The 57,671-nt window shown below is 55.8% G+C and carries 54 protein-coding genes and 1 pseudogene (2 of these 55 cut by a window edge); 38 read left to right on the top strand and 17 right to left on the bottom strand.

Annotated features, from left to right (window positions below; genetic code table 11):
- Positions 1-126 carry the 5' end (the start) of an NAD-dependent epimerase/dehydratase family protein gene (locus H7849_RS18080; protein WP_186741294.1) on the bottom strand. Its footprint begins 912 nt before the window's first position, so 126 of the gene's 1,038 nt are visible here — the first part of the coding sequence; the start codon lies at positions 124-126; its stop codon lies beyond the left edge, outside the window.
- A 79-nt stretch (positions 127-205) separates the two neighbouring features.
- Here H7849_RS18080 and H7849_RS18075 point away from each other — a divergent pair, with 79 nt between their 5' ends.
- A complete protein-coding gene (locus tag H7849_RS18075; protein WP_186741293.1) occupies positions 206-964 on the top strand; it encodes a MerR family transcriptional regulator in 759 nt (252 codons plus the stop codon).
- Positions 965-1,120: 156 nt separating this feature from the next.
- Complete coding sequence (locus tag H7849_RS18070) at positions 1,121-2,188, top strand: DUF5671 domain-containing protein (RefSeq protein ID WP_186741291.1); 1,068 nt, start codon at positions 1,121-1,123, stop codon at positions 2,186-2,188.
- Between the two features lie 58 nt (positions 2,189-2,246).
- On the opposite strand, the gene H7849_RS18065 is transcribed toward H7849_RS18070, so the two are convergent.
- Entirely contained in the window at positions 2,247-2,348 is a 102-nt protein-coding gene (locus H7849_RS18065; RefSeq protein WP_251106341.1) for a helix-turn-helix domain-containing protein, read from the bottom strand.
- Between H7849_RS18065 and H7849_RS27730 the strand changes: the two genes are divergently transcribed.
- On the top strand, positions 2,301-2,654 hold the full coding sequence (locus H7849_RS27730; protein ID WP_490337735.1) for an outer membrane beta-barrel protein: 354 nt from the start codon (positions 2,301-2,303) through the stop codon (positions 2,652-2,654). The two genes, H7849_RS18065 and H7849_RS27730, sit on opposite strands and share 48 nt — an antisense overlap.
- A gap of 468 nt (positions 2,655-3,122) precedes the next feature.
- On the opposite strand, the gene H7849_RS18055 is transcribed toward H7849_RS27730, so the two are convergent.
- The 3 genes from H7849_RS18055 to H7849_RS18045 all read right to left on the bottom strand — a co-directional run bounded on the left by H7849_RS18055 (position 3,123) and on the right by H7849_RS18045 (position 5,269).
- Positions 3,123-3,911: a DDE-type integrase/transposase/recombinase gene (locus tag H7849_RS18055; RefSeq protein WP_186741289.1), complete on the bottom strand. Its 789-nt coding sequence runs from the start codon at positions 3,909-3,911 to the stop codon at positions 3,123-3,125.
- Between the two features lie 99 nt (positions 3,912-4,010).
- Positions 4,011-4,268, bottom strand: a complete 258-nt coding sequence (locus H7849_RS18050; RefSeq protein WP_186741287.1) for a hypothetical protein — start codon at positions 4,266-4,268, stop codon at positions 4,011-4,013.
- A 209-nt stretch (positions 4,269-4,477) separates the two neighbouring features.
- Positions 4,478-5,269 carry an Ntn hydrolase family protein gene (locus H7849_RS18045; protein ID WP_186741286.1) on the bottom strand — a complete coding sequence of 264 codons (792 nt, stop codon included), beginning with the start codon at positions 5,267-5,269 and terminating at the stop codon, positions 4,478-4,480.
- 212 nt (positions 5,270-5,481) lie between these two features.
- On the opposite strand from H7849_RS18045, the gene rpmB reads away from it, so the two are divergent.
- The 8 genes from rpmB (at position 5,482) to H7849_RS18005 (ending at position 16,533) form a co-directional block, all read left to right on the top strand.
- Positions 5,482-5,670, top strand: a complete 189-nt coding sequence (gene rpmB / locus H7849_RS18040) for a 50S ribosomal protein L28 (RefSeq protein ID WP_186741284.1) — start codon at positions 5,482-5,484, stop codon at positions 5,668-5,670.
- A 68-nt stretch (positions 5,671-5,738) separates the two neighbouring features.
- Positions 5,739-6,326, top strand: coding sequence for a cation diffusion facilitator family transporter (locus H7849_RS18035; protein WP_186741282.1), 588 nt, complete (start codon positions 5,739-5,741; stop codon positions 6,324-6,326).
- 633 nt (positions 6,327-6,959) lie between these two features.
- Positions 6,960-8,735, top strand: coding sequence for a PLL family lectin (locus H7849_RS18030; RefSeq protein ID WP_186741281.1), 1,776 nt, complete (start codon positions 6,960-6,962; stop codon positions 8,733-8,735).
- Positions 8,736-8,907: 172 nt separating this feature from the next.
- Positions 8,908-9,594, top strand: coding sequence for a hypothetical protein (locus tag H7849_RS18025; protein ID WP_186741279.1), 687 nt, complete (start codon positions 8,908-8,910; stop codon positions 9,592-9,594).
- A 530-nt stretch (positions 9,595-10,124) separates the two neighbouring features.
- Positions 10,125-10,541, top strand: coding sequence for a hypothetical protein (locus H7849_RS18020; RefSeq protein ID WP_186741277.1), 417 nt, complete (start codon positions 10,125-10,127; stop codon positions 10,539-10,541).
- A gap of 5 nt (positions 10,542-10,546) precedes the next feature.
- Positions 10,547-12,331, top strand: a complete 1,785-nt coding sequence (locus H7849_RS18015) for an SLOG domain-containing protein (protein ID WP_186741275.1) — start codon at positions 10,547-10,549, stop codon at positions 12,329-12,331.
- A 618-nt stretch (positions 12,332-12,949) separates the two neighbouring features.
- Positions 12,950-13,627 carry a hypothetical protein gene (locus H7849_RS18010; protein WP_186741273.1) on the top strand — a complete coding sequence of 226 codons (678 nt, stop codon included), beginning with the start codon at positions 12,950-12,952 and terminating at the stop codon, positions 13,625-13,627.
- Positions 13,627-16,533, top strand: a complete 2,907-nt coding sequence (locus H7849_RS18005) for a tyrosine-protein kinase family protein (protein WP_432756502.1) — start codon at positions 13,627-13,629, stop codon at positions 16,531-16,533. The genes H7849_RS18010 and H7849_RS18005 overlap by 1 nt, the downstream gene beginning before the upstream one ends.
- Positions 16,534-17,425: 892 nt before the next feature.
- Here H7849_RS18005 and H7849_RS18000 read toward each other — a convergent pair.
- The gene (locus H7849_RS18000; RefSeq protein ID WP_186741269.1) at positions 17,426-17,566 is read right to left on the bottom strand and encodes a hypothetical protein; all 141 of its coding nucleotides are present in this window, start codon (positions 17,564-17,566) and stop codon (positions 17,426-17,428) included.
- Between the two features lie 207 nt (positions 17,567-17,773).
- Here H7849_RS18000 and H7849_RS17995 point away from each other — a divergent pair, with 207 nt between their 5' ends.
- Positions 17,774-17,995 (top strand): hypothetical protein, encoded by a 222-nt coding sequence (locus tag H7849_RS17995; protein ID WP_186741267.1) that lies wholly within the window; start codon positions 17,774-17,776, stop codon positions 17,993-17,995.
- A gap of 9 nt (positions 17,996-18,004) precedes the next feature.
- On the opposite strand, the gene H7849_RS17990 is transcribed toward H7849_RS17995, so the two are convergent.
- Positions 18,005-18,358 carry a glycoside hydrolase family protein gene (locus H7849_RS17990; protein ID WP_186741265.1) on the bottom strand — a complete coding sequence of 118 codons (354 nt, stop codon included), beginning with the start codon at positions 18,356-18,358 and terminating at the stop codon, positions 18,005-18,007.
- 133 nt (positions 18,359-18,491) lie between these two features.
- On the opposite strand from H7849_RS17990, the gene H7849_RS17985 reads away from it, so the two are divergent.
- Positions 18,492-18,674: a hypothetical protein gene (locus H7849_RS17985; RefSeq protein ID WP_186741263.1), complete on the top strand. Its 183-nt coding sequence runs from the start codon at positions 18,492-18,494 to the stop codon at positions 18,672-18,674.
- A gap of 301 nt (positions 18,675-18,975) precedes the next feature.
- Here H7849_RS17985 and H7849_RS17980 read toward each other — a convergent pair whose 3' ends face one another.
- Positions 18,976-22,383: a vitamin B12-dependent ribonucleotide reductase gene (locus H7849_RS17980; protein WP_186741261.1), complete on the bottom strand. Its 3,408-nt coding sequence runs from the start codon at positions 22,381-22,383 to the stop codon at positions 18,976-18,978.
- Between the two features lie 542 nt (positions 22,384-22,925).
- On the opposite strand from H7849_RS17980, the gene H7849_RS17975 reads away from it, so the two are divergent.
- Positions 22,926-23,438 (top strand): GNAT family N-acetyltransferase, encoded by a 513-nt coding sequence (locus H7849_RS17975; protein WP_186741259.1) that lies wholly within the window; start codon positions 22,926-22,928, stop codon positions 23,436-23,438.
- A gap of 72 nt (positions 23,439-23,510) precedes the next feature.
- Here the strand turns inward: H7849_RS17975 and H7849_RS17970 are convergent, their stop codons facing one another.
- Positions 23,511-24,338, bottom strand: a complete 828-nt coding sequence (locus tag H7849_RS17970; protein WP_186741257.1) for a fumarylacetoacetate hydrolase family protein — start codon at positions 24,336-24,338, stop codon at positions 23,511-23,513.
- A gap of 214 nt (positions 24,339-24,552) precedes the next feature.
- On the opposite strand from H7849_RS17970, the gene H7849_RS17965 reads away from it, so the two are divergent.
- From H7849_RS17965 to H7849_RS17955, 3 genes are all read left to right on the top strand, one after another.
- Positions 24,553-25,458: an alpha/beta fold hydrolase gene (locus H7849_RS17965; RefSeq protein ID WP_186741255.1), complete on the top strand. Its 906-nt coding sequence runs from the start codon at positions 24,553-24,555 to the stop codon at positions 25,456-25,458.
- A gap of 32 nt (positions 25,459-25,490) precedes the next feature.
- Positions 25,491-26,606, top strand: a complete 1,116-nt coding sequence (locus H7849_RS17960) for an alpha/beta fold hydrolase (RefSeq protein WP_186741253.1) — start codon at positions 25,491-25,493, stop codon at positions 26,604-26,606.
- Positions 26,607-26,687: 81 nt separating this feature from the next.
- Positions 26,688-27,923 (top strand): DUF711 family protein, encoded by a 1,236-nt coding sequence (locus tag H7849_RS17955; protein ID WP_186741251.1) that lies wholly within the window; start codon positions 26,688-26,690, stop codon positions 27,921-27,923.
- Positions 27,924-27,934: 11 nt separating this feature from the next.
- On the opposite strand, the gene H7849_RS17950 is transcribed toward H7849_RS17955, so the two are convergent.
- From H7849_RS17950 to H7849_RS17915, 8 genes are all read right to left on the bottom strand, one after another.
- Positions 27,935-28,393: a YraN family protein gene (locus tag H7849_RS17950; protein ID WP_251106339.1), complete on the bottom strand. Its 459-nt coding sequence runs from the start codon at positions 28,391-28,393 to the stop codon at positions 27,935-27,937.
- Positions 28,394-28,457: 64 nt separating this feature from the next.
- Positions 28,458-29,489, bottom strand: coding sequence for a PI-PLC domain-containing protein (locus H7849_RS17945; protein ID WP_251106338.1), 1,032 nt, complete (start codon positions 29,487-29,489; stop codon positions 28,458-28,460).
- Positions 29,486-30,979 carry a CehA/McbA family metallohydrolase gene (locus tag H7849_RS17940; protein ID WP_186741249.1) on the bottom strand — a complete coding sequence of 498 codons (1,494 nt, stop codon included), beginning with the start codon at positions 30,977-30,979 and terminating at the stop codon, positions 29,486-29,488. The genes H7849_RS17945 and H7849_RS17940 overlap by 4 nt, the downstream gene beginning before the upstream one ends.
- 122 nt (positions 30,980-31,101) lie before the next feature.
- Complete coding sequence (locus tag H7849_RS17935; protein WP_186741247.1) at positions 31,102-34,494, bottom strand: TonB-dependent receptor; 3,393 nt, start codon at positions 34,492-34,494, stop codon at positions 31,102-31,104.
- Positions 34,495-34,737: 243 nt separating this feature from the next.
- Positions 34,738-37,104, bottom strand: a complete 2,367-nt coding sequence (locus H7849_RS17930) for a YncE family protein (RefSeq protein ID WP_186741245.1) — start codon at positions 37,102-37,104, stop codon at positions 34,738-34,740.
- Positions 37,105-37,465: 361 nt separating this feature from the next.
- Entirely contained in the window at positions 37,466-38,596 is a 1,131-nt protein-coding gene (locus tag H7849_RS17925; RefSeq protein WP_186741243.1) for a hypothetical protein, read from the bottom strand.
- Positions 38,597-38,893: 297 nt separating this feature from the next.
- Entirely contained in the window at positions 38,894-40,939 is a 2,046-nt protein-coding gene (locus H7849_RS17920) for a S53 family peptidase (RefSeq protein ID WP_186741242.1), read from the bottom strand.
- A gap of 346 nt (positions 40,940-41,285) precedes the next feature.
- Positions 41,286-43,385, bottom strand: coding sequence for a S9 family peptidase (locus H7849_RS17915; RefSeq protein ID WP_186741240.1), 2,100 nt, complete (start codon positions 43,383-43,385; stop codon positions 41,286-41,288).
- A 967-nt stretch (positions 43,386-44,352) separates the two neighbouring features.
- Between H7849_RS17915 and rpsL the strand changes: the two genes are divergently transcribed.
- The 21 genes and pseudogenes from rpsL to rplF all read left to right on the top strand — a co-directional run.
- Positions 44,353-44,748 carry a 30S ribosomal protein S12 gene (gene rpsL, locus H7849_RS17910; RefSeq protein WP_186741238.1) on the top strand — a complete coding sequence of 132 codons (396 nt, stop codon included), beginning with the start codon at positions 44,353-44,355 and terminating at the stop codon, positions 44,746-44,748.
- A 75-nt stretch (positions 44,749-44,823) separates the two neighbouring features.
- Positions 44,824-45,294 carry a 30S ribosomal protein S7 gene (gene rpsG / locus H7849_RS17905; protein ID WP_186741236.1) on the top strand — a complete coding sequence of 157 codons (471 nt, stop codon included), beginning with the start codon at positions 44,824-44,826 and terminating at the stop codon, positions 45,292-45,294.
- Positions 45,295-45,441: 147 nt separating this feature from the next.
- Positions 45,442-47,523 carry an elongation factor G gene (fusA, locus tag H7849_RS17900; protein WP_186741234.1) on the top strand — a complete coding sequence of 694 codons (2,082 nt, stop codon included), beginning with the start codon at positions 45,442-45,444 and terminating at the stop codon, positions 47,521-47,523.
- A gap of 77 nt (positions 47,524-47,600) precedes the next feature.
- A pseudogene (tuf, locus tag H7849_RS17895) lies at positions 47,601-48,781 on the top strand (elongation factor Tu).
- A gap of 94 nt (positions 48,782-48,875) precedes the next feature.
- A complete protein-coding gene (gene rpsJ / locus H7849_RS17890; RefSeq protein WP_050059838.1) occupies positions 48,876-49,193 on the top strand; it encodes a 30S ribosomal protein S10 in 318 nt (105 codons plus the stop codon).
- 109 nt (positions 49,194-49,302) lie between these two features.
- Positions 49,303-50,052: a 50S ribosomal protein L3 gene (gene rplC / locus H7849_RS17885; protein WP_186741232.1), complete on the top strand. Its 750-nt coding sequence runs from the start codon at positions 49,303-49,305 to the stop codon at positions 50,050-50,052.
- 95 nt (positions 50,053-50,147) lie between these two features.
- The gene (rplD, locus tag H7849_RS17880) at positions 50,148-50,816 is read left to right on the top strand and encodes a 50S ribosomal protein L4 (RefSeq protein ID WP_186741230.1); all 669 of its coding nucleotides are present in this window, start codon (positions 50,148-50,150) and stop codon (positions 50,814-50,816) included.
- A complete protein-coding gene (locus H7849_RS17875) occupies positions 50,816-51,109 on the top strand; it encodes a 50S ribosomal protein L23 (protein WP_186741228.1) in 294 nt (97 codons plus the stop codon). The genes rplD and H7849_RS17875 overlap by 1 nt, the downstream gene beginning before the upstream one ends.
- Before the next feature lie 104 nt (positions 51,110-51,213).
- Complete coding sequence (gene rplB, locus H7849_RS17870) at positions 51,214-52,038, top strand: 50S ribosomal protein L2 (RefSeq protein WP_186741226.1); 825 nt, start codon at positions 51,214-51,216, stop codon at positions 52,036-52,038.
- An 18-nt stretch (positions 52,039-52,056) separates the two neighbouring features.
- Positions 52,057-52,344: a 30S ribosomal protein S19 gene (gene rpsS / locus H7849_RS17865; protein WP_158749670.1), complete on the top strand. Its 288-nt coding sequence runs from the start codon at positions 52,057-52,059 to the stop codon at positions 52,342-52,344.
- 33 nt (positions 52,345-52,377) lie between these two features.
- A complete protein-coding gene (gene rplV / locus H7849_RS17860) occupies positions 52,378-52,896 on the top strand; it encodes a 50S ribosomal protein L22 (protein ID WP_186741225.1) in 519 nt (172 codons plus the stop codon).
- 106 nt (positions 52,897-53,002) lie between these two features.
- Positions 53,003-53,674 (top strand): 30S ribosomal protein S3, encoded by a 672-nt coding sequence (gene rpsC / locus H7849_RS17855; RefSeq protein WP_186741223.1) that lies wholly within the window; start codon positions 53,003-53,005, stop codon positions 53,672-53,674.
- A gap of 72 nt (positions 53,675-53,746) precedes the next feature.
- Entirely contained in the window at positions 53,747-54,181 is a 435-nt protein-coding gene (rplP, locus tag H7849_RS17850; protein ID WP_186741221.1) for a 50S ribosomal protein L16, read from the top strand.
- Between the two features lie 66 nt (positions 54,182-54,247).
- Positions 54,248-54,520, top strand: a complete 273-nt coding sequence (gene rpmC / locus H7849_RS17845) for a 50S ribosomal protein L29 (protein WP_186741219.1) — start codon at positions 54,248-54,250, stop codon at positions 54,518-54,520.
- A gap of 3 nt (positions 54,521-54,523) precedes the next feature.
- Entirely contained in the window at positions 54,524-54,838 is a 315-nt protein-coding gene (gene rpsQ / locus H7849_RS17840) for a 30S ribosomal protein S17 (RefSeq protein WP_186741217.1), read from the top strand.
- Between the two features lie 116 nt (positions 54,839-54,954).
- Positions 54,955-55,326, top strand: a complete 372-nt coding sequence (gene rplN / locus H7849_RS17835) for a 50S ribosomal protein L14 (protein ID WP_186741215.1) — start codon at positions 54,955-54,957, stop codon at positions 55,324-55,326.
- A gap of 27 nt (positions 55,327-55,353) precedes the next feature.
- Complete coding sequence (rplX, locus tag H7849_RS17830) at positions 55,354-55,680, top strand: 50S ribosomal protein L24 (protein ID WP_186741213.1); 327 nt, start codon at positions 55,354-55,356, stop codon at positions 55,678-55,680.
- 105 nt (positions 55,681-55,785) lie between these two features.
- The gene (rplE, locus tag H7849_RS17825; protein WP_186741211.1) at positions 55,786-56,334 is read left to right on the top strand and encodes a 50S ribosomal protein L5; all 549 of its coding nucleotides are present in this window, start codon (positions 55,786-55,788) and stop codon (positions 56,332-56,334) included.
- A 22-nt stretch (positions 56,335-56,356) separates the two neighbouring features.
- A complete protein-coding gene (locus H7849_RS17820; protein WP_186741209.1) occupies positions 56,357-56,542 on the top strand; it encodes a type Z 30S ribosomal protein S14 in 186 nt (61 codons plus the stop codon).
- A 128-nt stretch (positions 56,543-56,670) separates the two neighbouring features.
- Positions 56,671-57,069 carry a 30S ribosomal protein S8 gene (rpsH, locus tag H7849_RS17815; protein WP_186741207.1) on the top strand — a complete coding sequence of 133 codons (399 nt, stop codon included), beginning with the start codon at positions 56,671-56,673 and terminating at the stop codon, positions 57,067-57,069.
- Positions 57,070-57,238: 169 nt separating this feature from the next.
- A protein-coding gene (gene rplF, locus H7849_RS17810; RefSeq protein WP_186741206.1) for a 50S ribosomal protein L6 crosses the window boundary here: on the top strand, positions 57,239-57,671 show its 5' portion. The gene runs 107 nt beyond the window's last position; the window shows 433 of its 540 coding nt (coding positions 1-433); its start codon is at positions 57,239-57,241; its stop codon lies off the right edge, out of view.

The raw sequence follows: 57,671 nt of genomic DNA, 5'->3' as shown, positions 1-57,671 counted from the left end.
TCCAGGCAAACGCTCCGCATCAGGAAGAAGATCGAAGTTCACGCAGGTGAAACCTTCGCCAAGCAATCTGCGCTTAAGGACGCCGCCAAAAAAGCCGGACCCGCCGGTAACAAGTACATGTGGCATTTTTATTAGTCTAAATTGTCAGGACGTGCTTGACCCTGACGCAACGTCACGCCTGAATATCTTCGTAGAGGGACACCTTATGGACCACAGCATCGGCTCCATGCAGATTCAGGAGTTCGCTCGACGCACCGGCGTTACCGTGCGCACGCTGCACCACTATGACCGCTTGGGCCTGCTCAGCCCGAGCGGTCGCACGGCATCCGGCTATCGCCTCTACGGTAAGCGCGAACTCATCCGTTTGCAGCAGATCGCGACGCTCAAATTCATCGGTTGCTCTCTGAACGAAATCAAGGCGATCCTCAGCGGACCGTCATCGGATCTGGGCGAAACCTTGCGGCTCCAGCGCGAGGCACTGGAGCGGAAGCGCCGAACACTCGATCGCGCTCTCCGCGCGGTTGATCGCGCGCAGAAGCTCTTCGCCCAATCTGGAGAGGCCGACTGGAATGCCTTGCAACACATCATCGAGGTGATTCAGATGGAACAGGACAAATCGTGGATGTTGCAATACTTCACACCCGAGCAACAGGCCGTACTCAGGGCACGCAAGTCGGAAATTCGTATTGAGGGCGAAGACGGATGGGCAAAGCTGATCCCGGAGATCGAAGCCGCTGCGAAAAACAACGTCGACCCGGCCAGCGAAGAAGCACGCTTACTGATCGAACGCCACGAGCAACTCGTCAGCCTCTTTACAGGAGGCGACCCGGGCATGCGAGCTGCGCTCGAACGGCTCTATGCAGACAAAGCCAACTGGCCGAAAAGCTTCAAACGCCCTTTCAGTGAAGCTGCGCAAGGCTTCATTGAGAGAGCAAAACAGGCTCATAGCATGAGCTGCGTTTAAACGAAGTAGGAATAACCCCGCTCTGCCTTCTCGTCGATCGAGGAAGCAGAGCGGAAATCAATCATCGACAGTTCCTCATTACTTCCGAATCAGCGACGCTCTCGCCACGCAAAGCTTTTTCGCACCTTATCCCAGCGCATGATGTAAAACTTCTCTGTGCCTGACCCAAGGATCACCGAATTCATCGAGAAAGCAATTGCTGCGGGCATTCCGCAGGATTCACTGGTAGGAATGCTCACCGCACGCGGCTGGCCGGAGAAAGAAGTCTACGACGCCCTTGCCGACCACTATCAGCAGTTGACCGGAGTCGATATCCCACGCCGTGCAGGAGCCGGGGCATCCGCCAAAGAAGCATTTTTCTACCTGCTCATCTTCTCCACGCTCGCGACGTGGACCATCGGCTTCGGGTGCCTCGCCTTCGCGCTGATAGACCGATGGCTCGCCGACCCGCTCTTCTCCAGCTATCCGGCATACGACACCTACACAATCCCGTCATCCCTGGCCGCGCTCATTGTCGCGTTTCCGCTCTACCTGCTCATCTCGCGGATTGTGGTGAAAGAATCGGCAGCGCATCCGGAGAAACTGGATTCGTCGGTTCGGAAATGGCTCACCTACATGGCACTGGTCATCGCCGCGAGTGTCTTCATGGGCGACCTGATCACGGCACTTGCCTACCTTCTGCGCGGCGAACTGACCTCTCGATTCCTCGCTAAATCGTTTGTCGTACTGGTGCTTTCGGGCGGTGTCTTCTACTACTACTTCGGCGGTTTACGAAAGACCGAAGCGCCTTCCATCGGCCTAAGCCGCGACAGGCTCATGGCCGGACTATCCTCCGCCGCTGTTGCGCTCATGATCGTTCTCGGCTTTTTGCACCTAGGGCCGCCAAATGTGCAGCGTGAGTTTCGCGCAGATTCCCAGCGAATCCACCAGCTTTACGACCTCAGCACAGAGATCAGGGAATATTGGACTAAGCACGGATCGCAGCTTCCAACCAGCATCGATCAGGTTCCAGGGCGCGTGCATAAGGATCCCCTCACCCGAACGCCATATGAGTACCACCCAAAAGAGGGAAGTCAGTACGAGCTCTGCGCAGTCTTTACGCGGAACAGCGAACCCGAGGTCAGCCCGACTCCGGATCCATGGATTCACCCGGCCGGACACCACTGCTTCTCGTTAGACGCAGCGGCCACGCAGCAATATCCTCCGCAATACTTTGGCAATTGATGCCCAGACTCGACCTGTGGTGGCAGGTCTGCAGACGGAGCGAATCACTCGGTGAGCGCTAGGTCTCGCGAAACCGGTATCCGATGTGGCTATCGGTCAAAATGTACTCAGGATTGACTGCGTTATCGTCGAGCTTCTTGCGAATCTGACCGATAAGCACTCGCAGATATTCACCGTCATCACCACTCCGGCAGGCGCAGGACGCTTAGGCAACGCTGGCGTCGGTATTCTGCAAGGCCCTGGCACAGCGGCCGTATCGCTGGGTCTGGCAAAGAGCTTTCCGTTGACCGAGCGCGCCAAGCTGCGCTTTGAATCGACCTTCACGAACGCTCTCAACCACACCAACTTCGCCCCGCCCGCCACGCAGATCGACAACACGTCAACCTTCGGCGTTCTCAGCGCTGCGCAGACTTCGGAGAACGCAGGAAACCGCACAGGACAAGTTGCTCTGCGAATTGACTTCTAAATCCGAATCAAATGAACATGGCGGTAGTGTCCTAATTTCGTGACCGGCTCACGTATAAGTGGTAATCAAATTGCCTTCTGGACCGCTTCTCGAATTCTATGAAGATGGCACTTGGCAAGATGAAAGGATTCATAAGCCAAGAAGCCTAGACGAATACTTGGAAGAGATAGCTGCTCACAACAAAGTGCTTGAAAATCTCTAAGAAAGTTTGTCCGGAAAATGGACAAATGAACGGACGGCAACTCAAACAGAAAACGCCCCTTTTTAGAGGCGCTTCCTGTTTTTACTGACGACTTGATTTGACCCGTCGCAGAGCCAAATAGATTTGGAGTACGAGTAGGATCGCCTGCAAATCGACCACAAGGTAGTGCATATTACACACCTAAATGGAAATGACGGCCTTGGCCGTTACAACCGCGCTCTGCCCTTGCGACACAGAGTTGCCGTCCGTTATATCACTTGTTTTCTCTAGGCCGCAGCAGTAGATAGCAGTTCTTCCAAATCCCAAACATGATTTGTCAAACCCGCTGCCATAGCTGGAGTGATTCTCAGGCTTTGGTGGATACGGCAAAAGTTGTAATGCGCGAAGTGCAGGGCTATCGCCGCTTCGAGGTTCTCCAGCTTCTTTGAGAAGGCGTTGGTCAACCGAGTCATACGGCGCATCTGCATCCGCATGGTTAGATTCTGACGTTCGATGTAGGACGTAGAGACAGCGGACGGTGCGGGAACACCTGAAACGGTGGAAGCGTAGGCCGACATAAACTTGGCCGCCGCATACCATCCGCGTCCGCCAGTTCCTTGCGGCACTTGGCCGTAGACCTTAATCAACTGGGCGTAGTTCACATCTCCGCCAAATGTGTCTTCTACGGCTCTCAGATAAGGCTTAAAACCATCCGTGGTTAGCTGGATGCGTCCTACTACCCTTTCGCGCAGATCACGCATGAAATAGTAGGCTGATTGGCCGTCTCTTTTGCCTACCAGATGCGAGATAACCAATTTGGTGTCTGCATCCATTCCCACGAAAACGTATTGATCGCCGATATGGGGTTCATCGGTATCAATCCCGATCCTTGCCTGTTTCTTGAACACGTATGTCCAGATTTCATCTGCCTGTACTCGCTCGGCACGAACACCCCGAACTTTCTTGTCCAGAAAATTGAAACAGGCTTTTCCCGTTCGCGTCGTTAACCGCATGATCGTATCCCGATGGATGCCAGTCATCCGCTCCGTACTGCGGATGCTGTTTCCTTCAATCATGGCGTTAAGAGCGACGACCTGTTTCGTAAGCGGCAACGTGTTCATGTAACAACCATACGTGAGCCGCTCACGTATGTCAAGAGGAAATTATGCAAGAATCTACTTGCCCGCTGTGCGAAGAGTATCCCTGGCTGCCGCTGCTTCCCGAGACTTGGCGAGAGCCTTTCCGTAGGTCTCTCCTCCACTTTCATCCGCATCCGCCGACTGTTTCCTGTACTGTTTCTCAAAATCAGGATGAATCTCTTGTAACAAGGCGCGAAGCGCCTTAATCTCTCTTCGCAAATCGAAAATCATGCCTGTGTTGGCGACGGTCAAATCCAAGGAATTCGCCAACATCTCACGTTCTTCGCTGTTCATCGCGTCTCCTCGCGGGGTTTTATTAGGTAGCTTCTGCCTTGACTACGAGAGCCGTTCTCGTATAATTGGCTACATGGCGAAGAGCAGTGTACCACCGGAACTGAGAGAGTATCTGGCGAAGTTGGGAAAGAAAGGCGGCAAAAAGGGCGGCCCTGCGAGAGCTGCCGCTATGACGCCAGAACAGCGTAGCGAATCCGCCAAGAAGGCGGTTATGGCTCGGTGGGCGAAGAAAAAGGCTTCTGAATAAGCAGATCGTACATCTGGCTTTCTTGGCTTTCCATTTTCTGGACGGCAGCTTTGATCTCTTCTTGCGAAACCGTTACGACTCCTGAGTAGTCATCCAAGCAAAACACGTCAATAGGCTCCCCGCAATAATCGACGTATTGAGTAGCCTTCTTAATCAGGTATGCAGCCAAAGCGATTCCTTCTGACCGCTTGAGGCTCTCTTGATAGAGATGATCTCCTAAATATCGAATCAAGGACGTATCGCCACAGCCGATTGTTTGTACTCCCTTTCCGGCCTGATGCAGAGACCGATTGTTGAACACAAGCAGTACAGGGTTTTCAAACGGCTCTACCACCCCGACCAACATAAAAAGACTGTTATCTAAGAAGTGTTCTTTCCATCCCATGCTGGTCAGAACGCCTTCCACGGTTTGCTGTACTAGATCAACGGTGGGAAGTTCAGCTAACCGTAGAAAGCCCATAATCTTTTGGTGAGCCTCTTTAAACAAACCAGGATCGCCCGAAAAAACAAATATGATTCGAGTGGAAAGATCACCTTTGTCTTCAAAGGCAAATTTCTCTTCGTGATACTTGAAGAACCCTTGCGAGGTAAATTGCCGATCCGCCGCTATGACTATTCCGTCGTCACAGTGAAACCCTACAGCAATTGTCATTGCCTTAACTCTCTTTGAATTCACAGGGAGTATAGACAATGATTCTCGTTTTCGATAATTAGGCGGAAAATCCGCCGTCGCCCCTGCAACTAAGTTTTCCACAGCCTTAATCTCCATACGTGAGCCGCTCGCGAAATTAGGACACTACCAACATGGCGTTATCCTTGCCTCTCAAGGCACTTTTGGGTAAACTAGAGATTCGGCACCAGTATGGGCATCGGACTGTCTGCTTGCCCGCCCTTCTCGCACATCGCGATGAATGCAGTAACAGCGGGTTCTGGTCTGCGCGAAAGTTCAGGATTTTGGAGTGAGTCATGGCTCAGGTTTGCGATGTCTGCGGCAAAGGCCCGCAATTCGGTAACAATATCTCGCACGCGCACAACATCACCAAGCGGCGCTGGAACGTCAATCTTCGCCCGGTAAAGGCGAAGGTCAATGGCGGAGCCAAGCGTCTGCGCGTCTGCACGACCTGCATCAAGAGCGGCAAGGTCGAAAAGGCTTAACTCGCGGATCCCCGTTCGCGAGTACCAAGGCCCCGGTAAATTCCGGGGCCTTTTGTATTCTGGAACTTATGCAACTCACCACGCAGAACCGCGCCGTCATTCGCCTGCAATGGATCACCGTTGCCTGGATGACCGTCGAGTTTGCAGTCGCTGTCGGTTCCGGCCTTCGGGCTCACAGCCTGGCGCTGGCGGCCTTCGGCGGCGATAGCGCCATTGAGTTGTTCTCTGCCGCCGTTGTGCTGCACCGTTTCTACTCGGGCGACCACATGGAGCAGCTTGCCAGACGCATGGCCATGATCATGCTCTACGCGCTGGCCGTCTTCATCGCACTCAGCTCCGGCGCATCCCTGGCGCTGAAAATGTCCGAAGCAAAAGGTTCTTACCTGGGGATCGGCATTTTGCTGGCGGCTGCGATCATCATGCCCTGGCTCGGACTCAGGAAGCGCGAGCTGTCCGCGCAAACGTGCAGCAAGGCATTGCGCGCCGACGCGGTGCAGAGTTCTGTCTGCGCGTACATGTCGTGGATCGCTCTTGCAGGCATTGCGCTGAACACCGTTTTTCACCTTCCGTGGATCGACAGTGTCGCAGCGCTGGCGCTGGTGCCCTTGATCCTGATCGAGGCCAACAAGGCTCGCAAAGGGGATGACTGCTGCTAGCCGGAAGCGTATCCCCTCCCCCGTCCCAGTTTTCCTTTCTTTTATTTTCAATGGTTTAGCGGGGAATCATCCCCCGCTATGCTGCTGATTCTGCTTGAGTTAGGTGGTTTCTAGTGTTTTCAATTACTTACGGGAGGGTCCTCGGTTTCTCCTGCAATGAAAAACGCCCGCGCAAGCGGGCGTTCCTTTTGATTTCTGCTTTTATTTTTATTTTAGCAGGTTGGGCCAAATAGTACGCCAAATTACCTGAGGCTTTATTTCTTTTAAAATGTGCGGTTTAGGTTGAGTTCGAGGGCCTTGGGGGCTTGACAGCATTTTGATGTGATTTCTTGCCGTTTGCAGGCACTTAAGCGCAAATTTCTGCCAGAAATTGGAGGTTAAGGCCAGAGATTGTGGTGTCGGCGGGCCGGAATCGGGAAGAGGTCAGGCAAAAAAAGGCTCGAGTGGGGCGCCCACCCGACTGAGATAGGTGCAATATGAGAGCAATAACAGTTCCTGGCGGTGGGGCCCCTCTGGGAGTCATCTACAGACACGCTGAAGAAACGCCAAGTGTTCGCTGGCTTCCGCAACTTCATCCTGGCCGACCGAAAAGTAAGGTCAACACGAGTAGACAATTACTAACTGGAGATTCTTATGGCAAGTACCCGCGTGCAGAAGTTTCTTCCTAGCATCAATGGAGTGCAATTTGGCAACAGCTGGCCCAACATTCCTGACTATACGCTTAGTCTCCTTGGTCAAAACATCTCAATTGGAAATGCTTCCAATGGGCTGTGTGGAGGCATGGTTTTTGCGGTAGCAGACCTATTTAACGCTGGACTCTTGCCGCCGCGGACAGGTCCGGTAAACCCGGCTGGAGGAACTTCAGCATTCAACTACATAGTTGCTCGCTTGACCAACAGCTTCGATTACGACGATGTGAACCAGTATCTCTCCTGGATCCAAATGTCTGATCATGATACGTTGATCGCGCATGGCCTTGCATGGCACGAGATTAATGAAGAGTGGCCGAAGATTAAGGCGGATCTAGACAGAAACCTGCTTTCTCCTCTCGGTCTTGTTCATGGTCAAGAGCCACCGACTATCGGAGTTCTCACAGGCCTGCAGGACCTAGGAATGTGTCATCAAGTTCTTGCCTGGGGCTACGACCTGAACGGAACCAATCTCAGCATTTTCATCTACGATCCAGACAATCCTGGTGTTGACAACGCCACGATCGCCTTGGATATCGGTAACCCGGCCCACACCACGCCGATTGCAGTTTCCAACTGGCCGAGCGGAACGTATCGCGGATTCTTTCACACCCACTATCAGTTTCACGATCCAAGTACCCCCGCATCGGGTTCGTATATCGTTGAGGTCGTCTCAAGTCCAGGCTTTCCGAACGGAGGTTCCATCCCTTCCTTTCCAACTAGTACCGCGAACCAGATTGCGGTTCAACAAAACCAAGATGGAAGAGTCGAGGTTTTCTACCTAGGCTATGATGCCACGATCTATCATGACTGGCAGACCGCACCCAACTCGGGCTGGACTGCCCTTACTCCCGACTTAGCCGCCTTGGGGGGGCGTGCGAAACAGATCACTGCAGCACAGAATCTAGGCAGGCGGCTTGAGGTTTTCTACGTCGGAACCAACAACGACATCTATCACAACTGGCAAACCGCACCCAATTCGCTATGGGCCGGAGAAGCTGCCCTGGGAGGCGCTGCCCTGCAGATCACGGTCGGACAGAACCAAGATGGTCGACTTGAGGTTTTCTATGTCGGAACCGACAACAACATTTATCACAACTGGCAAACCGCACCCAACTCGGGCTGGGCTGGAGAAGCTGCCCTGGGGGGAGCTGCCCTGCAGATCACGGTCGGACAGAACCAGGATGGTCGACTTGAGGTTTTCTATGTCGGAACCGACAACAACATTTATCACAACTGGCAAACCGCACCCAATTCGCTATGGGCCGGAGAAGCTGCCCTGGGGGGAGCTGCCCTGCAGATCACGGTAGGACAGAATCAGGATGGTCGGCTTGAGGTTTTCTACGTCGGAACCGACAACAATATTTATCACAACTGGCAAACCGCACCCAACTCGGCGGCCTGGGCTGGAGAAGCTGCCCTGGGTGGCGCTGCCCTGCAGATCACGGTAGGACAGAATCAGGATGGTCGGCTTGAGGTTTTCTACGTCGGAACCGACAAGAACCTCTATCACAACTGGCAGACCGCACCCAACTCGGGCTGGGCTGGACAAGCTGCCCTGGGGGGAGCTGCCCTGCAGATCGCGGTCGGACAGAACCAGGATGGTCGGCTTGAGGTCTTCTACGTCGGAACCGACAAGAACCTCTATCACAACTGGCAGACCGCACCCAACTCGGGCTGGGCTGGACAAGCTAACCTTGCAGTCGGGATCTTGTTGTAATGGTTAGCACAAAAGACAAGTCGCTTTAGTCTAGGGGGAAGTTAGCGGGTGAACCCAAGAATTTGTTCCTGCCGTTCGTTTGTAAAGCTCAACTTCCAGTGACCACAATTACTCTGAGCAAATTGGGTATACAGTCAGTGTGTGGGCTCTTCTCACGGGGAAGGTCATTTCGGTGCCAGTAGACCCAGCGACTTTGTATTTGGGCAAGAAGGCTATCGACATCGCCCTCACAAGGGTCGAACAGTCTCTCCGCGAAGCCAAGGACGACAGAAGAACAGAAGTGGAGAGATGTGCCAGTTTTCTTGAGGCTTGCAAGGGTGCAATTGTAGGGCTGGAGCAAGAATATGACGAGATTGTCGAGCAAACAGTCAACTCTACAGATGATCCGACGGCAATTCGAGAGCTGAAGAAGAGGATCGACGATTATCTTCACATTGATAAGCTACGTCTACAATTGATCGATGCAACGAAAGGGCTAGAGCACTATCTCGAAATCTTTGAACAAAGGGCGACGACGGTCCTGCAATGGCCATGGAAGCGTCCCGACAAAGAAAAGGCCGTTGATTTATTCAGAGAGAATCTTGAGCAACTTGACGGATATCTAGATAAATTGAATCGTTCAGATCTGCCTTTCAGGCCCTCAGGCACAGGCGTGGGTTTGACGGCGATGTTTGCAATCTTAGAAGAGATTGAACGGATTGATGGTCCCGCACCACGACGGCCTCGCCGAAGTTTTCCGACATCGTTGGTAAGAGAATTGGGAAAAAAATACCGTTCCGAACGGGACAAGGAGCCGCTGATCGAAATTGTCAGGCGGATTCGGGCGACGATAGAAGAAATGCGGAAAGCTTTTCTTTAGCCTGCGCCGCATCGCCGAGACAATGGGGAATTAGGGAAGAAATGAAACAGCCCCAGTAAAACTGGGGCTGTTTCGTTTGCCCCGGACGGCCAGTCCGCGTGTGGGTTTACGCATAAGGTGAAAGTTCGGCGCACGAGGAATCAGTAGTTTGCCGTGCGCGGTACCCCATAACATTAAAGTTCACGACCCCATAAGATGAAACTTTCCGTGATAATTTACGCATAAGGTGGAAGCTTCACCTTAGGGCCTCATGAATCAGCTGCAACACGCTAATTCTAAACAGGTTACTCTCTGCCAGTCATGTGGTCTAAAAAGCTCGAACATCACAACATCACAGCCCTTCGGGCCTTTCTGCAAACGATAAACGCGCGTTGTCTTCGAACCGGTTCGCTGTTAGCGACCCTTGTGGCGTCCGTTGGACCGGCAAGTTGCAGGCGCGAACCCCCTTGCTCGGAGTGCCGAATTTCGCGGTATTCTCGGTCAATACGGCTGGTTTCCGTAGAGATCGCTTCGCCCCAGGAGGAAATGCGATGCCCGGTATAAGCGAGCAACGCTTAAAGCACCTTGAGTTCGTCCAAGGAGTAGTAACTCGCATGGCGGGGAACTCGATGACAGCAAAGGGCTGGTCCGTCGCACTCACAACGGCCTTGATCGGGCTCGCTACTGCTGAGCATTCAAATCCGCGCCTTGTGCTTCTTGCTCTCCTTCCGCCGCTGGCATTCTGGACGATTGACGGCTATTACATGTTCCTGGAACGTTGCTACCGGGATCTGTTTGACCGCGTAAAAGGGGAGACGGACGACAAATGGGGCGGTTTCGATATGGCTCCCTTGACGACGAGCAGGTCGTATTTCTGTGACGGGCTCGCACGACCGGCTGTGTGGAGTATCCATCTTCTGATTGTGCTTCTTGGTTTTTCCGCCTGGTGGTTAGTAACGCGAGGATAAAGACTATGATCTATCTTATCGCGCCATCGGTCACGAAATGCAATGCAGAAGGTGCGTCGCTGATCTGTACCACGTGCGAACAAGCGTTACGGCGTTACGTGCCTACGTCGCCACTGGATAACGACGCGGCAGTTCGACTTGTTACGGCGGGAGCTAACGACACAGCAATTTTTTTCAATCCAACGACCGAAGTGAATCTCAGCAACGCGGCGATTAAACTGCTACGGTCGGTAGGCCACGCGTTTCCGATTGCGATGACCGTGTCTTCACGCCGCCCTCCGGATGTGGCCAACATGCGCCAGAGCTTTGATGTCACGGAATACCTGGCGCTCCGGGGCGGAGAGCGAAATATCGACCTGGCCGGAGCTGCATTTGCTCGTGAAGTTCTTTCAATGATTCAACCTTCGCTCATGAGATCCCGTCTTTCGCTATTTCTCAGCCACCGCCGCGCTGATGGAGAGAGCCTTGCGCGAGCTTTCTGGGAGAAGCTGCTAGTTCTCAGCCAGAACAGTTTTCGTGACCTTGCGGACATCTTAATTGGTGAAAGCGCCCAGGAGGTGCTTGAGTCGCGCTTGCGTCAAAGCGACGCAGTGCTCTTCTTCGATACTCGGCTTGCGTACACATCCGAATGGGTCGAACGGGAACTGCGAATCGCCCTTCGCAATGGCATCCCAATCGTTTGGATCAAGGTTGGAACTCACGGTCTGCCAAACAGTTTTCCACACCCTGCCGCGACGCCGCACCTTTTCATTCAGGATGGAGCCGTGACCTCCGACGAGGCGGAACAAGCGGTGTCAGCTGCTGCCGACCTAGTGCGTGAGAGCGCAGTCCAGATCCTCGATGCCGACGCCCGGCTGAAAGAAGTGGAGAACATTGATGTCGAGATCAGAGACCCCAACAAGCTGATCAATGCGGTTCGCATCGTGTGCGGGAAAGGAATGCCATACCCGCTCGAATGCACTACCCATTTAGTTCAGTTTTTTGGCACACATCCACGTCCCGACGATGTTCGTGGACTTGCTGACTTTCCTGGCAAGTACACGGCGAGGCTGCTGCTCCTGCGCGGTCCAATCCCAGACACTCTGAAGTCTCAGACAGGCCCGATTGCCGCCCGTGCGGAAGATTATGTCGATTGTCTGGAGGACTATATGTCGCCGCAACACAAAGCCAGCAAGCAGCGGGGCGTGATCATCTCTGGCGCTTTCCCTGATGGCTGCACTCCGAAAGATCAGCAAGACATCATTGACGCAGTGCGTGCCTTCGCCCAACGAATTCTCCAACGCGGTGGAACAATCATGTTCGGAGCCCACCCAACCTTCGTGCCCCTCATTGTCGCCAGTGCAAGACAGTTGAGGTCGAACGACGTTGAAAATGCTCTACACCTTTACTACTCAAAGGAATTCGTATCTGATCTGGCGCAATACAACAACCACGGAACAGTAATCGGCGTCCCGAAAGCCGGGGGACGCAATGCGAGCTTGACGCTGATGCGCGAGAGAATGGTCGCGGATGAGTTTGCAGTTGGTCTCGTTGCAATCGGCGGTCGGCTTGTCCGACCGGGCATTGTTCCCGGCGTGGATGAGGAGATGGCGCTCGCACGGAAGCGAAATCTGCCCGTGCTGCTTATCGGCTCCGTGCAAGGAAGGGCATCTGAGATTGCCGCGGAATTTGCAGTCAATAATTGGGAGAACGCACCAAATTCCTTTACGCGCGAGGAAAACGAACGTCTGAGAACAAGCGGCGATTTTGCGGGCCTTGCTTCAACTTTCCTTCGTCGTTTGGGTATTTGAATCTCCCCCAAACCGACCCGCATTATTTGTTACTGCACCAATCCAGTTCGATTGCCGCAAGCTCCGAAAAGTGACACAATTCAGACCCCTCCCGCTGTGCTAACCTGCTCCCAAAATGCCTACCGAGTCTCCAATCAGATCAATTCGAATCAAAATGCCGTCAATCAGCCGTTGGATTCTCTTGCCTTTCGTTAGCGCAACGGCTCTTATTGTCTCGTTCCTCGTATCCAATTCCGGGGTCCTCAGTTCTGCAAAGGTAAGTCCTCAATACACGGTTCAAGATCCACCTCAAAAAATCCTCTTCCACGTTTCAAATCCGAGCTTCAGATCCGTCTATGGGAGCGGTGACGGGAGGTCGCTGTGGGCGATCTGTCCATAATTGATTTTAAATCAAATACTTATGACCATTTGGCGACTTCTTTTATAGCAATTCCAGTTTGCTTGTAATTTTTTCGTTTTCTTGTAATGAGCTTATATCGACCATGCACCATCAATCGACCACTCGACGTGTTACCGTCTTTCTGCACTCACTGTTGATTTAAAAGGGTGAGCAATCAATAATTTGGTGCGGATCGAAATAGCGGTCCATGCAATGCCTTGGGAGCAAGAGGTAATCAAATGCCATTTTCGTATTCCTGTTTCATTAGCTATCGACATACAGAAAATGAGTCAAATCGAAAACGTACCAAACAGATAGCGGAAGCGTTGAAGGGGGAACTCGAATATGTAGTGCCATTGAATGTCTATTTGGATGTGGAGCGCCTTAAGGGAGCGCCATTCTATAACGAATCTCTCGCTTCGGCTTTATGTCAAAGCGTCTGCATGGTCATGCTATATTGGCCAACGTACTTTTCCATGCAGCACACGTTTTGTTCACGTGAATACAAATTGATGGAGAAACTTGAAACACAGCGATTACAAATTTTGGCCCAAACCAACTCATTAGAAGCACAAAACGGACTGATTATCGTCTTGGCTGTCCGAGGGTTTCATTCCATCCCAGAAGAAATTCGTAGTCGCCGCAAATGTTATGACTTGGAATCATGGGCTTCCAGTCCAAGCATGACCAAAACACTTGCATTTAGACAAACGGTCATCGAGATAGCTGATTACATTGCTAACAGGTCCAGAATCCTGGGGCAACTGCCAACACCACCCGACCCTTGTGAACAATGCCCTAACTGTCGGCTGCCGTCAATTGAAGATGTCCTGCCATGGCTCCAACAGGTTGATCCAAACCAAGTGGGCTTAACGTTTCGGTCGGCATTGCCCACTCGTCAAATTGGATATATTTAATGGAAAAAAGGACGATATCGGGGCCTCTAAGAGAAACTGGCGAGATTATAACGTTCTACTCATATAAAGGGGGCACTGGGCGATCGATGGCCTTGGCCAACGTTGCGTGTATTTTGGCGCAACGATGTGGGGCAGACCAAAAAGTGCTTCTAATCGATTGGGATCTTGAAGCTCCTGGTCTTCATCGGTATTTCGGAAATAGGGTAGAGAGACGCTTTGGGTTAGGACATCACGCGGCAGAAGAATACGACAAACATCCTGGTTTGATTGAATTCTTTAATCATATACAGACTCTCTTCTTACCAGAATCCCAGAATGAAGAGCCGACCCAAGCACTTCGCACTTCATTGACTACCTTTATCGAGAGCAACCAATACATTATAGAAACCGATATCCCGCGTCTTTCATTGCTCAAAGCCGGCGCATTCGATAAGGAATATGCCAGCCGGATTAATCAATTTGATTGGAACTCATTTTATACGGCCTGTCCGTGGTCCATTCAATTGATTGCTGATGCCCTTACTGAGCACTATCGCTATGTGCTGATTGATTCCCGTACAGGAATCACAGACACGAGTGGAATATGTACGATGCTTCTCCCCGAAAAGCTTGTTCTCGTCTTCACACCGAACAGGCAGAGCCTTGATGGAGTTTTAGACGTTGCTGAATGGGCCCTACAAGTCCGCCGAAATTCCGATGATCTAAGAGCTTTGACTATTTTCCCCCTTCCTTCTCGCATTGAAACTAGCGAAGAGCGACAACTAGACGAGTGGCGCAAAGCAGAACCCTATGGCTATCAACCTCGTTTCGAGGCACTTTTTCGAAAAATTCGAGGTATACCGGAATGTGATCTTTCCAAGTATTTTGAAGAAATACTTGTCCAACATTCTCCGACATACGCATATGGAGAGAAAATCGCTGTCTTAATCGAGCAAAGTGATACTCGTATCTTTCTTAGAAGTAGCTATATCACTTTTGCAAGCAAACTTATTGGCTCCAATGAGCCGTGGGCGCGTGAAACTTCGACCGCAAATGACTGGGATATGCGTGCCGGTCTTGCGATAGCAAGACTTACCGCAGAAGAACAGCTGACTGCACGCAACATACTATTGCGGCTTGTGCGCGTTGGGGATAGGGGCGAGAAAGATGTTTCCGTCTCGGCCCGAATCGACGATTTTAGCGGAAAAGAGGCAAGTGTCATCAGTATGCTCACGCAAAGCGGGATACTGCGAGTCGAGCGTGATGACTCGGGAATAAAGATCGTGGAATTCGCTAAAGGCCTACTGGACGGATGGCCGGAGCTCCAAAGCTGGGTCGGGAACAACCGCGAGTTCCTCGCGTGGCGTCAAAGACTCGAAGCCATGCTTCGCGAATGGGAAGGCGCCGGGCGGGTGAGCGGTGGACTCTTGCGCTCCGCCTCATTAGTCGAAGCGGAGCGTTTTATCAGTGCTCGAAAGGAAAGTCTCACCGATCGACAGATTGACTTCATTCAACGAAGTGCGAAGAGAAGAACGCGGGTCAGGATCGCGGTTGCGATCTGTGCGTCTATAGTATTTGTCGCCTTAGTTGCCGCCTATACTTTTGGTCGAACTTCTACCTTTCAGGTTTATAAGATTCTGAAGGATGTCCCATTGACGAGTGCCGCAGCATCACAGACGCCCGTTCCTCTCGGAGCTGATGAGCCTGTGATTCCAAATACCAGGTGGGCGGAAGCACTGGTGAAAACGAACCGAATCTCAGACGCGATAGAAGCCTCGAAAAAATTTCAAAATACTGATGTTCTACGTGCGTCTTTCGACATTTCTGTCGCGGAAGCAATTCTTAAGCAGGATCCGACTGATACGAAGACTGCGAAATACTTTTGGGATGATGCCGATAGGATTACTCAGAAGAGCCCTAATCCGATTCGCAAAATATTTGAAGTTAATCGTTCCGCCTGGGAAAGCGGCCCCACATCGGCCATTAATGTGGCAAACGGGATAGACAATCCGGCCCTGCGAACGTCTGCGTTCACTGCTTTGATAAAAGTACTGATTGCGCGAAAAGATGACCGCGAGATAAGTAATGTTTTTGACGTTTGGAAGAAAGGCACTGGAGCAACAGTTCAATATAACCCTTACCTAACTGATGGGTTTGTACCGAATAACCCGTATGCAGACGTAGTTCGAGCGTCCGGCAGTAGCAAATATCCGGACGCTGTCGATGAGGAGGTGATTAAGGGGTTGACAGGAAGTGATTTGGAAGCAGGTTTAGCGGCACGAGCGGAAACGCTTGGGAGAAATCTGACAACGGAGATTGCACATCAATTTCTCGCGAAGATTAGTGATCCACAGCTTCGATCCAAACTCAACTTTGCTTTGATCGCCACTTTGGCTGAAAACAGAAAAATCGAGCTTGCACAAACACTTTTCGATGAATCGCCGAAAACTGTAGACAATTCTTTGATGGCACCCTCTGGAGCCGAAAATGCGCAGAGGGAAGCAACTGGGCCTGCGACACCTGTTGTGTCAATTTCCCTTCAACTCACCAGCCGAGAGCGAGCTGTGTTGGCAAAGGCATGGGAGAAAGAAGGGGATCACTCAAAGGCCATAGCGCTTTTGGAGGAGGAACCTGCTTTTCCGCCTGTCGGCAAGGCATTAGTCAGCGCATCAATCGCGGATGGTATTGCAGAAAATGTACAGAGCCTCTCAAGACCCGAAGCATTGGCACGGCTTCGCGAAGCCGAAAATATAGCCAGGCAGATCGATCAAGAGGCTATAAGATCCGCGGCTTATAGAGAAATCGCCTCTCACCTGGCAGAAAATAACGACATATATGACGCACGACTTTTGGCGGATCGATGCCAGACATCAGATCGAATTATCGCTTATGCCCAGATACTGGAAGCTGAATATCATCAACGTTGACTGATATTCGACCGAGTTCATGTTATTTTAATGAACGCAGCAGGTCCAATTGATGTTCGGATCCCAATAATTAGCGCAAGTGTTGAAGATTTGGTAATGCGTACAACCGTCACCGAATTGACGCCATACTTGGACTAAGCAGCCATTGGCTTGGCCATACCACCAACGAAAGGGCCCTGGGTGGGGATTGATGCATCTTCCTGCGCAGCCCTGTGTTGGAACCGCGTGCACAGAGCCAGTTTCAGAAAACTCTAACAGCATTCCTTTGGGTCGGCTTTTACTAGCCACAAAAATCTCGTTTGCAACAGGCGTCCTTTCACTGAAAAGTCTCGTCGCTCCCCTGGGAAAATGCGGAACCACTAAGTAATCAATCTCTCGATCAAGAGAGCTCACCGCTTGTTGATGAGTTCCCGGAGCAAATCCGAATCTATTTTCCTTGGATCGGATCGGAATTCCGACGATTGCACCAAGGATGATGGAAACGCAGAGAGCTTTCCGCCGTTTGGTCCATCGTAAAATCCTCATTGCGTCCTCGGAGGAACCCGCCCATCGTATTGAACGGTCTTTCCCGATTGCAAACCATACCATGACCCGGAGAAATAAATCCAGCTGATTGCTGGACTGATGGTTATGAAGGCAACCCAATCTAAGCATCAATCGGTTATGCATCTTGCGGTTGTGGCCGGAGCTGCGATTTGTTCAATCGGATTCCAGATGAGCGATAGCAGGGCTGTATAAGCAGCTTCCATCCATGATCCAGCAACGACAGGGCTCGTAACAGGCGTTTCCCACTTTCCCACAGCTCCGGCTGCGGCTAAATTTACAGAATTACCTGTACGGAATTAGGGGCAGGTCAGCCCAACTCTCGTTTGTAAGTAAGTCTGCAGCAGACCTACTCCCATACGACGACGACACCCAAGGGAAACACCGCATACCTTATGCCTTCGGCCACATCCGACTCACGGCGGCGTCTGTAGTCCTCAATCAGTTGCGATTCAGTAATGCGAATCCGAGCAGTGAATACTTCTTGCATATCGATTCTGCTCCTGATAATCCCTGCAAAGACACCACGAAGCACTGCAGCCGAGTCAGGGCCTATAAGCTCGGTTGAATTTCCATCCGGCGACACAACCCAGACGTGGAGGTCTGATTTTTGTTCACCCCAGCAGCCCACTCCCGGCTCCCGCCGGATACCCCTCTTTCACAACACGGTTAGACCACGCGTGGGAAGGATGATGTTATGTCTGAGGAATTCCTTTGGAGTCCTAGCCCGCAAGCGACAGTCCTCGGCTTCCGTTTCCGGCATCAGCATTGGGGATTGGCCAAGGCTCCAGTTCAGTTCCATTTCGAACAGTTTCTGACATCAAAGTATTTGTCCTGCTTGCCGGACTATGCTGTGACAATTGCAGCGGATTTGTTCATCATGGTCTATACGATCTCGCAGTTTCGGATACTGGAATAATCCTGCCGCTTAGCTACGTGTTGCCGACGACTCTAAGACATCTTTCGGGACGCCGTAGGTCGCAGAGAAAGACACGTTCTGTTGCCCCTTGTATCGTTGCACAAGGCGGCGAACCCACTCATAGCCGTCTTCTGGAGATATTTCGACGTTCAATAATTCAATCCGATTCGAAAACACCTCGACTCCAATGATCCGAATACCGAGAAGCTCGCATCGATCGATGACGTGGCTGAAGCTGTTGGCGTCGAAATGCGATATCAGAGACGAGTCGTAGCCTATATTGAGGTTTGGCAATCCATAAAATACGCGCTTCTGTAGAAATGCCGTGTCTTTGGCGATTCTGTCCTTCGATGGACCTTGCATCAAGTCACCGAAAAGTTTTTCATCATTCGTCATGGTAACTGGGGCAATTTTACATTCAGATCGAGACGACATTTGGCCAACACCGAACAACAAAAGCAACGGTCCGACGCAGTTGCTTAGTTGGAGTCTGAACGTGAGGCTGCATCTCGCGCACGTCGCCTGCTTTGACCGGTTTTCTGTTGACATATTCGGGAACAATACACTGTCGCGGCACCAGACATTTCTGCGGCATGGCGACGGTCTTCAGGTATGGTTCCGCTACAGCGAGGACACAGGAACGGCAACGTGGAGTGTCGCGAAGGCTGGTGAGCAATGATCTGGGATCTATCGGCGTGTCCGATGTGGAATCTTCCGTAACCGAATGGACTAAGGAGACTAAAGGGGAATAGACGACCGGAAGACTGTGCCCTTCGCGGGAAATTGAATGAGCTTCTCTTGACCTTGAAATACGCACGCAGGCTATGAAAAGGGCCCGCCTAAGCGGGCCCTTTTGAGGACTTCAAACTTATGAGGTAGGTGACTTCAGCATTATGGGGTCTCAACTTCAGGCTTATGAGGTCAAACTTTAGCCTTATGCGTTAACCCACACGCGCGCCGCCGGAGGCATTGTTTTGTTCTTAGCTGCAGCCGCTGGTGCTGCCGCAGGACATGCAGCGGTAGCAGCTTCCGTTGCGGACCATGATGGCTCCACAGGTGTGGCAGCTAGGGGCGTCGCCCATGTCGTAGAGGTCCTTCATGGCGTCGGCGGCGTGGTAGATGCCCCTATCTTGTAAATGCAGATCCTTCGCTCCGCTCAGGATGACATCGGAGGAAGAGCTGGCTGCGAGGTCGGAGAGGATTCCGCCTTGCGGGGCGTCGGTGTATCCCATGCCTCTTGGTTGCTGTGGCTGAAAGCTGCCGGGTGCTGTGGCGCTCGATGCATCGTATGGATTCCTCCCCCTCTCTTCGCTCGGGGTCGGAATGACGACCTGATTAGAGGCGTCGCCGGCTGGGGCGGCCAGTCCAGCGAAGAGCGAGAGTTGCTGGCCGGAGAGGAAGCGTAGCTGGAGCCAGCGGAAGATGTAATCCATGATGGACTTGGCGAAGCCGATGTGCTCGTTGCCGGTCCAGCCGGAGGGCTCGAAGCGCGAGTGGGCGAACTTTTCGCACAGGACTTTGAGCGGCACTCCGTGCTGCAGGGCGAGCGAGGTGGCGGTGGCGAAGCTGTCCATGAGGCCGGAGACGGTCGAGCCTTCCTTGGCCATCTTGATGAAGATTTCGCCGGGCTGCCCGTTGGGGTAGAGGCCGACGGTGATGTAGCCCTCGTGTCCGGCGATGCCGAACTTGTGGGTCAGCGAGGCGCGCTCTTCGGGCAGGCGGTGACGAATCGCTCTCGGTGGCGCATTGAGATCCTGCGTATCCCACCCTTTGCTTTGCAAAGGATGGGGCACCCCGGATAGTGTGGCCAGTGCGGCGGTGAAGGCCTGCGTGGCGTCGACGACGGACTTGGCCGTGATCTCAATCTTCTCGGAGAGCTTGGCTTCGAGCGTCTTGACGTCTGCCTCGGGCGCGGTTTTGCCGCTGGCGAGCGCGGCGAGGACGCGATCGGCGGCTGCGGTTACGGCGTCGTCGGCATTCTCCTTGGCGCCCTTGATGGCTTTGGCTCCCTTGCCGTCGGAGACGTTGAGGGGCTGCGCGCCCTTCGACCCGTCGCGGTAGATGGCGACAGCCTTGAGGCCCTGACGCCAGGACTCGGCGTAGGCTTCGGCGACGTCTTCGATGGTGCAGTCGTGCGGCAGGTTGACGGTCTTCGAGATGGCTCCGGAGAGGAAGGGCTGCGCGGCGGCCATCATTTTGACGTGGCCCATGTAGTGAATGGAGCGCGTGCCCTTGGCCGGCTTGAAGGAACAATCAAACACAGCCAGATGCTCGGGTTTGATGCCGGGCGCGCCTTCGATGGTGCCGGTGGCGTCGATGTAGCTGACGATGGCGTCGACCTGCGCGTTGTTGTAGCCGAGCTTGAAGAGCGCGGCGGGCACGGTGTTGTTGACGATCTTGATCATGCCGCCGCCGACGAGCTTCTTGTATTTGACGAGGGCGAGGTCGGGTTCGATGCCGGTTGTGTCGCAGTCCATCATGAAACCGATGGTGCCGGTGGGCGCGAGGACGGTGACCTGCGAGTTGCGGTAGCCGTGCTTCTCGCCGTGGGCGAGGGCCTTGTCCCAGCAGTCTTTGCTGGCGGCGATCAAATCATTGAGCTGTGGCACTACGAAGGGTTCGGACTGCAGGTCCCTCCGCTCCGCGCTTTGCGCTCCGGTCGGGATGACAACATTGTTTTTGGACTTGCCGATTTTGTTGACCTCGGCGCGGTGCATGCGGATAACGTCGAGGAATGGCTCGCGGTTGATGTAGTAGCCGGGGCAGGCTCCGCCTTCATGTTCAGCGGTAGCCGTGAGCGGCGTGGCCGAGGCCAGCGCGGGGCAGCGCTCAGCGATGCGCGACGACTGCAGATAGGCCTCGCCGCACATGATGGCGGTGAGGGTGGCGGCGAAGTCGCGACCCGCATCGGAGTCGTAGGGCAGGCCGAAGGCCATGAGCAGCGCGCCGAGGTTGGCGTAACCGAGGCCGAGCGGCCGGTAGTCGTGCGAGTTGCGCGCGATGGATTCGGTCGGGTAGCCGGAGTTGTCGACGAGGATCTCCATGGCGGTGATCATGACGTCGATGGCGTGGCGGTAGGCGGCGATATCAAATGTGCCTGCGGGTGTTACGAATTTGAGCAGGTTGAAGCTCGACAGGTTGCAGGCGGAGTTGTCGAGGAACATGTACTCGGAGCACGGGTTCGAGGCGTTGATGCGGGCCGTGTTCTTCGAGGTGTGCCAGCGGTTGATGGTGGTGTCGTACTGCATGCCGGGGTCGCCGCACTGCCAGGTGGCTTCGGCGATCTTGTACATGATTTCGCGCGCCTTGCGGGTCTCGACGGGTGCGTGTTCTTTCACGGTGTAGGTGGTGAACTCGCCGTCCTTCTCGTAGGCGCGCATGAACTCGTCGGTCACGCGGACGGAGTTGTTGGCGTTCTGGAAGAAGATGCTGCTGTAGGCCTCAGAATCCGGACCTGAGGAGCCGTCGTAGCCTTCGCGCATCAGAGCCCAGGCCTTGGCTTCTTCCTTCATCTTGCATTCGACGAAGTCGAGGATGTCCGGGTGGTCGACGTTGAGGATGACCATCTTCGCGGCGCGGCGGGTCTTGCCGCCGGACTTGATGACTCCAGCGAAGGCGTCGAAGCCGCGCATGAAGCTGAGCGGGCCGGAGGCGGTGCCGCCGCCTGAAAGCAGTTCCATTGAACCGCGGATCGGAGAGAGGTTGGTGCCGGTGCCTGATCCCCATTTGAAGAGCATGCCTTCGGTCTTGGCGAGGGTGAGGATGGAGTCGAGCGAGTCATCGACGGCGTTGATGAAGCAGGCCGAGCACTGCGGCTTGCGGTAGCCGGTCACGGAAAATTCTATGGCGCAGGTGTGCTGGTTCCAGTGCCAGTTCTGGGCGTCGGAATTGGGCTCAAGGCGGTCGCAGCCCACGTTGAACCATACGGGCGAGTTGAAGGCGGCCTTCTGCGTTACTAGCAGATGCGCCAGCTCATCGTGGAAGATGGCGGCGTCTTCGGGCGTGGCAAAGTAGCCGTTGGCCAGGCCCCAGTCGCGGATGGTCTCAGCCACGCGGCCGATGAGCTGACGGACCCCGGTCTCGCGGTCGGGAGTGCCGAGCTGGCCGTGCAGGTACTTGCTGGCGACGATGTTGGTCGCGGTCATCGACCAGTCGATGGGCGTCTCGACGTCTTTCTGTTCGAAGATGCTCTTGCCGCTGGCGTCGGTAATGGACGCCGTGCGGCTCTCCCATTGGACTTCGTCGTAGGGCGAGACTCCGGGCTTCGAGAAGAAGCGGTCGAATTTGAGGGCTGCGGTTTGGCTGGCTGCGCTCCTATGTTCGTGTGTAGGGGCGGGCGCGGCTTGGGAGGCTGGTGAGCTGGTGATCTTCTTGGTGGCCTCGGCCATGGGGTACTCCTCCGTTACGGATACGAATTTTTGATGGCCCCGGGGGAAGGGCGGTCTTGCTGTTTTCTGGCGTAAAAAAAGCCAGAGGTGAGCGCGTTTAGCGCCCCCGGAAAAGGTCTAAAGCGAGTCTGGAAAAGAACTGCGCGGAACTGGCTGGCTGCAGGAACATCGTTGCCGTTCTTTGCGCGTTGCCAGGGTCATCCTGCGTACCTTTATGCCGGTTTTATAAAGTGCTGCAGAGGCGAAGGTAGCTCTGTTAATAGTGTGTGTCAAGCGAGAACCACAACATCTAGTATTTTAGATGCAAATAGGTACTCAATGTGTTCCGTTTTGGGAGTTCGCCTGTGGAGAACCGGAAAAGAGCCCGCCGACCGTGGAGATCGCCCCTGTGGAAGACTTTTTCCCATTGATCGAGGCTATGCCCTCAACGGACCCGACTCAAGGTGCAGAAACGGTGCAAATGTTGTGGATGGCTGTGGGAAGTGTGGACGATCGGACAGGCAGCGGATATATGCGCCATACCCTACGTGGGAAACTAAGGCATGTTGATCCGGCTGGCCGAACCTGCGGATGCGATGGCGGTAGCGCGGGTGCATGTTCGCTCCTGGCAGGTGGCCTACAAAGGGCTTATGCCCCAGGGGTACCTCGATCAACTGCGTCCGGAAGAGCGGGCAGCCCGGTACACCTTCGGAAGCCTTGATCCAAATTCGCCAACCACGGTGGTTGCCGTGGAAAATACCCAGATCTACGGATTTGCAACCGTCGCCCTAGCGCGCGATCAGGATGTGCCCGGTAGCGGGGAGCTATACGCTCTCTACGTCGATCCTGAGTGGTGGGGGCGGGGCGTGGGCGCGCAGTTGATGTCAGCGGCGCGGAATCGTCTCCTCGATCTCGGTTTCCAGCAGGCGGTTCTGTGGGCGCTTAAGGGCAACTCTCGCGCTGAGCGTTTCTATGCCGCCGATCAATGGAAGCCGGATGGCATGCAGCGCACGGACACGGTTTGGGGCGTGGTGGTCGACGAAGTGCGCTATCGTTGCACACTTATAACCGAATAGTCCGCCGTCGTCGTTCCCACATCAGCCGGGTCTTTGCCTTATGCCAAAGGTCGGCCTTAATGCTCAGTTCGCTCAAGCTACGGTGTTAGACAGTGTACCGATGTGCTCGATCGAGATGTCGATCTGGTCGCCGCTTTGTAGCGTGAATGCATCCGGGGGAACAATGCCGGTTCCTGTCATCAGGAAACTGCCGCAGGGAAAGCTGTTGTCGCGAAAGAGATAGTCGGCTAGAAGCTGTGGCTCGCGCTTGAGTTCGGTCAGCGCAGTCTTGCCCGCAAAGGCTGTCGCTCCGTTGCGAAGGATCTTAAGTTCGATCCGGGTATCCCGGGTTAGTGGATCGGGCCTGAGCAGAATGCACGGGCCGAGGGCGCAGCTGCCGTCGTAGACCTTTGCCTGCGGAAGGTAGAGCGGATTTTCCCCTTCGATGTCGCGCGAGCTCATGTCGTTTCCGATGGTGTATCCGATGATCCTGCCGCTGCTGCTCAATACCAGAGTCAACTCCGGCTCGGGAACAGACCACTTTGCATCGCTGCGGATGCGGACCTTGTCTCCATGGCCGACGACGCGGCGCCCCGTCGCCTTGAAGAACAGCTCCGGTCGCTCTGCCGCATAGACGCGGTCGTAGAAATCACCACCGCCGGCGTCTTTCGATTCCTCCATCCGGGCGGTGCGACTGCGAAAATAGGTCACGCCGGAAGCCCACACCTCCTGGTTCTCAATCGGCGGCAGAATCTCGGCCTCAGAAAACTCGCTGGAAGGCTGTGCGTTGCTGATCGCAGCCACGCAGTGATCGTAGAGCTTATCCTGTGCCAGCAAAGCATCCAGCGAATTTTCTTTGAGGCGATAGAAATTGCCGTCGGAGAAAAGGAAGATGGCGTTCTTCGTGCGATAGAGTTTCATGTTTCGCGTCCCCAGATAGTTTCGCGTCCTCAGATAAGGTAGCAATCGCTGCATTCTATCGCCAGCCGCTCGCGCAAGTTGCGTGACGGCTAACTTTTCTTATAGACCAGCAACGCATGAGCCGCGATGATGCTTAGAGGATGAGCGGCTGCGGTCTGCCGGTCGAGTCATTTAGCCAACGAACTTTCCTTTCAAGAATAAGCTGCAGGTGAATATGCATCGATTGTTAATTCTTCTGCTGGTGTTTTCACCAGCCGCATGGACGCAGCAAACTGCGCCGACTAACGGAATGGTAAAGACGCCCGATGTGGATCTGGCGTACGAGGTCTACGGCGCCGCTAGTGCAAACACGCCGGTGATTGCGGTAAATGGCGGTCCTGGCTTGTCACACAAATACATGCTGCAGAATGATGTCTGGTCGCGGCTTTCTCAAAAGCGACAGATTGTCTTTTACGATCAGAGAGGAACAGGCAAGTCGCAGCGGGTGAGCGCGAATGCATCGCAGGGAATGGATGCGCAGGTTGCTGATCTGGAAGCAGTGCGCGCGCACCTCGGCTTTGAGAAGGTTGACCTCGTCGGCGACTCCTATGGAGGTTTGCTTTCGATGGCGTATGTCTCCGCGCACCCTGAGCACGTGCGCAAACTGATTCTCAGCGACTCGGCTCCGCCCGCGTGGAAGGAGATTGTGCACCTGCTGCCCCAGGTCTTCCCCGATGTTGAGGAGCAGGATGCGGCGATCGGAAAGAAACTCGGCAACACCGATGAGGCCGCGCAGCAGGAGTTGATCAACCACTTCCGGATGATCTTTTATAGCCAGGATCTGATGCACAAATATCTGGATGGCATTGGCGATATCGGTTATGTGCCGAAAGTGGGCGAGGCAGTTGGGAAAGCGACCGAAAATATTGACCTGACGGCTCAACTGCCGAAGTTCACTCAGCCTACGCTGATCATTACGGGCCGCTTCGACATGAACGTCGCTCCGTTAACGGCGTGGAGAATGTACAAGGCTATTCCCGGCGCAAAGCTAGAGATCTTTGAAAAGAGCGGGCATCTTTCCTCATACGAAGAGCCCGACAAATATGTGCAGATTGTTGATACATTTCTGAGCGGCCAGTGATTTTTCCAGACATAGAAAAGGCGTAACGGAAGATGTCCGCGATAAAGAGAAAGTGGTCTTTGCTTTTGCTTTGCTGTGCGCTGTGCGGATGCATCGCAGAGGCGCAGGAGGCGTCGAAGGCAGGAGTTCCTCAGCCCGAACAGCATGAGTTTGTTATTCACAATTTTCACACCGAGAGCGGGACGGTGTTGCCCGAAGCCCGCATTATCTATGGCACCTACGGACATCTGAATGCGGCGCATGACAATGCGATTCTTCTGCCCTCGCATTACATGGCAAATCTGCATGGATATGAATGGTTGATGGGCACCGGCCATGCTCTCGATACCTCGAAATATTTCATGATCACAAGCGAACTGTTCGGCAATGGAAGATCTTCATCGCCGAGCAATACACCCGAGCCATTTCACGGACCGCGCTTTCCTGTCATGACGATTCGGGATAATGTGCAGGCCGTTCACCGACTGCTCACCGAAGAGCTGAAGATCACGCATCTGCGCGCTGTGATCGGCTTCTCCATGGGAGCACAGCAGGCATTTCAATGGGCGGTCAGCTATCCGACCTTTGCCGATAAGATTGTTGCGACCTCGGGCACGGCGAAGACGTATCCGCATGGCGTTGTGCGGCTGGAAGGCCAGATTGCTGCGCTCACGGCAGATGCAGCTTTCAAAGATGGCGACTATACCTCACCGCCGAAGAAGGGACTGGAAGCGTTTGCCACAGTCTGGACCGCGTGGCTGTTTTCCCAGGAGTGGTGGCGCCGTGAATTGTGGAAGTCCACTGAACCGCCGGGCACGACCTTCGAGCAGGTGCTCGCGCACTTCCGCACAGATTTCATACCGGGCGCGGACGCGAATGATCTGATTCTGCAGATGCGCACCTGGGAACGCCACGATGTCGGGTCAACGCCCGGCTTCAACGGAGATGTGGAACGGGCGCTGCGTTCGATCAAAGTTCCGCTGCTCTACATGCCGTCGGAGACGGATCTGTATTTCCCACTCGAAGACGCGCGTTATGAGGCCGAATTCATTCCTCAAGTTTCGCTGGTCCCCATTCCATCGCTGTGGGGACACACGGCAGGCGCGGGCAGCAATCCCGCGGATGAGAAGTTTCTGAACGACAAGATCGGACAGTTCCTCAGCAAATGAGCCTGAACCGGCTTCAGAGAAAGATGATCCGGATGCCGGATATTGAATGCGCTATACTGCTCTTCCCCTTCGGAGAGCTGAATGAAACGGATCGTTTTTCTCGCCCTCTTTCTTGTGTCGGCGTACCTCGCAGCCCAAACCGGTCCTAACCCCTCCAATCCGAAAGTCAGGGCGATTACCGGTTTTGTGTTGCTGGATCGCGACAATTATCAGAAACAGATTGCCGACGCTCTGGTCGTCCTGCGCAAGACGAAATCGCAGTTCGAATCCGCTGGCTACGAAGTGGAAACGCTGCGCATCACGACTCAACCCTTGGCTGAACTTGTCTCCGGGCTCCCCGAAGATCAGGCTCTGGCGTTTCTCAAGCAGCTGGACGATCTTTCGGTGAAAGAAAATTTTCTCCCGAACGTGGGGCCGGCGATGTGGCACGACTCCGATGATCCAGCCACGATGCATCTGCTCGAGCGAGCGCTGTCAACTCTGCCGAACATAGAAGCGAGCACAATCATTGCGGATGGGACGGGCATTCACTGGAAGACGATTCATCGCACCGCTCAATTGGTGAAGTATGTCAGCGAGCACAGTCCGCACGGCCAGGGGACATTTAATTTCACAGCCACAGCGATGCTGAACCAATTTTCGCCGTTCTTCCCGGGCTCGTATCACCTTGGCAATGGCAAACAGTTTGCCATTGGCTTCGAAGGCGCGAATGTCGTCATCGACGTTTTCACGAAAGACAAGGGGAATTATGACACCGCTCTTGCCGACCTGACGGCTGCGCTGTCGAAGCACGCGTCGGTAGCAGACGCCATTGGAAAGAAAGTGGCGGCGGAAACTGGCTGGGACTTCTTAGGGGTTGATCCAACTCCCGCGCCTCTCGGGGATGTGTCCATTGGTGCCGCGATCGAAGCGTTCACGGGAGCGAAGTTCGGTTCGAGCGGGACGCTCACTGCAGCGCGCATCATCACGGCCGCTGTAAAGGCCGTTCCCGTCACACAGGTTGGTTACTCCGGCCTGATGGTGCCAGTGATGGAAGACAAGCTGCTGGCGCAACGCTGGGCCGAGTCTGCCTATAACGTCGACTCGTTGCTTGCGTACTCTGCTGTTTGTGGAACGGGGTTAGATACTGTGCCGCTTCCAGGCGATGTCAGCGTGGAGCAGATGGAGCGCATCTTCGGCGATGTGGCCTCGCTCGCGACGAAGTGGAACAAGCCGCTTTCAGCGCGATTGCAGCCTGTTCCGGGGAAAAAAGCCGGCGACCGGACTGAGTTTCAGGACCCTTATCTCTTCAACACGATCGTGCATACGCTGCCGTAGCAAGGTGATGATTAGGACCAACCGAAGGCATTGCGAAAAAGTTCGAACTCCGCAGATTTCTCTTCTTCAAAATAGATCGACAGAATGTCGAAGCGCGCAGGCGATTCCTGACGTGGAAGCCTACGCATATAGCTGCGCGCGAGCCGCCGAAGCGTGCGGCGCTTGTCTTCGTCAACCGCTGCCTCGGCGGTGGCCACGTCACGCGTGGTGCGGGTTTTGACTTCAATAAAGCAGAGCGTTTCATTTTCCCATGCGATCAGGTCGATGTCCCCGCGCAGACGGCCTGAGCGCCAGCCGCGCGCTACGACGATGTATCCCTGGCGGCGGAGATAGAAAAAGGCGGCGAGTTCACCGCGTCGGCCCGTGGTGAGGTGTGCGGGTTCCGATTGCCTGCGGCGCGCAGCGGCCTCAGCAAATTTCTCGAAGAGGCGGAGGCGCGCGGATTCAAGCAGAGGCATGGCTGCGCTCATTGTCGCCTGAATCCGCGGAGCTTCTGCGCAGGCATCAGGATTCGATCCCTGCCGTGACTACACTTTAGTGTTGCGTGTTCTCTTTGATGAACTTGCCCAGCGCCTCGTACTGGTCGCTGGCGATGTAGTCCACGCCTGCTTCGAGTGCAGCGCGCCAACGCGCTTCAGCGGCGGCATACGATCCGAACTGATAGCCCGAGAACCAGCCGTGGCAGCTCAAGTCTTGTTTGTTGTCGACGCCGTCGAGCGTGTAGAAGCGAATCCACAATCCATTCTGGTGGGCGTGTTCAACGAGCGCCCGCAGGCGGAGATTGTCTTCCTTCGTCCAGTCGCCGGCCTTGTTTTGGCCGCTCTCCTCAACGACTCCCCACGGGTTGTTCCACCAGCGGCGGTAATTGGTTGCACGCGCGGGTTCGAGAATCTCAGGGGCGGCCATCTTGTTCTTTGTATTGGTGTGCGCGGCTCCGAAAACAAGCAGCTTCGCGCCGACGGGAACCTCGTTGTAGAACACTTTCTCTTGTGCGTCCGATTCGCCGGTCAACACGAGGATCGGGCGGATATCGAGTGGCTGCGGAGTGGTGCCGTCAGCAGTGCGCTGCGCGGTGATGAGCCAGTCCTTATATTCGTTCAGCAGCGCGAAGACAGCGCGCAGGTGCGCGGGCTCCTCTGTCTTGAAATCGAGGTTGAGCGTGATGATCGGCCAGTCGCCATGATTTCCGTCGCGCAGCGCCTGCTCGACGATGGGGCGGACGCGTTCAAAAAAATACTGCTTCATGGTTGGCTCGTTGCCTTCGCCGGGCAATCCATGAGTGACGATCGACCATGATTTGCCGGTCTTCTTATCGGTGTACCAAGCGAGATCCTGTTCGATGGCGAGAGGTGTTCCAGCAGAGAGTGCGCGGTCGATGCGGTCGTACCACCATTCGTAGTAGGGATAACAGTTGTGCGCGTCCATGACCGTGCGTGCGCCGGGGTGCGCTGCGCTCTGTGCCATGAGTACTGGCGTGACAGCGAAGAGTGTGGCGGCAGCAATCGCAAAAAGCAGATCCTTCCCCTTCACTGCGTTCAGGGTCAGGATGACAGAGGCTTTTTTCATTTTTTGTCTTCCGTGTAGTTGAGATAGATGGGGTTGCCGAGGAGGATCAGCTTACCCTCGGGTGAGACGACATCGGGACGCAGCCAGTGCTTTTTGCCGTCTGACGGCAGGGTAAGTGAGATGCCCTGGTCCGCCTGTGAGATGTTAGAGTCGAGTGAAGCAACAGGCTGGCCATCGAGCAGGAAACGCAGCTTGTTCCCAGAACAGGCGACGACATGCGCGGATATCTGCACCGTTGAGCCGGCTGGGGCAGGCAGCGCATCTCCCATGATGCCTTTTTGATTGCCATCTTCAGCGGCGATCTCAAAGCGACGGTCGCGCGTTGCGCTGAGGTCGATGAAGACGTGTCCTTTGCGGATGCCGTCAAGGATCGCTGGCACAGATAGATTGTCTGCGTAGATCACAGTCGTTGGGCTGCCGATAGCGCTCCTCGACCCGGCTGGCGCTGGCGCGTTGTGGTTGTCGCTGCCGCCGATGGCGGTAATGCGGTAGCCCTGATTCAGATATTTCTCCCAGAAACTGATGCCGGAATACTGGCCCTCCTCAGCACCGCCGTTCACCGCTTCGATGGACTGGATCAGATGTGGATCGACGGCTTCTTTCGGTGTCCAGCCGCAGCCCATGCAGACTTGGCCTGTAGGCGCATTCGGATGGTTGATCGAAAGAATGGCATGCATGCGCGCTGCTTCTTCAAAGAGCATCTGCGCGGAAGGAACAGTTGTGCCGACGCGGAAGTCGACAAAGTCTGTCGGGCCGAAGAGGTTGGCGTGTCCCCAGAAGGTTGTGATTTCGCGGCCGGGAATGAAGAGCAGCTTGTCGAAATAGGGCTGGAGTTCGCGCAGAGCATCGTAGTGCGAATCGGTGTTGTGATCGGTGACGGCAATGAAGTCGAGACCGCGCGCTGACGCCGTCTCAGCGGTAAGGAAGACGGGGCATGGCACTTTCTTGCCACTCTGACTTTGGCAGCTTCCATCACTGTGTGCCGTGTGAATGTGGAGATCGCCGCGATACCAGGCTGGGCCATCGCGCAGAGGCGCGTCCGCGAACGATGTCGGCGTGCTCTTCTCTCGCGTGAAGAAAATGTTCGCTTCGTAATTGGACGTGACCGTCTCACGGATATTGGGGACACCGATAATCAGCTTCCATTGTCCGGCTGGAAGCGGGCCGGGAAGATAGGATGGCGTGGCGCTGGTCGTGCTTACGGTGAAGTGGTCCTTGTTGCCGCCGCTCCAGCCGCGAAAACGCTCAGGATCAAATAGCCCGAGATCGAGTGCGGTGTGCTGTTCTTTCCCCGTGTAATGAAATGTAACCGTGATCGATACAATCCCGTCCGGCACTGTGAAGGGCGCTTCGACGTAGCTGTTGTTCTCGCTCCCTGTGATGACGCCTTTGAGAGTGATGTCGGGTTTGACTTGTGCGGAGAGGGCTTCCAAAGAAAAGAAAGTCAGGCAAAGGAGCGACAAGAGTCCAGGCAGAATTTTCTTGATCATTGTGTTCAGAGCATTCCGGCACCCGACGCGGGATGGCAGTTCAATTTGTAAAGCGCCTGTTCAAACTTACGCGGAAAGAAGTAGGGCCTGCATTTCTGCAGGCCCCGCTTGTCAATTCTCAGTTAGAAGGATATGCGCAATGCAAACTGCATGACGCGAGGATCGCCGGATAGCGTGGTGATACTGCCCGCAGAACTGCTGGTGATGTTGTTGCCGGGCTGGCCAAACTCCGGCGTATTGGTTACGTTGAAGACTTCCCAACGAGCCTGAAGATTGACGCGTTCAATGGGGAAGTCCCGCATCAGAGCTGCGTCGAACACATTGGTGCGTGGTCCGATGAGCGTGTTGCGTCCACTGTTGCCGAATTGACCGGCGGGCGCAGCCACATAGGCATCGGTGGTGTTGGGCGCGAATTGGGAGCACGCTTTGTTCGTCGAGATGTAGAAGTAGCATGCTGGATCGCCGATGACGCGCGGCTTGCCGACGACGAACGGCGTAGCTACAGCATAGCCATAAGGATCGAGTGCGCTGGCGAGCGTGCCACCGGAGTTCACCGTGAACGGGTGCCCAGAGTAGAAGGTGTAGACGCCCGAAGTACGGAAGTCTCCGAAGATCCACGAGAGCGGACCGCTGTTCAGCATCGACTTGCCATGACCGAAGGGCAGCTCATAGACATAGCTGACAGAGACGCGATTGCGGATATCGAAGTCACTGTTGCCATACCACGCGGCCGCGTTGCGTCCATTCGGCGCATCGCCAGAGTTGCTTTCGAGTTCCTCCGGCGCGTTATCGAGGCTGTGTGAGTAGGTATAGGCAGCCTGCAGGCTCAAGCCTGCCTGGAAGCGGCGCTTGAGGCTTGCCTGCAAGCCGTTGTAGTTGCCGAAGCCGATCGGGTCTGTGTATTCGATCTGGCCGAAGTTGGAGTAGGGAATGACCGGCACCGTTTTACCGCTGCTGTTTGTCGTCGTCTGAACAGTGTTGCCAGAGATAATCGGCTGGTTGTAGTCGCGGATGATGTCAAGATGCGTTGACTTGGTGCCAACATAGTCCACCTCAGCTGTCCAGGTGTTTGCAATAGCGCGCTGAATGCCGAAGCTCCACTGTTGGACATAAGGCGTGGGGTCGTTCGAGTTCAGAGCGCGGATATGGAAGGAGGTGAGGTTGTTGAGATTGATGGTCGAGGGGTCGAGATAGTTCGACGGGAAGCCCTGCTGCGCGATCATGGCCGGAGTCGTTGAGGTTGAAGCAGCCGACTGTGTCTTGTTGATGAGGAATGGTGGATTGAGCGAGAGCTGGTCTTCGCTGCCGTAGCGCTCGAAGACGGTGTAGTAGATGCCGTATCCACCACGCACGACTGTTTTCTGGTCGGGCGAGTAGGCAAAGCCGAGGCGCGGGCCGAAGTTCTTGTAGTTGGTGTCGACCAGCGAGCGCGACTTCAGGCTGCCGGAGCGAGCGAAGACCAGCGAGCCCGAGTCGGGATCGAAATTCGCCATCTGGTTCTTGGCGTTGAGCGCGGGTGTGGCAAAGTCATAGCGCAAGCCGAGATTGAGGGTGAGCTTCGGCGTGACCTTCCAGTCATCTTCAAAGAAGCCGGAGAGCATCCAGATGCGCTGATCGACGAAGTGGACGTTGGTGAGCTGGTTGCTCTGCACTTGGCCGAGCAGGCCGTCGGCATAAGGAAAGCCGGTGTTTGAAATGCACTGGCTGGATGCATTGCGTTCGCAGGTGAAGATGCCGGTAAAGGTCATATCGCCGCGCATGCCGGGCTCGTCCTGGAAGAGGTTGCGCATTGGCGCATAGAGCGAGGCGCCGATTTTATAAGTCTGCCTGCCGTGCGTGATCGAAAGCGTGTCGTTGTACTGGAATTGCTGTGGCACCTGCTGCTTGGGCAGGAAGTCAGGTGATCCAACGAAAGCTCCGATTGAACCGCTGAACGTGGTGAGCGGAACACCGCCGCCGACCGCCGGGTTGATGGGAATACCGGGAACAAAGTTTCCGGCATATTCCGTCAGAGCAAACGGGTCCTGCTCTGCGAAAGAGTAATTGCGTACCCAGCCGAAGCGGAAGTCGTTGACCATGCTTGCGCTGAAAACATGCGTCCAGCCGATAACGAGGCTGTGGTTCTTCAGGTATTGGCGGCCCCACGCTGAGGTGCTGCTGCCGTCGGCCAACCCGCCAAAGTAGCCGGGGATGAAGCGGAAGCGATTCGAATAGTTATAGCGCGCGAAGACGGTGTCGTTCTGCGAAGCTGTCCAGTCGACGCGGCCGTTATAGCTGTCGTTGTTATCCTGCACGCCGCCGGTGCGGAAGTAGTTGTTTGTTTCTGCAAACGAGCCGTTCGAAGCTACATTTGGTTCGGGGAAGAGCGCGATGAGACTGGCGACAACCGGGTCGATGCGGCCTGCCGGGATTTTGTTGTCGGCGAAAGGCTGGCCAGTCTGCGGATCGTAGATCGTCGGATACTTGATGCCGACCTTCGCGCTGGTTTCTGGGCTGAAGTCGCCGATACGCTCGTTATCGAGCGGCACGGTGGAGGTGCGGTTCACGCCCTGCTTGATGCGCGTGCCCTCGTAGTTAAAGAAACCAAAGAGCCGGTTCTTGAGGATCGGGCCGCCGAAGCTGCCGCCGAACTGGTTCTGATTGTTTTCCGCCTTGGGCTGGTTGTGCTGCTTGGTGATGAAGTCCGTAGCGTCAAAGTACTGATTGCGCACGTACTCATAGGCGAGGCCGTGGAACTGATTGGTGCCGCTCCGGGTGTTGACGGAGACTGCGGCTCCCGGTGCGCGTCCATACTCAGCCGAGTAGGGATTCGTGATGATGTTGAATTCGGCGATGACGTCAACCGACGGGTGCGCAGACTCAGTGCTGAGTTCCTGCACGTTTTCCGAGAAGGTGTTGTTGTCGATGCCGTCGAGAATGAAGTTGTTCTGAAGCGAGTGGATGCCGTTGACGTTGAAGTCGCCGGTGCGTCCGGCTGAGGTGGAACCGCTCTGCTGCGTGAAGCGGCTAATCTGCACGCCGGGAACTGTGCGAAGCAAGTCATCCCAGTTGCGCAGGTAAAGCGGAGTCTGTTCGATTGTCCTCGAGTCAACGACTGTGCCGATCGAGGCGTCATCGGGGGAAAGGCCTATGCCCTGCGCTTCCACTTGGACGGTCTGTTGCTCTGAGCCAACCTGAAGCGAGAAATCGCGGCGGCCCTTTTCTGCAACATTGAGAGTTACATTTTCCTGGTCTGTCGTAAATCCGGGAGCTTCCACTCGTACCGTGTACTGCCCGATCGGCAGGTTCTGGAAAGTGTAATAGCCGGCGTTGTCGGTGGTGACGACGCGCGCATAGCCGGTGGCTGGACTTGTAGCATTGACGGTTACGTTTGGAACGGCTGCGCCGCTCGGGTCAGTAATTAAACCGGAAAGGCTGGCAGTATTAACTTGAGCGTTAACGGATGAGCCGAGAAATGCGATGACAGCGAGGGCTATGGTGTAACGATACCATGCCCATGAACGAGGGTGTTTCATAGTAGCCTCCTCAAATCAGTAAATTGTCGTGCAGGGAGTGATTCAGGCCTACGCACAGCAGATTTGTGTATTCGGGCGTAACTACAAAGACACTAAAGGTTCACTCTAAAGGGGCTATGAATGCAGCATGAACAGAATGTAAAAACGGCGAGAATGCCCGGAAAGGCATGCGCAAAGTCGCGCCAGAGATAGAAATGCCCGCCGCTTTTGGCTGCGGGCATCTTCTGTGGAGGGCTGAACGAATTAAGTTGTTGTGCGTGGTTGTACCGCGATGAACTGGACAGGAACCGCCGTGCTGGGATCACAAACAGGCGCTCCGTTTGCCGGTTGCTGGACACATTTTGGCAGCTTAGGATTAACCGTCTGCGTATCAGTGAGCGATTGAATATCAATGAAGTGCAGCAGATTGTCACCCGAGGTGCCGACGAAGAAAGTCGAATCATCGGGGCTGAATGCGCCGGAGAGCGGCGCCTGCGCTCCGGTTGAGAGCTGCACATTCGACACTGTTCCAGCAGTGCCGTACGTTGTCGATGGAGTATAGGCCGGCAACAGGCCGGTTGCGCTTGCTGCGCTGTACGTGACGAAGGCAATGGCTGCAGTCGGGGATGAGACGACCTGATTGATTTCAGTTGGAGTGATGCTGCTGAGCGCCGAGGTATTGATGCTGTAGTCGCCAGGATTTGTGCCCGAACCCTGCTGCAGCTTGATGCCCTGATTACTCGACGGGCATGATCCGATGGGAATTTTGACCGAGATATCGGCAATCTGAGCCGGGTTCGCGGTTGCTCCCAGAATGTGATTGCCGTCATTGGTAGCTGTGACGTGATCCGAGGCCGTCGCGATGGTCGCCGCAAGCGGATAATAAACCGGCGGACTCACCGTCGTATTCGGGCAGAAACCATTGGCCGTGGTGTTCGATCCGGTGATGAAGGGACCGATGCTGGGGATCGCAACGGTAATGTCTGGAGAGCAGAACGGGTCAAAGGTTGTAGTGTTGTTGTTGTTATTCAGCTGGGCTGTGGTGCAGACATTCGTGCCGCCATTCGAGTTCGTGTACGTGCTCCAACCGGTCGCTGCGTTGTAGACGTAGAAGTTGTTGGGCCCGATGATGTAGAGATTCTTCCCATCCGGAGAATACTGCGCGCGCGTCGCGAGCCCGCCAACGCTGGTGAATGACCCTTTGCTCCCGTTGTAGAGATAGATGATCTGATTCACCTGGTCGTTGATGACTGCAGTTGCGCTGTCCGGCGAAACCGCGAGCACGACTCCGGGAACGTTCGTGTCTTCCTTGCTGAGCGTATTGGTTCCTGCACTGACGACCATCAGCTCGTGATAGCTGCCGAAGTAAAGATTCGTGCCGTTCTGATCGAGCACCATCGAGTTCGGAATGTACGGCAGCTTGATCGGCGTCGGTGCTCCGGTTGCAGTCAGGTCGAGCGGCGTGAAGTAAGAAGATTGCGACGAGGCCAGCCACAGCTTGCTGCTGCTGCGTCCCGGAGAGTTCACAATGACAGGATTACTGGTAACAGGCAGGCCGGTTCCCAGCTGGCCGATGATATTTACCGGCGCGGGATTGCACGTGCCGGGTTGGCATATTGCCGTAATCGTGGTGGTCGTCGGGAAGGTAGCGGTCACCGTACCGGAACTGCTGACGGAGATCTGTTTGGGCTGCGTCGAGGTGTAGTCCAGCGAGAGGCCGCTGATGCCGGTCCCGGTTGTGTCAGGAATATTCGCCAGGAGATTCTGCGGGCTGCTGGCGGTCACGGTCACGGGAGTAGGCATACCCGTTGAGCCGTTGAGCGTGAGTCCAATGCTGGCTGGCGGACAAGTGAAGAAATATCCGGCGGCAGAGGTGGTGCCTGCGAGCACGGCGTTGATGACCGTCGACCCAGGCTGGAGGGCGGTGGCGAGACCATTTACAGGATTCGTGCTTGTGGTGTCTGTCGTGTTGTTAATGGTGACGATACTGCTATTTACAGGGTTGTAGGTGACGGTGCCCACGTATTGGGAAGGGATAGTCACGCCGTCGGGACCAAAGACCTGCGTATTCACCGTCAGCGGCATGGGCGTGGTTGTTCCCGGATAATTTAACGTCTGGTTTTGGGAGACGCAGGCTGTCTGGGAGCCGATCGTGATCGCCGTGACCGCCGGATGAATATAGATGCTGATCGGATTGCTGGTCACCGCCGAAGCGCTTGCCGTGACCTGAGCGACTCCCGGCTGCGTTGGCGGCGTGCAGATGGTGAAGTCCGGGATCCCTGAGGCGCTGTGACGGTTCCATGTGCCGGCGCAGATCGCACCGGTCGACGGATTAATGTCGGCGAGGTTCAGGTTCGTTGTGCCGTAAACATAGTGTGCGACGCTGACCGTGCCGCCATTGCAGTTGAAGCCGGTAGGCTGATTTACCTGGCCGGTCTGCCCATAAGAAAGGGAGATTCCGGTCGACGCCGGTCCCAGGTTGATGTGGTCAAGGTCTGTGACCTTCTCACCGTATCCGTGGCCATTCTTGATGCAATAGTTGTTAGGGTTTGTGCCACCACAGCCTGCGATGGAGATGCCGACGGGAATCGAAAGTACAAATAAAGCAATCAGGGCGAAAAACCGCTGCATGAAACCTCCCCGTCTGTATGGACTCGCCACGCAGACGGTTGTCACTGCCAGAGATTCTCTGGGAGTCTCTTCAAGGATATAGTTCCGAAATTTGAGTGTAAAAGCTTGAAAGGACTTCAGCAAGCGATTGGGACCGCCGCGAAGGGAGATCGATACGCCGCGGGCTAATCGTTAGCCATGGGAACAGGCGGACCGCTTCTGCTGCGTGGCCTGCGGGGAGTGGTTGAAAAAGCAGGCTTGGAGTTCCCCCCTTCGAACGCTGTGGAAAAGAGTTGCGCAAGAGCGGTAAAGAGCGGAGGCGCTCGTCGCTGCGAGCCTGGGCCCTGCAATGATGGAAGCGCCTGCACGCTGGTAAGAGGTCCTAGGGAAGATCCAAATCGGTCATATCCCATCCGTGATGGTGTTGCTCTAGCAGATCCTCAATGCGTACAAAGAATCCGTGAACATCGCCGTTTGCTGTTGAGTAATGACCCGTTATCATGCCGTTTTTCAGAGCAACAGGAGTGGTATCGGTAGCGCCAGGAACATCAAAGGACACGCTGTGGCCATTTTCTTTTCTGACAAATCCGTGATCCTCGTTGTTTCCGTCTACCCAGAAACCCGCGATCCTGCCTGCCGGGCTAATCCCCTGAGGGTTTGTAGCAACAGCATTCCCAACGCTGAACAGACTAATCGTACCGTTTCGCTGCCGCAGAAACGCCTGCTCGGTCCCCTGAACATCGGTATAAATTCCCGTGATCTGCCCACTCTGGCTGATTGCGGTCGGTTTGGTCGACGTTGCCTCAGCTACATCATCCACATTGAATGTAGTGATGGCGCCATCCGGGTTTTGCACAAAGCCAAGTTTCGGCCCCGGTCCATTCGAACATGACCCAGTGACGTGACCGCTCAGGTTTACAGCCACGGCATCCGTAAAGCCGAGAACGCGGTTTTCGCAAGCAGCGATTGTATTTATTGGCGCCGCCGTCCCGTTTGGCTGTCGGACGAAGCCATAGTCGAAGGTGTCAATATCAATGGTTTGCTGGCATTGCCCAACGATCTCGCCGAATGCATTTGTCGCCCGAGGAAATGTCTCACCGTTTTCAAGAAAAGGCGGCCGAGCGGAAGAGCATGCATCAAAGAGCACGATCGTTCCATTCGGGTGCCGTATGAAACCCCGAATGGTGTTAAAAACCAAAGGTTCCGGTTGACTGGTCGGGCCATCGGAGTACCCAATCACATTTCCCAGCGTATCAATTGCTGTTGGAAAAGTCTCCGTGGAACCAGCCACGTCGAACCTGATAATGGCGCCATTTCTTTCTCGCAGAAATCCATGGTGCATAAGGTCCGCACCCGAATAGTCGCCTGTAATCTGTCCTGAAGGATTGATCCCTGTTGGATCCGTATAAACAGCGTTCGGAACATCAAACGTAATGATGTTTTGCCCATGGAGGGCCGAGACAAGGCCGACGAACAGCAATGCCACAATAAACACACGCTCTTTCGACATCATGGTTCCTCAATTCCATCGCCATCGATTCGTTATCATTGGCGTGCATTGCAAAAGAACTCTTCTCGTATTCCTGCCAGATTTTTCGTCTGTTGTGGCCATAGTGATCCCATATGTAGTCGCGTTTCACCATGAACCGCCTTCGAGCGCTCTCACCACCGGCAGGAAAATTTTCTTATCTCGAGTCTGATTCTTGTAGCGAAGATGTATCAGCTCTCTTCGCCCTCGGTAATTGAAAGTTGCAAGCGTGGTGGGCCGAAGATCAGCCCACCACCCTGTTTCTCTGTGCCGCAGCGGCAACTACTTTGCTTTGGCTGCAGCCGTGATGAAGGAGAGTCCGTCGGGAACTCCCCAGCCGGTTACGTTATCCCAGCCTTTCGTCACCGTCAGCGATGTATCCGTGCCGAAGCTGAGGTCGACATACTCACCGCCCAGATTCCAGAACGCGCTGACATATTTCGTTGTGGTGAAGAGCGGAGGAAGCAGATCGTTGGATGAATAAAAGGTTGAACCATTCGAATCAACGATGACGCCAGAGACGTTTGTGACACTGCTCACGGGGACGACGTCATTGATAACCGATGGGGCAAGACCTGCGAGCATAGGAGCGGCCTGCCCAAGAGGCTTTCCAGCCTTTTGATCCGCAATTGCCCAGATGCTGGAAAAGATAGGCGCCGCCAAACTGGTTCCGCCGATGCCGGCCATGGGAGTGCCTCCCAGAACAAAGACCACCCCGGTGAATGGATCAGCCAGGGCTGCAATATCCGGAGCTTGTCGTGTCGTCCCAGGGAAGGACTTTTGCCAGGATGGTTTGGCAATGAAGCCGCTCACGCCTCCTCCTGCTCCAGCGTAATTTCCCAGCCCCTGTGGCGGGTCTAAGACTGCATTGGTTGCAAAAGAGAGGAAAGTGACATTGTTGCCCCAGCCGACTTCCGCTCCGGTTGTTGTTCCATTGGGGATGCCGATGCTCGTTCCGCCAACAGCCGTGACGAAGGCTGATGTCGAGGGATAGAGTGCGCCGCCACCGCTAGGCGAGCCGATTCCTTCGTCACCACCGTCTCCGCTGGAGAAGGCGGCGGCGATACCGGCAGCCGCAGCCTTCTTCAACACTTGCTCAAATCCTTGAACAGTAAAGGCCCCAAAAAGAGCTTCCGGCAAACCGTAGCTAACCGACATCACATTGCCGATTTTGTTTTGCCTGGTGAAGTCGATCGCGAACTCAAATTCCGTCCAGTCTGTCGTAGGCAGTATTTCGATGACGATCTTGGCCTTGGGAGCCATTGCATGAACCCACTGAACATCGAGTGACGATTCGTCCTGCACATTTTCAACTTGCAGCGCCAGAGCGCTTGGCTTGCCGTCTGGATAGAGAATCTGGAAGTTCGAAGAATTGATTGCCGGAAGACCGGAGAGCTTGGAGAATAGAGCAAGATCGGTCGTCAATTCTGTCCCATCTGTTGGGCCATCGAGGATCACGATCGTCTGTTTGGTTCCGTCAAGACCCGCCTTATATGCCTTATCCAGGCCGTAATGAGTCTGGAGTTGCGATGGAGTCCAGGAGCAGGAAATCGATGGGGTGTCGTTGAAGGCTGTGTCATAGTTATTCCCAAAATAGATCCCGACAGGCAGGGTGGCTCCGGCTGTAGTGAGCGTGACTGATGAAGGGCTCGAGAAGCAGTCGTTGGTCGCAATTCCAGACCATCCGCCGCTGACCTGCTTAAGTGTGGCAACTGGCAGCTTGGCCGGCGCGGTGTGCGGCTTACCCGTTCTAGGATCAAGCTGATATTTGATCAGTGGCTTAAGTTTCATATCGCTGAGTCCGGTGACGCTACGCACCAACGAGCCAGCCGGGCCAGCCAGTCTCGCCGGCGTTACGTTGGCGTGGAAAGTCTTGCCCTCGCGTTCAAATTCATGAATCTGCGTCTGGAATGCCCTCTCAACACTCGAAGCCGCACCGCGGACACGAATGGAGAGATTGTCGGAGCCGACAGAGAGAATCGAAAGGCCGTTCGACACAAGCTCTTTCTTCACGGTCTCAATCTCGGCCGGTGACGGCGCAAACCGGGCCAGGTCGCTGTCTGTCATCCACTGGTGATAGGTGGGTGAGCCAGGGCTGTAAAGATCTTCGACAGCCTTGTCGAAGGCTGCCTGATTGCGCACCTTCAGATGCACCGTAAGAGTGATTTCCTGAAGAGGGTGAATCGGACCATGATCGGAAGAAAAATCGGCGATGGGCGCGCGTTCAATCTGCGTTTGTGCGTGAAGTGCGGGGCCGGCAAGCAAAGTGCATGCAATAGATACACTGCAAGCCCAGGCCCAATTTGAGAAATTAGCTTTTCGCAACATGAGAGTTCCATCTCCTGCGTGGGAAGGTGTGAGGGTTTACGTTCGCCGGAGGGGGGAATGCGAACGCAGCGAGGCACCACAGAAGTGACCGATGAACTGAGAAGGACTTACAACCTCAGCAGAATGCGCGAGGAAAGAATTCAGCAGCGACAGGAAAAAGCAGCGGGTTGTTGCATACGTGTCTCTGAAACAGCCCCCCTAATCTGCCACACGGTTACGGTTGCGTCAACAGAAAAACTTGTTCAAGGGGGGTGTGAACTGCAGTGAAGCATATCGCGGGACCGAACTGACGGATCCAAAGATAATGCCCGGCCTGTGACCGGGCATTATCTTGTTCGCTATCAGGTCATTGCGCTGGCATGTATTGCTCGAACCAACTCAGTGCGCGTTCCAGCACGTCGCGTTGATGATCGCGCGAGACAAAGTGATGGCCTTCATTGGGATAGACGACCAGTTGCGTCGGCACATGCTGATCGCGCAGCGCATGCCAGAATTCAAAGGATTGCGGCATCGGGCATTCGCCATCGCGGTCGCCCACAACCACAAGCGTAGGCGTCTTGACCTTATGGATGAAGTTAATGGCTGAACTCTTAGCGTAAACAGCCGGATCGTCATAAACCGATGCGCCAAAGAACGGGATCATCCATTGGTCGATGGAGTTTTCGCCATAGTAGCTCTGCCAGTTGGCGATGCCCGCGCCGGCCACGGCCGCGCGGAAGCGGTTCGTCTGCGTAACCGCGAACATGGTCATAAATCCGCCATAGCTCCAGCCAGTGATCCCGACGCGTTCCGGATCGACCGAGTATTTATTGGCCACGGTATGGACCCCGGCAAGAATGTCCCGCAGGTCGCCATAGCCGAAGTCCTTGCGATTGGCCTGGGTGAACTTCTCGCCCTGTCCGTAGCTGCCGCGCGGGTTCGGCTCAAGCACAAAGTAGCCGAGCGCAGAGAATGGCGCTGCCCCAAAGCCGGCTCCCGGCCAGTGCGGCGTCGCCGCTGCCGACGGTCCGCCATGAACCATAACAATCAGCGGATATTTCTTTGCCGGATCGTAATTGGCAGGGTAGAGCAGCCAGCCCTGCACGTCATAGCCGTCGTTTTTCCAAGTTACAGACTCGGATTTGCCCCACGAGGGCTTCAGGTTGTCGTTGTAATGGGTGATCTGCTGGAATTCATAGCAGTCTTTCGCGCATTCCCCATCGACGTCTCTGGCGACCCAAACCTCTGGTGCTTCAGAGAATGAACTCTTGATGAAGGCGAAATCACCACCTCCATCTGAGAGACTCATCATGAGCCGTCCATCACCGATGTTGGCTGGAAATTGAAAATTGAGAACGGTGTGCTGCTTGACCGTATCGGTGGGCCTATCGAGTACCAGAGTATTGAACTCGCTGGAGCCTCCACGAATGGCTGAGTATTGAATTTCACCGGGTCTGGGCCAGGAAATCCAACTGGTTGTAGCAGTCTGCCCGGGAGTCATGTTGATCGGCTCCCCTCCAGTTGCAGGAACCACGTAGAGATCGCCGCCAGTTGAGCCCTGATCGGACATCAATCCTGCGATAAAGGCGATCTGCGAGCCGTCAGGCGACCAACGAGGAACGGCGAGTTGCAGGCCGAAGACGGGGCTGTGGCCGGTGGTTGGATCAACTACTATGCTCGGGTCGAACGTGGCGCGGCCTCCCGCAAAAGGCTTTGTTCCCGGCATAAATGGCTGCGTATAGAGCTTGGCGACCCACCAGTTGTTCTCTCCCGGAGGTTGCGCAGCAATGTACGCCAGTTTCTTCGAATCCCGAGACCAGTTGAACTCATAGACATGCAGGTTGGCAGGCGTGATTTGGGAGAGGTCTCCCGAGGCAGTATCCACAACGGCGACGCGCTGAATTTCAAGTCCCTCAACTCCAATCACTCCCGCTGGCGGCTTCATTGCGGCAAGCGCTCCGGAGGGACGAGTCGCCCCTTCAACATAAAGCAAGCCGATAAATTTCCCGTCCGACGACCACTGCGGGGAATCCGCATATCCATGGAATGTCGTCAGGCGCCGCGCCGGAGTCTTCGCCGCTGGCTCTTCAAGGTAAAGCCCCTGCTGATGCTCGCTGTTGCAATCGGAGAAGAAGGCCAGCGTTTTCGAATCCGGTGACCAGGCGATCTCATTCTCCTCGCCCTGCTTGCCCTCTGCGCAGGCCGTGACCTGGAAGGTAGACGACGGATTGCTGACCGGCGCAGCTTCGATCACGGAACCCCGACCTTCCTCCGCACGCACGACCCATGCTACCCAGTTGCTGTTGGGGGAAATCGCGGTCTGTCGGGGAGCGCGAACCGCTTCGAGTTGGGAAATGATCTGGCCGATGCGCGGATCTTTTGCCGGGGCAGCGGCCGGTGTCTGGGCGAGAGCGGTAGCGCCTGACAAAAGACAGGCGAGGAACACAATCGGCTTGCGAAGGGACATAATGCGGGATAGTAGCAGACAGCGAAGGAATAAAGGCCGCTGACGCTATTCATGGAATTGGCAGAATTCGCTGTCAAGTCCCATCGCCTGCGTTGGCACGCGTAAGCTATTCAAATAAAGCTACTTGCAAGCGAAATCAGTTTGGCGTGTTTTCTCGCCAAACCTGCTATTCTGGATATAAGTGGGAAGTTTCTGGAGAGAAGACGCCGCAATCTGCGACGTTTTTCTGTAGGGAAAGGGGATCCCCCGCTAAGTGATTGAAAACACTAGAAAGTACCTAACCCTAATCAAGTCAATGATCTAGCGGGGGATGATCCCCCCGTAAACGATTGAAAATAAAACAAAACGAAACGCCCACCCCGGGGAGGGGGAGGTAAGCCCTAGGCAGTCTCCCTCTGCACCAGCAAAGGCAGCCTCCGGACCAGCAATTTCAGGGTCCATTCGCACACTTAAAGGTGCTAAACTACCGTTAAGAGCGCTAAGAACACGCGAAAATTGTGAATTTTTGCGGGGTTTGTTGACTCAAATAAAGGTACTTGGTACTCTTAGAAGGTTCCATGAGAGTGCTCTTCGTGTGCGTCTTATCCGGAGAGCAGCCACGACCTAAAAAGCTTCGCAGTAAGGCCAGTCGGAGAAACTAAGGACTGGCGGATACGGTATCTGCGAACCCCATCATTCTCATGAGATGGGCGAATCGCATCGGTGCCTGCGACCCCCTTCACCTTGAAGGACTATGCAGGCCGGAATCAGCGAAACGGAGTCGGCTTTCTTTCGTTCCCGATTATGCGGGACAGAGGAACGTGCGGCCACCGTCCTGATTCTCGTCTGGGATTGAAGCAGTGCAGACGCGAAGCAACACCGGACTTCGCGCGGGCTGATGGCGGATTTTGCGCTGTCACGAATCGTGCGCGAGCGGTGGTGTCGCGTCAGGCGGTAAAAGAGTTTTTGAGTTGGTAAGGAGTTTGGATTGCCTACATTCAGTCAGCTCGTGAGAAAAGGGCGCACGGCGCCGAATTATAAGACGGCATCGCCTGCATTGCAGGGATCGCCGCAGCGCCGCGGAGTCTGCACCCGTGTTTACACGCAGACGCCGAAGAAGCCGAACTCGGCGCTCCGCAAGGTAGCCCGTGTCCGCCTGACCAATGGCATTGAAGTCACGTCGTACATTCCGGGCGAAGGCCACAACCTGCAGGAGCACTCGATTGTGCTCATCCGCGGCGGCCGTGTGAAGGATCTGCCGGGTGTGCGTTACCACATTGTGCGCGGCACGCTCGACTCGGTCGGCGTGGTGAAGCGTACGCAAAGCCGCTCGAAGTACGGTGCGAAGCGCGCCAAGGGCGGAGCTGCTCCGGGCAAAAAGTAGCCGCGTTCGCGCGGCTGTCCTGAGCGCAAAGCGTGAAGGATCCACCAAAGTTTAGAAACGCAAGGTTAAAGGTTTATGCCGAGAAAAGGTCACATTGCGAAGCGGGAAGTTGCAGCCGATCCGGTCTACAACTCAACGCTGGTCACGAAGTTCGTTAACTCGATGATGTGGGGCGGCAAGAAGTCGACCGCGCAGGGCATCTTCTACACCGCCATGACGAACCTGGAGCAAAAGGGCGGCGACGAAGCGCTGAAGCTCTTCAAGAAGGCAGTCGAGAATTGCAAGCCGCTGCTCGAAGTGAAGACCCGCCGCGTCGGCGGCGCCAACTATCAGGTGCCGATCGAAGTGAACCCGGAGCGTCGCACCTCGCTGGCGATTCGCTGGCTGGTGACCTATGGCCGTGCGCGTGGCGAAAAGGGCATGATCGACAAGCTGACCAATGAACTGCTCGATGCAGCCAATGGCCGCGGCGCTGCGATGAAGAAGAAGGAAGACGTTCACCGCATGGCCGAAGCCAACAAGGCCTTCGCGCACTACCGCTGGTAGGATTGGCCGTCTAGGCGGACGCGCGCTTTGCGCGCCAGGTCTGGGTTGATGAAGGAAAGTGGTTAAAAGTTGGGAGCTGAAAGCTGCTCCCGAATGAAATTTGAACCTTGGGCTGGTAAGGCCTGAGAGAACTAGAGAGAAGAGACAGTGGCTCGCCAAGTACCGTTAAATCGTTGCCGGAACATCGGAATCATGGCGCATATCGACGCCGGGAAGACGACTACGACTGAGCGCATTCTGTTCTACACAGGCATTACGCACCGCATCGGCGAAGTGCATGAAGGCACGGCGACGATGGACTACATGGAGCAGGAGCAGGAGCGTGGTATTACGATCACGTCCGCTGCGACGACCTGCACCTGGAACAACATCCGTATCAACATCATCGATACGCCGGGTCACGTTGACTTCACCGCTGAAGTCGAGCGTTCGCTGCGCGTGCTTGATGGTGCGGTTGCGTTGTTTGACTCTGTATCGGGTGTGCAGCCGCAGACGGAAACCGTCTGGCGGCAGGGTGACAAGTACAAGGTTCCGCGCATTTGCTTTGTCAACAAGATGGACAAGGCCGGTGCCGATTTCGAGCATGTGATTGAGACCATTCGCAAGCGCCTTGGCGCTCGTCCGGTTGCGATCCAGATCCCGATTGGTGCGGAAGCGAATTTCAAAGGTGTTGTCGATCTCATCGAGATGCGCGCTATTGTGTGGCACGACGAAACGATGGGCGCGAAGTATTCAGTCGAGCCGGTTCCGGCTGATCTGGTGAAGAAGGCGGAAGCCTTCCGCATGCAGCTGATCGAGACGGTCGCCGAGAACGACGACGACATGCTGCACAAATTCCTGGAAGGCGAGACGCCGACTCCGGAAGAGCTGAAGAAGGCGCTTCGTAATGCCACGATTGGCATGAAGGTCTTCCCGGTGATGTGCGGTTCGGCCTTCAAGAACAAGGGCGTGCAGACGCTGCTCGACGCGGTGGTGGATTATCTGCCGAGCCCGCTCGATGTGCCTGCGGTTGAGGGTATCGATCCTGCCGATCATTCGGTGATTCTTGTCCGTGAAGCTAAGGATGATGCACCTTTCTCCGCGCTGGCATTCAAGCTGATCAACGACCCGTTCGGCAAGCTGAGCTTTATCCGCCTCTACTCGGGTTCGTTGAAGACGGGCGACACGGTTTTGAATCCGCGCACGGGCAAGACCGAGCGTGTGGGGCGACTGGTGAAGATGCACGCGAACAAGCGTGAAGATATTACCGAGATCTATGCCGGCGACATTTGCGCTTGCGTGGGCCTGAAGGAACTCAAGACGGGCGATACGCTGTGCACGCCGCAGCATCCCATTGCGCTGAGTGCTATCACTTTTCCCGCCCCTGTTATCCACGTCGCGGTCGAACCGAAGACAAAAGCTGACCAGGAGAAGATGGGGCTTGCGCTGGCGCGGCTGGCGGATGAGGATCCGACGTTCAAAGTTCACACGGACGAAGATTCCGGTCAGACGATCATCAGCGGCATGGGCGAGTTGCACCTCGAAATTCTTGTCGACCGTATGAAGCGTGAGCACAAGGTTGAGGCGAACGTGGGCGAGCCGAAGGTTGCGTTCCGCGAGACGATCCGCAAGCCTGCCGAGGCGGAAGGCAAGTACATTCGCCAGACCGGCGGTTCGGGTAACTACGGGCACGTCAAGATTCGCCTGGAGCCGAACGAGCCGGGCAAGGGCTTTGAGTTCATCGACGCGATCCGTGGCGGTGTTGTTCCCAAGGAATACATCAAGCCGACCGAGCAGGGTATCCGCGAGGCGCTGCACAATGGCGTACTGGCTGGCTACGAGATGGTCGACTTCAAGGCGACGCTCTTCGACGGCAGCTATCACGATGTCGATTCGAACGAAATGGCCTTCAAGATTGCCGGTTCGATGGCCTTCAAGGAAGCCGCGAAGAAGGCGAGTCCTGTGCTGCTTGAGCCGGTGATGGCGGTTGAAGTCACGGTTCCGGAAGAGCACATGGGGACGATCATCGGCGACATCAACTCGCGCCGCGGACGCATCGAGGGCATGGAGCACACGGGCGGTTCGCAGGTGATCAAGGCGATGGTTCCGTTGAAGGAGATGTTCGGATACGTGAACGATATCCGCTCATCGACGCAGGGACGCGCTTCGTACTCGATGCAGTTTGCCCGCTATGAAGAAGCGCCGCGCATGATTTCCGAAGAGATCATCGGACGCAATCAGGGAAAGTAAAAGTTTGGAAATGGCTGGGCCTCATTGAGGCCTGGTGAAGAAGAGCATTAGCAGGAATACGAGAGAGGAACAAGGCAATGGCGAAGGAGAAATTTGACCGGTCGAAGCCGCACGTGAATGTGGGGACGATTGGGCATATCGATCACGGGAAGACGACGTTGACGGCGGCGATCACGAAGGTGTTGTCGAAGCACAACCCGAACAACAAGTTCCGCTCGTTTGACACGATTGACAACGCTCCGGAAGAGCGCGAGCGCGGCATCACGATCGCAACGGCGCACGTCGAGTATGAGACGGGGAACCGTCACTACGCGCACGTCGATTGCCCCGGCCACGCCGACTACATCAAGAACATGATCACGGGCGCGGCGCAGATGGACGGCGCGATTCTGGTCGTTGCAGCGACCGATGGCCCGATGCCGCAGACCAAGGAGCACGTGCTGCTGGCCCGCCAGGTAGGCGTGCCGTACATCGTGGTGTTCCTGAACAAGTGCGATGCGGTTGAGGATCCGGAACTGATCGACCTGGTCGAGATGGAAGTGCGCGAGTTGCTGTCGAAGTACAACTTCCCCGGCGACGATGTGCCGGTGGTTCGCGGCTCGGCTCTGGGAGCCCTGAACGGCGAAGCGCAGTGGGAAGCGAAGATCGACGAGCTGATGGAGGCGGTGGACAAGAACGTTCCTCGCGCGTGCGATTGACCAGCCCTTCCTGATGCCGATCGAAGACATCTTCTCGATCCGGCCGTGGCACGGTGGTGACGGGCCGTATTGAGCGCGGCAAGGTGAAGGTGGGCGAGGAAGTAGAAATCGTCGGTTTCCGCGAGACCAGAAAGACGGTTGTGACGGGCGTGGAAATGTTCAAGAAGCAGCTGGATGAAGGTCTGGCTGGCGACAACGCTGGGCTTCTGCTGCGCGGTATTCCTAAGGAAGACGTCGAGCGCGGCATGGTGCTGGCCAAGACGGCGTCGATCACGCCGCACACGAAGTTCAAGGGTGAGATCTACGTGCTGTCGAAGGAAGAAGGTGGCCGTCATACGCCGTTTTTCAACGGCTACCGTCCGCAGTTCTACTTCCGCACGACGGACGTGACCGGATCGGCGCATCTGCCGGCGGGTACGGAGATGGTGATGCCGGGCGACAACATTTCGCTCGAGATCGAGCTGCATACCCCGGTGGCGATGGAGAAGGGCCTGAGGTTTGCGATCCGCGAAGGCGGACGCACGGTGGGCGCCGGCACCATTACCGAGATCTTGCAGTAGACGCTGGCCGCGTCGGGCAATCGCCGCCTTGCGGCGCATAAAAGTGAGTGGGTTGGCGGGATGAACTGCTGACCCACAGGAAGATTGACACGAGATGGTTGGACAGAGAATTCGCATTCGGCTGAAGGCTTATGACTACCGCGTACTCGACACTTCGACGGGCGAGATTGTAGACACCGCGAAGCGTACGGGCGCGCAGGTAGCCGGGCCGATTCCGTTGCCGACAGTGAAGAACAAGTATTGCGTGCTGCGTTCGCCGCACGTCGACAAGAAATCGCGTGAAGCTTTCGAGATCCGTACGCACAAGCGGCTGATCGACATTCTCGAGCCGACCCAGCAGACGGTCGATGCCCTGATGAAGCTCGATCTTCCTGCCGGTGTGGACGTCGAGATCAAGGCTTTCGAAAAATAGGACTAGCCGTCCAGGCGATTGCGCCTTGCGGCGCTAGAAAGCCACGGCAAGTTAAGAAAAACCTTCAGTGGCTGCGGAGGTTGCGCAGACATGATGGGGAGAGAAGACGATGTCAGTTACAGGGATTTTAGGCAAGAAGATCGGTATGACGCAGGTGTTCGATGAGAAGGGTGAAGTTCACCCGATCACCGTCCTGCAGGCCGGTCCTTGCGTGATTACACAGCTTAAGACGGCTGCGAAGGACGGCTACGACGCAGCCCAGATTGGACTGGTCGAGTTCGTGAAGGCTTCGAAAGTAACGAAGCCCCTGCAGGGACACTTTGCCAAGAACAACGTTCCTCCGGTGAAGCTTCTGAAGGAAGTTCCGGTGGAAGTCGCTGCGAAGAAGCCTGCCGAGGGCGAGGAGTCCTCGAATGGCGCTGTCAAGGCCGGCGATAAGGTCCTGGTCGATATCTTCTCCGACGAGAAGTATGTCGACGTTGTGGGTACGAGCAAGGGCCGTGGATTTGCCGGCGTTGTTCGCCGCCACAATTTCGGCGGCGGTCCCAAGTCGCACGGACACATGTTCCAGGTGCAGGGCTCGATCGGCGCATCGTCGTTTCCTTCGCGCGTGTTTCCCGGGCAGCGCATGCCGGGTCACATGGGCGTGGATCGCGTGACGGTTCGCAACCTGCGTATTCGCGGGATCGATATTGAAGAGAACCTGATCATGGTCGAAGGTGCGGTACCGGGTCCTCGCGACGGCTATGTGCTGATCTCGAAGGCGAAGGCTCCGCCGCGCGAGCGCCGCGGATTCGCGGGTTCGGGCACGGTCGATCCTCTGAAGGCTTCAAAGAAGGCTTCAGCAAAGAAGAAATAGGACTGCGCGTCCAGCGAACACGCGGCCTGATGGCCGCCTAGTTAGCAAGACGCTTTAGGGCTGAGACAAAGGTCTCAGGCTGAAAGAGAAAAACGATGGCAAACATTGACGTATTCGATCTCGGTGGACAGAAGGTTGGCTCGCTGGAGCTGGCTGATGAAGTCTTTGCGCCGAGCGAGGTAAACGAGGCGCTTCTGTGGGAAGCGGTGAAGCACTATCGTGCTTCGCTGCGCCAGGGAACGGCGGCGACGAAAAATCGCAAGCTGGTTTCCGGTTCGGGCAAGAAGCTCTGGAAGCAGAAGGGCACGGGCCGCGCGCGTATCGGCTCGGTGCGTTCGCCTCTGTGGCGGCATGGCGGCACGGTGCACGGACCGCAGCCCCGCTCCTATGACTATGCCTTCCCCAAGAAGAAGCTGCTGGGCGCGCTCCGCTCAGCGCTTGCCGCAAAGCTGCAGGACGGCAAGATCACGGTCGTCGAGAGCTTTGAGCTGAGCGAGCCCAAGACGAAGCTGTACCGTCAGGCGCTCAACAAGCTCGAAGCCAAGAAGACCGCCCTGCTGGTTGAGAACAGCAAGGAGCTGAGCCCAAATGTGGTTCTCGGCGCGCGCAATCTTAAGGGTGTAGAGCTGATGCTGAACAACGAAGTGCATCCGTACGATCTGCTGCGCTATGAGCGCGCGATCTTCTCGCGGCCTGCACTCGAACAGCTGCAGGCGGACCTCAAGAAGACGGTTTCAAAACGTAGAAAGGCGGAGGTGGCCTAATGCCGACAACGTATACAGTCATTCGCCGCCCGCTGATCACCGAAAAGGGACTGGGCGTTAAGGAAACTGAAGGAACGCTGGTTTTTGAAGTAGCCGCGAAGGCGACCAAGACCGAAGTGAAGCAGGCAGTCGAGGCTCTCTTCAAGGTGAAGGTGTCCGCTGTGCGCACGGCCACTGTTGCCGGCAAAGAGCGCCGTCGCGGTAAGTTTGCCGGTTTCCGCCCCGACTGGAAGAAGGCGTATGTGCGCCTGAAGTCGGGCGAGAAGATGCCGGATTACGTGAACAACCTGTAGTCAGAAGAACGACTCTGGTTACGAAAAGATGGATTGCTGCTCAGGAGAAAGCTATCTGAGCAAACGCTGGCTGAAGTGAGCTGGCGGCGAGAGAGAAGATAACGATGCCGATCAAGACATACAGACCGATCACACCATCGCTGCGGTTTCAGACCACGCTGGTGAATGACGACATCACGACGGACAAGCCGTATAAGCCGCTGCTTCAGATCAAGCAGCGCACCGGCGGACGCCGCAACTCGGGCGACCTGACCATTCGTCACCACGGCGGCGGCCACAAGCAGAAGCTGCGTTTGATCGACTTCAAGCGCAACAAGTATGGCGTTCCGGGCAAGGTGGCAACGATTGAGTACGATCCGAACCGGTCCTCCCGAATTGCTTTAATCAGCTACGCGGACGGCGAGAAGCGCTACATCCTGCAGCCGGTTGGGCTGAAGGTTGGACAGACCGTGATGAGCGGTCCCGAGGCCGACATCCTCGTCGGCAACGCGCTGCCGCTCAAAAACATTCCTGCCGGTACGACGGTGCACAATGTGGAGCTTCGTCCGGGCAAGGGCGCGCAGATGGTGCGCTCGGCTGGTTCTTCAGCGCAGCTGGTGGCCAAGGAAGGCGACTACGCGCTGCTGAAGCTGCCTTCCGGCGAAACCCGCAAAGTGCTGGTGGAGTGCATGGCGACGATTGGCCAGGTGGGCAACACCGATCACGAGAACGTGACGATCGGCAAGGCCGGACGCAATCGCTGGAAGGGTATCCGTCCTACGAACCGCGGTGTCTCGATGAACCCGGTCGATCACCCGCACGGTGGTGGTGAGGGCAAGACCTCAGGCGGACGTCATCCGGTGACCCCGTGGGGCCAGCCGACACGCGGCTACAAGACGCGCAACAACAAGCGGACCGACGCATTCATCGTCAGCCGCTACAGCAAGTAAGAGCGAAGAGGATTCCTGATGGCACGGTCGACGAAAAAAGGCCCGTTTATTGATACCCACCTGACGGTGAAGATTGATGCGTTGAACCAGGCGAACGATAAGAAGGTCGTCCGCACCTGGTCGCGTCGCTCGACGATCCACCCTGATTTTGTGGGACACACAATCGCGGTGCACAACGGCAAGAAGTTTGTGCCGGTGTACGTGACGGAAAACATGGTGGGACACAAGCTGGGTGAGTTTGCGGCCACGCGCACATTTAAGGGTCACTCGGCGAAGGCCGCGGAATCGTCGGCGAAGCCGCGGTAAACGCGAAGTTTTAGAAGGATTAGAGGCAAGCCAATGCAATTGGACACACGGGAATTTCGGGCTGAAGCCAAGTTTCAGCGGGTATCGCCGCAGAAGGCGCGGCTGGTGCTCGATCTGATCAAGGGCCGCGGGGTGGAAGAAGCGCTGAATACAGTCGCGTTCACCAAAAAGGCTGTTGCTCCGCTGGTTGAGAAGGTGCTGCGCTCCGCGCTGCAGAACGCCAACTATCTGAGCCAGGAGCAGGGGCTCGACGTGGATGTGGACAACCTCTACGTGAAGAATGCGATTGCCAATGAAGGCCCGCGTATGAAGCGTATCCGCCCGGCGCCAATGGGCCGTGCTTATCGCTATCAGCGCCGCCTGGCCCACATCGTGATCTCCGTGGCTGAGCGCAAGCAGGACGGTCTGGTCCAGACAGTCGACGCGGAAGCGTCTGCCGCGGCGAAGCCCGCCAAGAAGAAGGCTCCTGTAAAGAAGGCCGCAGCCAAGAAGACTGCGACAAAGAAGCCGGCAGCGAAGAAATCGCCTGCCAAGAAGGCTGCGAAGAAGTAGGTGAATCGCGGAGCGAGCGCCGAGTAGCGCGAGCAAAGCGAGAGGGTAGGGACGAGAGCCAAAGGCGCGAAGTCACAACCCTAAAAGGTAGGAATTAGAGGGAACTATGGGACAGAAAGTCCATCCTTACGGATTTCGGATTGGTATCAACAAGCCGTGGCGTTCGCGCTGGTTCAGCGAGCGCGACTATGACAAGCTCCTTGTCGAAGACGTCAAGCTCAAGAAAGAGCTCAAGGACAAGCTGAAGGCCGCCGGCGTCAGCTCGGTCGAGGTCGAACGTCCGGGCAACAAGCTGCGGATCATCATCCGCACCGCGCGTCCGGGCATTATCATCGGCCGCAAGGGCGCTGAGATCGAGAAGCTCAAGGTTGAGTTGCAGAAGCGCACCAACCGTGATGTTTTCATCGATATTCTTGAAGTCAACAAGCCTGAGCTCGATGCGCAGCTGGTAGCCGAGAACATCGCCCTGCAGTTGGAGAAGCGTGTCGGCTTCCGTCGCGCGATGCGCAAGTCCGTCGATTCGGCGCTGCGTTTCGGCTGCAAGGGTATCAAGGTTCGCGTCTCGGGCCGCTTGAACGGCAACGAAATCGCCCGTTCCGAGTGGTATCTGCAGGGTCGTCTGCCGCTGCACACGCTGCGCGCGGACATTGACTACGGCTTTGCCGAAGCGCGCACGACGTATGGCGTGATCGGCGTGAAGGCTTGGATCTATCGCGGAGACATTTACCAGCAGAGACGGCGTGAGCCGCAGGCTGCGGTGGGTACGTCGGTATTTTAGATCCCGCCCTGACTTCGTCAGGATGGGGCACCCAGCGATGCGATTCGCTGAAAGCTAGTTGAGGGTTTCATTATGTTGATGCCAAAGAAGGTCAAGTATCGCAAGCAGCAGAAGGGCAAGATGCGCGGCAAGGCATGGCGCGGCTCTGAGCTGTCGTTCGGCGATTTCGGCCTGAAGGTCATGGAGTGCGGTTATATTACAGACCGCCAGATCGAGGCCAGCCGTATTGCGATGACGCGCTTCATCAAGCGTGGCGGCAAAGTCTGGCTGCGCGTCTTTCCGGACAAGCCGGTCACGAAGAAGCCGGCCGAAGTTCGAATGGGTTCGGGCAAGGGTCCGCTCGATCACTGGTCCGCGGTTGTGCGTCCAGGCAAGATCCTGTTCGAGATGGAAGGTGTAGCGCCGGAGATCGCGCAGGAAGCCATGCGCCTGGCTTCGAACAAGCTGCCGCTCAAGACGCGTTTTGTTCAGCGTCATACGGTCAAGGCTGTGGTCGCAGCGAAGTAAGGCCAACAGATTCAGGGAGACTCGGGTTGCATTAGCCCGCTGTCCCGGAGAGAAGACGAAGAAGAGATGGAACTCGAAAAGATTCGCAATCTGAGCGACACCGAGCTCAACGTCGAAGAGCACAAGGCGGCTGAACAGCTGTTTCGCCTGCGCTTCCAGATGAAGCTCGGCCAGAGTGAAGGCGTAAAGAAGCTGCGCGGGCTGAAGAAAGATATCGCTCGCATCAAGACGATTTCGCGCGAGCGCGAGCTGAAGCTGCATGGCGAGGCTCCGAAGGCGGAATCGGCAGCGCCGGTGAAGGCCGCGAAGGCAAAGAAGACCAAGAAGGAGGCTCGCTAAGCCATGACTGAAGTAAAGAGCGAAGCCACAGTAGAATCGCGCCGCAACGAGAAGGTCGGCCAGGTCGTTTCGACCAAGATGCAGAAGACCATCGTCGTGGAAGTAGAGATGCGCAAGGCGCATCCGAAGTACAAGCGCATCGTGAAGAGCAGCAAGAAGTTCTATGCGCATGACGAACAGAACTCGGCGCGCGTGGGCGACGTGGTCCGCATTCGCGAGACCCGTCCGCTAAGCAAGCTGAAGCGCTGGCAGCTGGAAGAGATTGTCCGCCGCTCCGCGCTGGCACAAGTAGAAGCAGCAGCACCGGTCGCTGAGTAAGCGCCGCTTTTGAATTTAGTAACGGGTGAATTGCGGAGCGAGCGCCGAGATAGCGCGAGCAGAGCAAGAGGGCGAGAGCAGTAGTACCGCGAAGCCCTGGAAGGTGGAGAACTACGATGGCAGTGCAGATGAGAACCATGCTTGAGGTGGCCGACAACTCCGGCGCCCGCAAACTGCAAATGATTCTGCCGCTGGGTGGCGCAAGCGGCAAGAAGGCCGGTCTTGGCGATGTCATCACAGCCGCGGTGAAGGAAGCCTCGCCCGATGGCCAGGTGAAAAAGGGCAAAGTGGTGAAGGCCGTTGTGGTCCGCACGCGTAAAGAAACGCGCCGCCGCGACGGAACCTACATCCGCTTCGACACGAACGCCGCCGTGCTGATCAACGAAGCCGGTGAGCCGGTCGGAACGCGCGTGTTTGGCCCAGTTGCTCGCGAACTGCGCGAGAAGAAGTTTTTGAAGATTGTTTCGCTGGCTCCTGAAGTTCTTTAATTCAGCCCGGCAAGTAAAGGGAATCGTATGAGTTTGAACATACAGCGCAATGACCAGGTGGAAGTGATCGCAGGCACCGATAAGGGCAAGCGCGGCCGCGTGCTGCGCGTCGTGCCTGATGAAAACCGTATCCTCGTCGAGCATGTGCGGATGATCAAGAAGAATGTCCGCCCGAATCCGCAGCGGAACATCAAGGGCGGCATCGCCGAGCAGGAAGCTCCGATCCACCTTTCAAACGTGGCTCTGGTTTGCCCGAGCTGCGGTCCAACCCGCGTGGGACACAAGTTTGAAGGCGACACGAAAGTTCGCGTGTGCAAGAAGTGCGGACAGACGTTAGCGCCGAAAAAGAAGTAGGACTGGTCCAGACGATCGCGCCTGAATGGCGCAAATCGATTACCCTCCGTAACGGTAAACGGCGAAATGCTAACCCGAGACCGGAGAAGAAAAGAGAAGAAGCAAATGGCAGCAAGACTGAAAGAGAAGTATCAGAAGGAAATCAAGGGCGCGCTCCAGAAGGAGCTGGGTCTTGAGAACACGATGGCGGTTCCGCGCCTCGAGAAGATCGTTCTGAATATGGGTCTGGGCGAATCGACGCAGAACTCGAAGATGATCGACCCGCTCGTGGCCGACCTCGCCTCGATCACCGGTCAGAAGCCGGTGCTGACCAAGGCGAAGAAATCCATTGCTGCCTTCAAGGTGCGCGAGGGCATGTCGATTGGCGCGATGGTCACGCTGCGCGGCGATGCGATGTACGAGTTCCTCGACCGTCTGATTTCCGTAGCGCTGCCCCGTGTTCGCGATTTCCGCGGAGTTTCGACGAAGAGCTTTGACGGCCGTGGCAACTACACGCTTGGCCTGCGCGACCAGCTGATCTTCGCTGAGATCGATTACGCGAAGGTCGACAAGCTGAAGGGCATGAACGTCACGATTGTGACCTCGGCCCAGGACGACAATTCGGCGCGCGCGCTGCTCAAGCAGTTTGGCATGCCGTTCCGCCAGACGGCGTAAGGAAGTAGAGGATCTAAGAAATATGGCAACGACCGCAAAAAGAGTAAAAGACGCCCGCAAGCCGAAGTTTTCTTCTCGCCAGCACAACCGCTGCAAGCTGTGCGGACGCCCGCGCGCGTATCTGCGCAAGTTCGGCGTCTGCCGTCTGTGCTTCCGTGGGTTGGCTCTCAAGGGAGAGATCCCCGGCGTAGTTAAGTCCAGCTGGTAGGACTGCGCGTCCAGCGATACGCGCCTTGCAGCGCCTAACAAATTCGCGTTTGAGCACAATGCTCAACGCCAAGACATTCCCGCAGGTTCTCTGCTATCGCAGAGCGAACGGGGGATGAAGGAGAAACGATGAGCTTTACCGATCCAGTAGCAGATTTCCTGACGCGCTTGCGGAATTCGATCCGCGCGCGCCACCAGAAGCTGGATGTTCCGGCCTCGAAGCTGAAGACCGAGATCGCCCGCATTCTGAAGGAAGAGGGCTATATCGCCAACTACAAGGCCGCTGAAGAGAATGGCCGCAATGTGCTGCGCGTGTACCTCAAGTACGGCGCCAACAACGAAGCTGCTATCCGCGACCTCGCTCGCGTTTCGCGCCCGGGCTGCCGTGTCTACATCGGTCGCGACGAGATCAAGCGCGTACAGGGTGGACTTGGCATCAGCATCATGACCACGCCTCGCGGCGTCATGACCGGCCGTCAGGCACGTAAAGAAGGCGTAGGCGGCGAAATCCTCTGCGAAGTCTGGTGATGCTGGCCGCATCGGGCGGACGCGCCTTTGGCGCCGTTCTTGCCTGAGCGGATGATATGGGTCGCGCCGTTGGCGCGAATGCAGGAATAAAGTTGGGCGGGCGAAAAGCTCGCTGGCTGCAGTGGAACGGATCAAAAATCCGGGACTCGCAAGCCGTAAAGGATTTGAAATGTCGCGTATTGGTAAGAAGCCGATTCCGTTGCCGCAGGGCGTGAAGTACAGCGTCAAGGGCAATACCATCGTTGTCGAAGGCCCGAAGGGCAAGGTTGAGCAGGTGATTCCTTCCGGCATCAAGCTGGAGACGGAAGACGGGCATATCGTTGCCAGCCGTGAAAGCGATTCGCAGGCTGCGATTCATGGTCTGACACGCGCTCTGGTGGCCAACGCTGTCGAAGGCGTGACCAAGGGTTGGTCGAAGGATCTGGACATCGTCGGCATCGGTTACCGTGTTGAGTTGAAGGGTAAGGACACCGTGGTGTTCACGCTTGGCTATTCGCACCCGATTGAATTTCCGCTGCCCACCGGCATCACGGTGGCGATTGATCCCAAGCAGACCCGCATTACCGTCAGCGGTATCGATCGCCAGAAGGTCGGCCAGATAG

It is taken from the genome of Alloacidobacterium dinghuense (assembly GCF_014274465.1).
Taxonomy (GTDB): domain Bacteria; phylum Acidobacteriota; class Terriglobia; order Terriglobales; family Acidobacteriaceae; genus Alloacidobacterium; species Alloacidobacterium dinghuense.
The sequence above is the reverse complement of the archived record's forward strand: the minus strand, read 5'-3'. Positions and strand labels throughout refer to the sequence as shown.

Coding starts and splice junctions, on each gene's coding strand:
- H7849_RS17935 (WP_186741247.1), bottom strand. CDS start 34,494: ATGAAACACCCTCGTTCATGGGCATGGTATCGTTACACCATAGCCCTC.
- rplV (WP_186741225.1), top strand. CDS start 52,378: ATGCAATTGGACACACGGGAATTTCGGGCTGAAGCCAAGTTTCAGCGG.
- rplD (WP_186741230.1), top strand. CDS start 50,148: ATGGCAAACATTGACGTATTCGATCTCGGTGGACAGAAGGTTGGCTCG.
- H7849_RS17980 (WP_186741261.1), bottom strand. CDS start 22,383: ATGGCCGAGGCCACCAAGAAGATCACCAGCTCACCAGCCTCCCAAGCC.
- H7849_RS17975 (WP_186741259.1), top strand. CDS start 22,926: ATGTTGATCCGGCTGGCCGAACCTGCGGATGCGATGGCGGTAGCGCGG.
- H7849_RS17915 (WP_186741240.1), bottom strand. CDS start 43,385: ATGTCCCTTCGCAAGCCGATTGTGTTCCTCGCCTGTCTTTTGTCAGGC.
- rpsJ (WP_050059838.1), top strand. CDS start 48,876: ATGGTTGGACAGAGAATTCGCATTCGGCTGAAGGCTTATGACTACCGC.
- rpsH (WP_186741207.1), top strand. CDS start 56,671: ATGAGCTTTACCGATCCAGTAGCAGATTTCCTGACGCGCTTGCGGAAT.
- rplN (WP_186741215.1), top strand. CDS start 54,955: ATGGCAGTGCAGATGAGAACCATGCTTGAGGTGGCCGACAACTCCGGC.
- H7849_RS18055 (WP_186741289.1), bottom strand. CDS start 3,911: ATGATTGAAGGAAACAGCATCCGCAGTACGGAGCGGATGACTGGCATC.
- H7849_RS18050 (WP_186741287.1), bottom strand. CDS start 4,268: ATGAACAGCGAAGAACGTGAGATGTTGGCGAATTCCTTGGATTTGACC.
- H7849_RS17950 (WP_251106339.1), bottom strand. CDS start 28,393: ATGAGCGCAGCCATGCCTCTGCTTGAATCCGCGCGCCTCCGCCTCTTC.
- H7849_RS17925 (WP_186741243.1), bottom strand. CDS start 38,596: ATGATGTCGAAAGAGCGTGTGTTTATTGTGGCATTGCTGTTCGTCGGC.
- H7849_RS17930 (WP_186741245.1), bottom strand. CDS start 37,104: ATGCAGCGGTTTTTCGCCCTGATTGCTTTATTTGTACTTTCGATTCCC.
- rplE (WP_186741211.1), top strand. CDS start 55,786: ATGGCAGCAAGACTGAAAGAGAAGTATCAGAAGGAAATCAAGGGCGCG.
- H7849_RS17965 (WP_186741255.1), top strand. CDS start 24,553: ATGCATCGATTGTTAATTCTTCTGCTGGTGTTTTCACCAGCCGCATGG.
- H7849_RS17990 (WP_186741265.1), bottom strand. CDS start 18,358: ATGCAAGGTCCATCGAAGGACAGAATCGCCAAAGACACGGCATTTCTA.
- H7849_RS18075 (WP_186741293.1), top strand. CDS start 206: ATGGACCACAGCATCGGCTCCATGCAGATTCAGGAGTTCGCTCGACGC.
- rplB (WP_186741226.1), top strand. CDS start 51,214: ATGCCGATCAAGACATACAGACCGATCACACCATCGCTGCGGTTTCAG.
- H7849_RS17820 (WP_186741209.1), top strand. CDS start 56,357: ATGGCAACGACCGCAAAAAGAGTAAAAGACGCCCGCAAGCCGAAGTTT.
- H7849_RS17940 (WP_186741249.1), bottom strand. CDS start 30,979: ATGATCAAGAAAATTCTGCCTGGACTCTTGTCGCTCCTTTGCCTGACT.
- H7849_RS17960 (WP_186741253.1), top strand. CDS start 25,491: ATGTCCGCGATAAAGAGAAAGTGGTCTTTGCTTTTGCTTTGCTGTGCG.
- rpsG (WP_186741236.1), top strand. CDS start 44,824: ATGCCGAGAAAAGGTCACATTGCGAAGCGGGAAGTTGCAGCCGATCCG.
- rpsQ (WP_186741217.1), top strand. CDS start 54,524: ATGACTGAAGTAAAGAGCGAAGCCACAGTAGAATCGCGCCGCAACGAG.
- H7849_RS17945 (WP_251106338.1), bottom strand. CDS start 29,489: ATGAAAAAAGCCTCTGTCATCCTGACCCTGAACGCAGTGAAGGGGAAG.
- rpmC (WP_186741219.1), top strand. CDS start 54,248: ATGGAACTCGAAAAGATTCGCAATCTGAGCGACACCGAGCTCAACGTC.
- rplX (WP_186741213.1), top strand. CDS start 55,354: ATGAGTTTGAACATACAGCGCAATGACCAGGTGGAAGTGATCGCAGGC.
- rplP (WP_186741221.1), top strand. CDS start 53,747: ATGTTGATGCCAAAGAAGGTCAAGTATCGCAAGCAGCAGAAGGGCAAG.
- H7849_RS18030 (WP_186741281.1), top strand. CDS start 6,960: ATGGCAAGTACCCGCGTGCAGAAGTTTCTTCCTAGCATCAATGGAGTG.
- rpsS (WP_158749670.1), top strand. CDS start 52,057: ATGGCACGGTCGACGAAAAAAGGCCCGTTTATTGATACCCACCTGACG.
- H7849_RS17995 (WP_186741267.1), top strand. CDS start 17,774: ATGTCTGAGGAATTCCTTTGGAGTCCTAGCCCGCAAGCGACAGTCCTC.
- H7849_RS17920 (WP_186741242.1), bottom strand. CDS start 40,939: ATGTTGCGAAAAGCTAATTTCTCAAATTGGGCCTGGGCTTGCAGTGTA.
- rpmB (WP_186741284.1), top strand. CDS start 5,482: ATGGCTCAGGTTTGCGATGTCTGCGGCAAAGGCCCGCAATTCGGTAAC.
- H7849_RS18005 (WP_432756502.1), top strand. CDS start 13,627: ATGGAAAAAAGGACGATATCGGGGCCTCTAAGAGAAACTGGCGAGATT.
- H7849_RS18000 (WP_186741269.1), bottom strand. CDS start 17,566: ATGCAAGAAGTATTCACTGCTCGGATTCGCATTACTGAATCGCAACTG.
- H7849_RS18035 (WP_186741282.1), top strand. CDS start 5,739: ATGCAACTCACCACGCAGAACCGCGCCGTCATTCGCCTGCAATGGATC.
- rpsC (WP_186741223.1), top strand. CDS start 53,003: ATGGGACAGAAAGTCCATCCTTACGGATTTCGGATTGGTATCAACAAG.
- H7849_RS18010 (WP_186741273.1), top strand. CDS start 12,950: ATGCCATTTTCGTATTCCTGTTTCATTAGCTATCGACATACAGAAAAT.
- H7849_RS18015 (WP_186741275.1), top strand. CDS start 10,547: ATGATCTATCTTATCGCGCCATCGGTCACGAAATGCAATGCAGAAGGT.
- rplC (WP_186741232.1), top strand. CDS start 49,303: ATGTCAGTTACAGGGATTTTAGGCAAGAAGATCGGTATGACGCAGGTG.
- H7849_RS17875 (WP_186741228.1), top strand. CDS start 50,816: ATGCCGACAACGTATACAGTCATTCGCCGCCCGCTGATCACCGAAAAG.
- H7849_RS17955 (WP_186741251.1), top strand. CDS start 26,688: ATGAAACGGATCGTTTTTCTCGCCCTCTTTCTTGTGTCGGCGTACCTC.
- H7849_RS17970 (WP_186741257.1), bottom strand. CDS start 24,338: ATGAAACTCTATCGCACGAAGAACGCCATCTTCCTTTTCTCCGACGGC.
- H7849_RS18020 (WP_186741277.1), top strand. CDS start 10,125: ATGCCCGGTATAAGCGAGCAACGCTTAAAGCACCTTGAGTTCGTCCAA.